Annotated in this window: 45 protein-coding genes (2 of these 45 cut by a window edge); 15 read left to right on the forward strand and 30 right to left on the reverse strand. The window is 68.0% G+C overall.

The genetic code is table 11. The features are described 5' to 3' along the window. Window positions 1-242, forward strand: partial view of a flavodoxin gene (locus tag ABE546_RS01710; protein ID WP_313211946.1) — the 3' portion only. The gene continues 223 nt to the left of window position 1, outside the view; the window shows 242 of its 465 coding nt (coding positions 224-465); its start codon lies off the left edge, out of view; it ends in the stop codon at window positions 240-242. Further along, on the forward strand, window positions 236-559 hold the full coding sequence (locus ABE546_RS01715; protein WP_313211947.1) for a thioredoxin family protein: 324 nt from the start codon (window positions 236-238) through the stop codon (window positions 557-559). The genes ABE546_RS01710 and ABE546_RS01715 overlap by 7 nt, the downstream gene beginning before the upstream one ends. A 52-nt stretch (window positions 560-611) precedes the next feature. Here ABE546_RS01715 and ABE546_RS01720 read toward each other — a convergent pair whose 3' ends face one another. From ABE546_RS01720 to ABE546_RS01740, 5 genes are all read right to left on the reverse strand, one after another. Then, complete coding sequence (locus tag ABE546_RS01720) at window positions 612-923, reverse strand: DUF3817 domain-containing protein (protein ID WP_346462699.1); 312 nt, start codon at window positions 921-923, stop codon at window positions 612-614. A gap of 113 nt (window positions 924-1,036) precedes the next feature. Next, window positions 1,037-2,647, reverse strand: a complete 1,611-nt coding sequence (locus tag ABE546_RS01725) for a ShlB/FhaC/HecB family hemolysin secretion/activation protein (protein WP_346462465.1) — start codon at window positions 2,645-2,647, stop codon at window positions 1,037-1,039. A 20-nt stretch (window positions 2,648-2,667) separates the two neighbouring features. Further along, on the reverse strand, window positions 2,668-19,722 hold the full coding sequence (locus ABE546_RS01730) for a leukotoxin LktA family filamentous adhesin (protein ID WP_346462467.1): 17,055 nt from the start codon (window positions 19,720-19,722) through the stop codon (window positions 2,668-2,670). A gap of 99 nt (window positions 19,723-19,821) precedes the next feature. Further along, window positions 19,822-20,577: a SapC family protein gene (locus ABE546_RS01735; protein WP_346462469.1), complete on the reverse strand. Its 756-nt coding sequence runs from the start codon at window positions 20,575-20,577 to the stop codon at window positions 19,822-19,824. A gap of 160 nt (window positions 20,578-20,737) precedes the next feature. Further along, the gene (locus ABE546_RS01740; protein ID WP_313211954.1) at window positions 20,738-21,499 is read right to left on the reverse strand and encodes an SDR family oxidoreductase; all 762 of its coding nucleotides are present in this window, start codon (window positions 21,497-21,499) and stop codon (window positions 20,738-20,740) included. Between the two features lie 101 nt (window positions 21,500-21,600). Between ABE546_RS01740 and ABE546_RS01745 the strand changes: the two genes are divergently transcribed. The 3 genes from ABE546_RS01745 to ABE546_RS01755 all read left to right on the forward strand — a co-directional run bounded on the left by ABE546_RS01745 (window position 21,601) and on the right by ABE546_RS01755 (window position 24,623). Continuing rightward, window positions 21,601-22,509, forward strand: a complete 909-nt coding sequence (locus ABE546_RS01745; protein WP_313218499.1) for a LysR family transcriptional regulator — start codon at window positions 21,601-21,603, stop codon at window positions 22,507-22,509. Window positions 22,510-22,682: 173 nt separating this feature from the next. Then, on the forward strand, window positions 22,683-23,462 hold the full coding sequence (locus ABE546_RS01750; protein WP_313218501.1) for a DeoR/GlpR family DNA-binding transcription regulator: 780 nt from the start codon (window positions 22,683-22,685) through the stop codon (window positions 23,460-23,462). A gap of 12 nt (window positions 23,463-23,474) precedes the next feature. Then, on the forward strand, window positions 23,475-24,623 hold the full coding sequence (locus ABE546_RS01755; RefSeq protein ID WP_346462471.1) for an MFS transporter: 1,149 nt from the start codon (window positions 23,475-23,477) through the stop codon (window positions 24,621-24,623). A 22-nt stretch (window positions 24,624-24,645) separates the two neighbouring features. Here the strand turns inward: ABE546_RS01755 and ABE546_RS01760 are convergent, their stop codons facing one another. Further along, window positions 24,646-24,846: a hypothetical protein gene (locus tag ABE546_RS01760; protein WP_313211960.1), complete on the reverse strand. Its 201-nt coding sequence runs from the start codon at window positions 24,844-24,846 to the stop codon at window positions 24,646-24,648. Between the two features lie 209 nt (window positions 24,847-25,055). Between ABE546_RS01760 and ABE546_RS01765 the strand changes: the two genes are divergently transcribed. Further along, window positions 25,056-25,889, forward strand: coding sequence for an isocitrate lyase/phosphoenolpyruvate mutase family protein (locus tag ABE546_RS01765; protein WP_346462473.1), 834 nt, complete (start codon window positions 25,056-25,058; stop codon window positions 25,887-25,889). Window positions 25,890-25,896: 7 nt separating this feature from the next. Here ABE546_RS01765 and ABE546_RS01770 read toward each other — a convergent pair whose 3' ends face one another. Next, the gene (locus tag ABE546_RS01770; RefSeq protein ID WP_346462475.1) at window positions 25,897-26,217 is read right to left on the reverse strand and encodes a multidrug efflux SMR transporter; all 321 of its coding nucleotides are present in this window, start codon (window positions 26,215-26,217) and stop codon (window positions 25,897-25,899) included. Further along, window positions 26,214-26,585, reverse strand: a complete 372-nt coding sequence (locus tag ABE546_RS01775) for a multidrug efflux SMR transporter (RefSeq protein ID WP_346462477.1) — start codon at window positions 26,583-26,585, stop codon at window positions 26,214-26,216. The genes ABE546_RS01770 and ABE546_RS01775 overlap by 4 nt, the downstream gene beginning before the upstream one ends. A gap of 109 nt (window positions 26,586-26,694) precedes the next feature. Here ABE546_RS01775 and ABE546_RS01780 point away from each other — a divergent pair, with 109 nt between their 5' ends. Next, entirely contained in the window at window positions 26,695-27,561 is an 867-nt protein-coding gene (locus ABE546_RS01780; protein WP_313211964.1) for a LysR family transcriptional regulator, read from the forward strand. Here the strand turns inward: ABE546_RS01780 and ABE546_RS01785 are convergent. The 3 genes from ABE546_RS01785 to ABE546_RS01795 all read right to left on the reverse strand — a co-directional run bounded on the left by ABE546_RS01785 (window position 27,534) and on the right by ABE546_RS01795 (window position 29,724). Continuing rightward, window positions 27,534-28,460, reverse strand: coding sequence for a M14 family metallocarboxypeptidase (locus tag ABE546_RS01785; RefSeq protein WP_313211965.1), 927 nt, complete (start codon window positions 28,458-28,460; stop codon window positions 27,534-27,536). The genes ABE546_RS01780 and ABE546_RS01785 overlap by 28 nt on opposite strands. Window positions 28,461-28,524: 64 nt before the next feature. Further along, entirely contained in the window at window positions 28,525-29,181 is a 657-nt protein-coding gene (locus ABE546_RS01790) for an SDR family oxidoreductase (protein ID WP_346462479.1), read from the reverse strand. A gap of 78 nt (window positions 29,182-29,259) precedes the next feature. Next, entirely contained in the window at window positions 29,260-29,724 is a 465-nt protein-coding gene (locus ABE546_RS01795) for a cupin domain-containing protein (protein WP_313211968.1), read from the reverse strand. A 201-nt stretch (window positions 29,725-29,925) separates the two neighbouring features. Here ABE546_RS01795 and ABE546_RS01800 point away from each other — a divergent pair, with 201 nt between their 5' ends. Further along, entirely contained in the window at window positions 29,926-30,819 is an 894-nt protein-coding gene (locus tag ABE546_RS01800) for a LysR family transcriptional regulator (protein WP_313219205.1), read from the forward strand. 146 nt (window positions 30,820-30,965) lie between these two features. Here the strand turns inward: ABE546_RS01800 and ABE546_RS01805 are convergent, their stop codons facing one another. Further along, on the reverse strand, window positions 30,966-31,955 hold the full coding sequence (locus tag ABE546_RS01805) for a zinc-binding dehydrogenase (RefSeq protein WP_346462480.1): 990 nt from the start codon (window positions 31,953-31,955) through the stop codon (window positions 30,966-30,968). A 52-nt stretch (window positions 31,956-32,007) separates the two neighbouring features. After that, a complete protein-coding gene (locus ABE546_RS01810) occupies window positions 32,008-32,778 on the reverse strand; it encodes a hypothetical protein (protein WP_313218517.1) in 771 nt (256 codons plus the stop codon). A 185-nt stretch (window positions 32,779-32,963) separates the two neighbouring features. Between ABE546_RS01810 and ABE546_RS01815 the strand changes: the two genes are divergently transcribed. Both ABE546_RS01815 and ABE546_RS01820 read left to right on the forward strand, forming a co-directional pair. Next, window positions 32,964-34,235: an Nramp family divalent metal transporter gene (locus tag ABE546_RS01815; RefSeq protein ID WP_313218519.1), complete on the forward strand. Its 1,272-nt coding sequence runs from the start codon at window positions 32,964-32,966 to the stop codon at window positions 34,233-34,235. An 85-nt stretch (window positions 34,236-34,320) separates the two neighbouring features. Then, window positions 34,321-35,154 carry a class I SAM-dependent methyltransferase gene (locus ABE546_RS01820; RefSeq protein ID WP_313218520.1) on the forward strand — a complete coding sequence of 278 codons (834 nt, stop codon included), beginning with the start codon at window positions 34,321-34,323 and terminating at the stop codon, window positions 35,152-35,154. Window positions 35,155-35,200: 46 nt separating this feature from the next. Here ABE546_RS01820 and ABE546_RS01825 read toward each other — a convergent pair whose 3' ends face one another. The 7 genes from ABE546_RS01825 to cyoA are packed head-to-tail and all read right to left on the reverse strand — an operon-like array spanning window position 35,201 to window position 41,712. Further along, on the reverse strand, window positions 35,201-36,688 hold the full coding sequence (locus ABE546_RS01825; RefSeq protein ID WP_346462482.1) for an MFS transporter: 1,488 nt from the start codon (window positions 36,686-36,688) through the stop codon (window positions 35,201-35,203). Window positions 36,689-36,725: 37 nt separating this feature from the next. Beyond that, entirely contained in the window at window positions 36,726-37,295 is a 570-nt protein-coding gene (locus tag ABE546_RS01830) for an SCO family protein (RefSeq protein WP_313218523.1), read from the reverse strand. Beyond that, window positions 37,292-37,774, reverse strand: coding sequence for a copper chaperone PCu(A)C (locus ABE546_RS01835; RefSeq protein WP_313218524.1), 483 nt, complete (start codon window positions 37,772-37,774; stop codon window positions 37,292-37,294). Before ABE546_RS01835 ends, ABE546_RS01830 begins: the two co-directional genes overlap by 4 nt. Next, window positions 37,771-38,124, reverse strand: a complete 354-nt coding sequence (gene cyoD, locus ABE546_RS01840; protein ID WP_313218526.1) for a cytochrome o ubiquinol oxidase subunit IV — start codon at window positions 38,122-38,124, stop codon at window positions 37,771-37,773. The genes ABE546_RS01835 and cyoD overlap by 4 nt, the downstream gene beginning before the upstream one ends. Beyond that, window positions 38,121-38,759, reverse strand: a complete 639-nt coding sequence (cyoC, locus tag ABE546_RS01845) for a cytochrome o ubiquinol oxidase subunit III (RefSeq protein ID WP_102789309.1) — start codon at window positions 38,757-38,759, stop codon at window positions 38,121-38,123. The genes cyoD and cyoC overlap by 4 nt, the downstream gene beginning before the upstream one ends. Next, window positions 38,756-40,735 carry a cytochrome o ubiquinol oxidase subunit I gene (gene cyoB, locus ABE546_RS01850; RefSeq protein WP_313218528.1) on the reverse strand — a complete coding sequence of 660 codons (1,980 nt, stop codon included), beginning with the start codon at window positions 40,733-40,735 and terminating at the stop codon, window positions 38,756-38,758. The genes cyoC and cyoB overlap by 4 nt, the downstream gene beginning before the upstream one ends. Window positions 40,736-40,737: 2 nt before the next feature. Continuing rightward, complete coding sequence (gene cyoA / locus ABE546_RS01855; protein WP_313218530.1) at window positions 40,738-41,712, reverse strand: ubiquinol oxidase subunit II; 975 nt, start codon at window positions 41,710-41,712, stop codon at window positions 40,738-40,740. A gap of 190 nt (window positions 41,713-41,902) precedes the next feature. On the opposite strand from cyoA, the gene ABE546_RS01860 reads away from it, so the two are divergent. Next, window positions 41,903-43,270, forward strand: coding sequence for a PLP-dependent aminotransferase family protein (locus ABE546_RS01860; protein ID WP_346462484.1), 1,368 nt, complete (start codon window positions 41,903-41,905; stop codon window positions 43,268-43,270). Window positions 43,271-43,289: 19 nt separating this feature from the next. On the opposite strand, the gene ABE546_RS01865 is transcribed toward ABE546_RS01860, so the two are convergent. From ABE546_RS01865 to ABE546_RS01885, 5 genes are all read right to left on the reverse strand, one after another. Continuing rightward, the gene (locus tag ABE546_RS01865) at window positions 43,290-43,559 is read right to left on the reverse strand and encodes a hypothetical protein (protein ID WP_346462486.1); all 270 of its coding nucleotides are present in this window, start codon (window positions 43,557-43,559) and stop codon (window positions 43,290-43,292) included. A gap of 81 nt (window positions 43,560-43,640) precedes the next feature. After that, the gene (locus ABE546_RS01870; protein ID WP_313212982.1) at window positions 43,641-44,183 is read right to left on the reverse strand and encodes a hypothetical protein; all 543 of its coding nucleotides are present in this window, start codon (window positions 44,181-44,183) and stop codon (window positions 43,641-43,643) included. A gap of 17 nt (window positions 44,184-44,200) precedes the next feature. Further along, entirely contained in the window at window positions 44,201-45,247 is a 1,047-nt protein-coding gene (locus ABE546_RS01875; protein WP_346462488.1) for a DUF2955 domain-containing protein, read from the reverse strand. Further along, window positions 45,244-46,374: an HlyD family secretion protein gene (locus ABE546_RS01880; protein WP_313212978.1), complete on the reverse strand. Its 1,131-nt coding sequence runs from the start codon at window positions 46,372-46,374 to the stop codon at window positions 45,244-45,246. The genes ABE546_RS01875 and ABE546_RS01880 overlap by 4 nt, the downstream gene beginning before the upstream one ends. Before the next feature lie 28 nt (window positions 46,375-46,402). Further along, window positions 46,403-48,058 (reverse strand): efflux transporter outer membrane subunit, encoded by a 1,656-nt coding sequence (locus ABE546_RS01885; RefSeq protein WP_313218535.1) that lies wholly within the window; start codon window positions 48,056-48,058, stop codon window positions 46,403-46,405. Between the two features lie 51 nt (window positions 48,059-48,109). On the opposite strand from ABE546_RS01885, the gene ABE546_RS01890 reads away from it, so the two are divergent. Both ABE546_RS01890 and ABE546_RS01895 read left to right on the forward strand, forming a co-directional pair. Then, window positions 48,110-48,703 carry a TetR/AcrR family transcriptional regulator gene (locus ABE546_RS01890; RefSeq protein ID WP_346462489.1) on the forward strand — a complete coding sequence of 198 codons (594 nt, stop codon included), beginning with the start codon at window positions 48,110-48,112 and terminating at the stop codon, window positions 48,701-48,703. A 95-nt stretch (window positions 48,704-48,798) separates the two neighbouring features. After that, window positions 48,799-49,491 (forward strand): type 1 glutamine amidotransferase domain-containing protein, encoded by a 693-nt coding sequence (locus ABE546_RS01895; RefSeq protein WP_313212974.1) that lies wholly within the window; start codon window positions 48,799-48,801, stop codon window positions 49,489-49,491. A gap of 17 nt (window positions 49,492-49,508) precedes the next feature. Here ABE546_RS01895 and cueR read toward each other — a convergent pair whose 3' ends face one another. From cueR to ABE546_RS01915, 4 genes are all read right to left on the reverse strand, one after another. Further along, complete coding sequence (cueR, locus tag ABE546_RS01900; RefSeq protein WP_346462491.1) at window positions 49,509-50,009, reverse strand: Cu(I)-responsive transcriptional regulator; 501 nt, start codon at window positions 50,007-50,009, stop codon at window positions 49,509-49,511. Then, window positions 50,006-52,546, reverse strand: a complete 2,541-nt coding sequence (locus tag ABE546_RS01905) for a heavy metal translocating P-type ATPase (RefSeq protein ID WP_346462493.1) — start codon at window positions 52,544-52,546, stop codon at window positions 50,006-50,008. The genes cueR and ABE546_RS01905 overlap by 4 nt, the downstream gene beginning before the upstream one ends. 119 nt (window positions 52,547-52,665) lie before the next feature. Further along, window positions 52,666-53,976: a sorbosone dehydrogenase family protein gene (locus ABE546_RS01910; protein ID WP_313213083.1), complete on the reverse strand. Its 1,311-nt coding sequence runs from the start codon at window positions 53,974-53,976 to the stop codon at window positions 52,666-52,668. After that, window positions 53,973-54,389, reverse strand: a complete 417-nt coding sequence (locus ABE546_RS01915) for a DUF2231 domain-containing protein (protein WP_313213085.1) — start codon at window positions 54,387-54,389, stop codon at window positions 53,973-53,975. Before ABE546_RS01915 ends, ABE546_RS01910 begins: the two co-directional genes overlap by 4 nt. 124 nt (window positions 54,390-54,513) lie before the next feature. Here ABE546_RS01915 and ABE546_RS01920 point away from each other — a divergent pair, with 124 nt between their 5' ends. Continuing rightward, the gene (locus tag ABE546_RS01920) at window positions 54,514-55,641 is read left to right on the forward strand and encodes an alpha/beta hydrolase (protein ID WP_346462495.1); all 1,128 of its coding nucleotides are present in this window, start codon (window positions 54,514-54,516) and stop codon (window positions 55,639-55,641) included. A 47-nt stretch (window positions 55,642-55,688) separates the two neighbouring features. On the opposite strand, the gene ABE546_RS01925 is transcribed toward ABE546_RS01920, so the two are convergent. After that, entirely contained in the window at window positions 55,689-56,627 is a 939-nt protein-coding gene (locus ABE546_RS01925; RefSeq protein ID WP_313218540.1) for a LysR family transcriptional regulator, read from the reverse strand. A gap of 147 nt (window positions 56,628-56,774) precedes the next feature. Here ABE546_RS01925 and ABE546_RS01930 point away from each other — a divergent pair, with 147 nt between their 5' ends. Continuing rightward, window positions 56,775-57,671, forward strand: partial view of an alkene reductase gene (locus tag ABE546_RS01930; protein ID WP_313211395.1) — the 5' portion only. 261 nt of this gene lie beyond the right edge of the window; only the first 897 of its 1,158 coding nucleotides appear in the window; its start codon is at window positions 56,775-56,777; the stop codon falls past the right edge of the window.

Here is a 57,671-nt window from a genome sequence, read left to right on the forward strand (position 1 = left end):
CCGCGCTGCGTGATCGCTTCGGCATGCCACTGCCGTTCCCGGTGGCGGTATTCGGTACCGGCGAGACCCAATGGGGCGAGGAGTACTACTGCGGCGCCGCCCACCGGCTGGCGCGGTTCTTCGGCTCCCCGTACCCGGTGCTGGAGATCGAGCAGATGCCGCACGGCGCCGAAGACACCCACACCATCCACCACTGGGCCGACAGCGTGTTGGCCCGTACCGAGAGCCCTACGACATGCTGACCCTGCACGCCCAGACCGCCGAGGACTACCACGCCGCCGTGCGCGAACACCCCGCCCTGCTGGTGGATTTCCACAAGGACGACTGCCCAGGGTGCCGGATGCTGGAGATGTCGTTGGCCAGTGTCGCTGGCGCCATCGCGGATGCAGGGATGACGCTGTTGAAGGTCAAGCTGGAAACAGTCGGCGAGGGATTGTTCCGCGAACTGGGCTTGCGGCAGACGCCGACGCTGCTGGTGGTGCGCGACGGTCACGAAACGGCGCGGCTGGCGGGGTTCCAGTCGCCGAAGCAGATCCTGGCGGTGTTGGGGGCTGGGTGATGCCTGAAACAAGGAGGCCCCCGCAAGGAGCAGAGACCTCATTGCGCGTGCGTTATCGCACCGCTGCCGACAACAGCCCACGACGCTTGAACCACCACTCCAACGGCAGCGTCACCAGCGGTGGCACCGCCGCGGCCAGCGCCAGCAGCGCGGCCCACCACGGCCACCGCAGCCGGATCGCGGCGAGCACCGACACAACCACGTAGACCATGAAGGCCACACCGTGCACCGGGCCGAAGATCTTGACCCCGACCGGGGTCGGATCGGCCGCCCGGTACTTGAAGTACATGCCGATCAACAGGCCGGCCCACGTCAGGGCTTCGACGAAGGCGACCGTGGCGAACACGCGGCCCATGGGGCTGATTGGCAAGGCACGCTTCAAGATGGGCTCGGGGTCGTAACGGAAAGGACCCGCATCATAGCCAGCGAACGGTTTTGATGCGAATCATTCTCAGCATGCAGCGCCGGCCCTGCCGTTCACCAGCGTGCACTGATCCGGAAGTCGGCGCGCAGGCTGTCATCGTCCTGCAGCACTTTGTCCAATGGGTGGCCAAGGTCAAGGCTGTAGCTGTAGCGCTTGGCGAGCTGTCCATTCAGGCCGACGCCGACGCTGCTGATGCTGGCCGAGGTGGGATAGTCGCCACGCACCTCGCCGTGATCGAAGAACACGTAGACATCGTGCGCCTGCCGATAGGGCCGGTGCAGTTCGACGCTACCGAAATAGCCTTTCACCCCGGAGAGGGTGCCGCGAACATAGCCACGCACGCTGCCGATGCCGCCCACCTGGAACAGGTTGCTTGAGGGCAGGAAATCGCCGTTGGTGAACTGCCATCCCAACTGTGCCCGGTACAGCAGGCCGCTGCTGCCGATGCGCTGTGTCCAGCTGGTGGATCCGTTGGCGGTCGTGAAGGCACGCCCCTCGGCCAGCGTCTCATCGGTACGGATGCGCGACACGCCCTGATAGAACGTCCAGTCGTAGCCGTCATTGCGGTAGCCGGTGCTGACACCCAGGGTCACCGTGGTCGAATCGACCTCCGACACCCGCACATCACCGATATCGGACACGGCGTTGCTGCGCGAGACGTTGGCGATGGTGGACAGCAGCCAGTTCGGCGTGGCCACCCATGGCTGGGTGAAGTCCAGACCATAGCTGGTCGACTCGCCAGTGATGTCCAGGGCCCGGTATGCGCCGTCGATGATGTTGATCTGGCTGCGCGACACGCTGGCGCCGACACGGCCGTTGCGCGTGTTGACGATGCCGGAGTAGCCGATGCGCCCTTCCAGGCCACCGCGCGACCACGCCACCGAGCCGGCCAGCAGGTCACTGATACCCGCCAGGCCCCAGAACTGGCCATGCGCACCGTAGCGCTCGCGGCCCGTGGTCTCTACGCCGGAATTATCGACGAACACGCCCCAGTTGCTTCGGTCCGGCACCTCGGCCAGCAGCACGATATCGGTCTGGCCGGCGGCCTGGCCGGGCCGCATCAGTGCGCGCACCTGCAGATCGGTGGTGCGGTTGAGGTAGATCAGTTCATCGCGCAGGCGATCGCTGCGCACCACTTCGCCTACCGGCTGCCGCACCCGCCGTTCCACAAAGCGCACCGGCACCTTGCCCTCCCCGGTCACCTCCAGCGTACCCAGCGTGCCTTCCAGCAGGGTGACGTCAACGCGCCCTTCGTTGATCGACTGCTCGCGCAGAAGCGCGCGTGCCGTACTGATCCCGGCGGCCTCGTAAGCCGCATTGACGTCGGCCACCAGTGTTTCCAGCTCGGTCAGGTGGACCTCGCGCCCCTGGTAGCGGGCGGCGATCGCATCGAGCGTGGCCTTCGGCAGCAGCGCCGATGGACTGAAACGCACCTCGCGGAGCACGAAGCTGCCGCGGACGTCGGCCAGCCCGCTTTGCCCCGCCGGCGCAGTCGCCGGCTGCACCGGGTCCACCACCGGGCGCTCCGGCTGCAACGGCTGGCGCTGCTCGTAGTAGCCGTCAATGCGCTGTGCGGTGTCCTTCCCCGCGGTGCCACTACTGTTCTGTGCATGTGCAAGACAGGGAAGCAGCGCGCTGCCGATCAGGAACATCCCTCGGTACATGGTGTGTTTTCCGTCGTTCATCAGTTGGGCGCCCCGAGGTTGACCGCGCCGCCCAGGGCCGGAGCCACCACGTCGCGGGCGTTTGCTTCATCGCCTTCCGCGGGCGCACGGGCGGGTACCGCCATCTCCGGCGACCGGAGATTGAGCATGCGGCCCATGTAGCGCACCGCGCTTTCGCCCAGGTAGGCCGGCCCGGCCTCGAGGTGGTCGCGGTTGTAGTTCGGGCTGTTCACCCGGACCCCATCGTTGAACCGCACCACATAGGCGTCGGTATCCAGCAGGCGGCCATCGGCCGCCAGGTGGAAGCGACGGTTCAACTGCAGCAGCTGCGCGTCCGCCGGGCGCAGCACCGGGCTGGTGTTGTCCATCAGCACCTGCAGTGCCGGGGTGGTCAGCCTCATCGTGCGTTCCACCTGGCCATCGGCGATGGCGACGCGCGCCGAGGAGGACGTCAGCTCTGCCTCCATGGCCTGCAGCGCATCGATCAGCCAGGCATCACGCGGCTGAACATCCACCACGATCCGGCTGGCGACACCGTTGCGGTAGCCGGTCAGGGTCGTCGTCAGCAGGCCTGGGCCAGCATCGGACTGGCTTACCTGCGCCTGCACCTCATCGGCGGCCAGGTTCAGGCGGGTATCGACCATCGCCTGTGCCAACGACAAGGTGTCGCGCGCGGCCAGCTGTGCAGACGCCGCCTGCAACTGCCCGCCGGCCAGCGAACCGGCCTGGGCGTCCATGTAGGCCGTGGTACCGGCACTGGCCCGCCCGAAGCCGATGCTGCCGCCCGCAAGGATGGACTGTGCGGCACCGCTGCGACCGTCATCGAAATGGATATCCCCACCCGCCTGCAGCGCTGCATCGCCGCCGGCCTGGTAGAGACCCCATTGCTGGCTGCCGCCGCTGGTGGCCACCAGGTCGCTGCCGGCGCGGACAGCTTCGATCCGGATATCGCCCGCGGCCTGCACCCGCAGCGCCTTCCCTGCATCCACCTGCCGGCCCTGGACATCCGAGCCGCGCGATGCCAGGGCGATACCGCCGGCCGCCTGCAAGGCGTCGAACCGCAGCGCTTCGCTGGAGGACAGCCCAAGATTGCAGCCCACGTTGAGCGTGCCGATGACCAACGCGACACCGGCATCGCCGCGGAAGTTGCAGCCCACGGTCACCTCATCGGCGGAAAGGTCGGTGCCTGCGATCCAGTCACCATCCACACCGATCACCGCGGTGCCCACATCGATGGACTGGCCGGCGCGCAGCGTCATCGAACCGTCGACCGCCGCGCTGACGAGGGTGATAGCGCCGCCGGCATCCGCCACCAGGTCACCGCGGCCATCGAAATGCTGGAGGCGGGTATCGCCACCGCTGCCGACCTGGGCGTTGCCGCCGATGCGTGCCCTGCCAACATCCACGTTACCGCCAGCGTTCAACCCCAGTGACTGCGCGACCGTTGCACTGCCAAGCTGCACATCCGTGCCGCCATCCAGGCGTGCCTGCGCGCCCACGGCGGCATCGTCGATGGCCAGCAGACCGCCAGCGTCCGCGATGAGGTCGCCCTTGCTGGTCAGCTGCTGAATCTGCAGCGCACCAGACGCCTCCAGCTGCATCGCCGCCCCGGAAGACAGTGTCTGCGCCACCAGCGCGGCACCGCTGGCCGCGTTCATTGCGCCCTGCGCCTGCAGTTCGCCAATGCCCATCGCCCCGCCGCTGCGAAGCTGCGCATCGCCGCCGACCGTGGCGGTACGCATCTCCAGCGTGCCGGCCGCGGCAACGTCCAGCGACTGACCGATCACCGCCTGGGCCAGGCGTACATCCGCGTCGCCTTCAAGCCGCGCATCGCCATCGGCCACCAGATCGCCGATGGCGAGCAGCCCACCTGCCGTGGCGGCCAGATCGCCCCCGCTGCGCAGCTGCTGCACATCCAACACACCGGACGCCTCCAGCTGCATCGCCGCACCGGAAGACAGTGTCTGCGCCACCAGCGCGGCACCGCTGGCCGCGTTCATTGCGCCCTGCGCCTGCAGTTCGCCAATGCGCATGGCCCCGGTACTGCGAAGCTGCGCATCGCCACCGATCCTTCCTTGGCCCAGGGCAAGGGTGCCGGCGCTGGTCACCACGGCCTCCGCGCCAGCCTCCAGACGGCCGATGTCCAGCGCTCCTTGCGCCTGCATCGCCACCGAGTGACCGGCGACCCCGTGGCCGATATCGGCAGAGGCCGTCCCCAGCCGGACATCGGTTGCCGCATCCAGCAGATCTACCTGCAGGTGCGCGTCACTGTGCAGCGACAGCGCTCCCGATGCGGCAACCACGTCGCCCACAACACCCCCGTTGGGGAGGCGCAGGTGGATGTCGCCTCGATCGCTGCGTGCCAGGACAAGCCGGCCGACATCGATCGTGAGGGCCTGCGCGTCGCTCCCGATTCCTTCGCCGGCCTGCAGGCTGGCCAGCACGTGGCTGCCGCCACCGACATTGACCGCGGCATCCCCATTGGAGTGGATACGACCGTCCGCCTCGAGCATCACGTTGCCGGTGGCCGAGTTGCCGGTCACGGCCAGCTGGCCCACGCTGATATCCGCACTGGAACGCACCGCGACCACCCGGCCAGCACTCAACTGGCTTCCGGCACCCATCGCGACGCCGCCCGCGTCGATCTGCACGCTGTCGCCGGCGTTGACCTGCGCGCCTGTCGCCAGCGATGTGGCCTGCAGCGATAGCAGCTGCAGGACCTGGTCAATGGCCGCATCCCCCAACTGCAGGCCGCCACCGGCGGCGACATTGGCAGATGCTGCGCGCAGGTTGCCGATGCGGATGTCCCCCATCGGGGCGCTGACAATCGCTTCGCCCGCGGCCTGCACCGAAGCCAGGTCGGCACCGTTGTACCCGGTGGCGCCCAGATCGCCACCGGCCTGCAAACGCACTGCGCTCAGCTTGCCCGCTGTGCTCATCAGCTGCAGGTCGCCCCCCGCGGTAAGCGTGCCGATCGGCATGTCCACGTCGCTGGAAAGACGCACCTCGCCCCCTGCCGCGCCATCCAGCCGACCGCCGGCAACGATCCGCAAGGCCAGCGAACCGCCGTCCTCGTCGCGGATGTCGTCGCGCACGGCGAGCTGGATGTCGCGCCCGGTCAGCGTGCTCACGCCCTTCAGGTACGACAGCAGGCTGCCGCCGCCGACGTCCAGTACGACGTCCTGGTTCGCCCTCACCAGGCCGATACGCAGGTTCCCGTTCTGCTGCGCCACGCGCACGTGTTCACCCGCGTTGGCCAGCAGCAGGCGACCGTTGATCTGCACGCGCAGCGGCTGACCATCGTGGCCCATGATGCTGCGCAGGGCGCTCAGGCTGAGGTCCCTGCCGACCCTCAGGATCGCACCGCCCGCACTGCCCCCGGCATCGGTGATATCGCCGTCACTGCCGATGCGTGCATCGCCACCGGCGGCGAAGCTGTTCAGCGCCAGCGACGTGTTGCCGTGCAGGTAGGCGTCGCCGCCCACATCGGCATCGATCCCGCCCGTGGCTGCCAGTACCACCGGAGCCGTGCTGCGAATGCGCAGCGAGACCACCACCGCACCGCCGCGCACCTGATCGGGCGTGAGCACATGGCCGGCCGCGTCAAGCATCTGCACATCGCCCGGCGTGGTCGCAAGCCGCATGGCCAGCATCGCCTCGGCACTGAGGTTGCCGCTGTTCACGTCGGCCAGGCTGACCGTGTATTCCTTGTCCAGGCGGCCCAGGTCATCGCGGGCACGCAGGCTGACATTGCGCCCGATGATCACCGGTTCGGCATTCAGGGCGGAACCGGTGGAGGGTTCCAGCGCATTGGCGTTGAACACGTAGCGCAGCTGGTCCTGGCTCCACTGTGAGTCAGCCGTCATGCCATCAAGAAGTGTGGCCTTGCGTGCCGCGACCCTCGCGCTGTCGCCACTGCTGGCGGCCAGCTCATAGCGGTATCCCGCGTTGAAGGACGCGAAGATCGCCTCCTGCTGCCAGCCGGTGCCGAAGGCATCGGTGAACACCGTCCCCAGACGGTTGAAGCGCTCGGCGAGGTAGTCACTTACCCCTGCATCATCCAGGCTGCCGCCCCGCGCGGCTTCCGCCATGGAGCGGAACAGGTTGATGGCAGTGCCACCGGCCAGGTAGCGCCCATCGACGACACTGCCCAGCGCGCGGAGCTGGAAGTACTCGGCGTAGCTGGCGTCGACCTGGCTCTGGTAGCTGACGATCGACTGCTGGCCGCCGCCCTGGAACAGCTTGAGGTTGTCGCGCAGGCTGGCCAGCTGCGCTTCGCTGAGGAAGCTGGACGAGGCGCGCTGGGCACCGCTGTAGATCGAGCCCGAGGGTGCCTCGATCAGCACGTCACCAGCCAGCGACTCGATGCGCTGTACCCAGAAGTCGCCGCCGAGGTCACGCAGCGCGATGTCGCCGGTCGCCCGAGCCGAGATGAGCCCACCCTCCAGCACGCCATCGCTGCGGGTACGCTCGCCGGCATCGACCACCAAGGGCCGGGCGAGCGAGCCGATGGCACCGTAGACGCTGTCCAGGGTGATGTCGGCACCGATGATCGAAGCAGCATTGCCGGTGGCGGCACCTTCAATGTCGTACTTGGCGCGCAGCCACACATCGCCACGGCCGGTGCCACTGCCGGCGCTGATCAGCACCTTGGCTGCCGAATCGACATCCAGCGCGATGTCACCGCCCGCACGGGCCACCAGGTTGCCAGCGGCCACGGTGGCGCCGTTGGCGTTGGTGTAGGACACCATCTGGACATCCAGCGGGTTGGCGGCCTCGCCGGCCTGGGCGCCGACAATGCTGCCGATGCTGCCGGCCGCGTCGAGGGTAAGCTGGTTCGTGATGATCCGGGCGTCACGCGATGCGCTGACGATGCTGCCGTTCTCGCTGGTCAGGAAGGTCCGGCCATCGGTGTTCTTCAGCACCCCATTGATGCGGATGGTCTGGCCGGAGTCGACGTCGAGGAGGCCTGCATCGTTGGCGCTGAAGTTGATGCCGATCCGGTTGTCGGCCTTGGCCGTGTTGGTGACGACCAGCGTGCCAGTGCGCGGGGCGCGCTGGTACCAGCTCGTGCGCCACGTGCCGCCGTCATCGAATTGATTGCTGCCGGGGAAGCCGTAGTTGTAGCGGCAGCCACTTTCGTTCTTCTTTTCGCAGCGGTAGTTGACGCGTGAATTGAGGTTGCTGCCGAAGTCGCCGGTCAGCTGCGACTCGAACACCGCCACGCCGCCGGCCTTGTTGCCGTACGTGACGCCCGAGGTTTCCCACTGCTGGCCGTTGAAGACGCTGTTGTTGTTCCTGTCCACCCAGCGCCAGTTCTCAGCAGTAAGCACGCCGTTATCGGACTGGATGTTGCGCGCGATGCGGGCCGTCTGTGTCCAACGCGCAAACATGCCGGCGCGCGGGTCATAGCCGGTCGTGTTGCTGATGGCCGATACCCCTGGGGCATCCCAGCTCAGGGCATTGACTCCGCCCTGATAGCCCTTCACGTTGCCGTTGCCGTCGCGCAGATACCACGACGCGGTATTGAGCTCACGGTCGCGGATGGTGATCTGCCCGGGCGCCCCGTTGCCGACCAGGATGTTGCCAAGCTGCAGGCCCACATCGGCCAGGCCATTGTTGATGACCACCGAGCCCTTGCCACTGACCACATTGAGCGAGCCGGCGGTGGACGTGCTGACGATACGGCCATCGAGGTAGATCGAACCGCCCCCGTTGGCCGAAATGTCCGGCACGATGAACTGGCGGTTGAGCGAATCGTACTTCAGGGCGATGCGGGAAGAATCTGCGCCGGACTTCGCCACGAACATGGCAGGCACATCGAAGATGCCCTTGCTGGCCTGGTTGTCCTTGCCGTCGATCCAGGCGCGCAACGCGCTGCTTTCGACCAGGATTGCCGAGTAATCCACCGGCCGGCCCGCCTTCAGCGCGACGTTGACGTCGATGTAGTTGGCCGTGATCTTGATGCCACTGCCGGCGTTCACACCGCTGCCCGTGCTGGGCACCTGGCCAAGGCTGGCGTTGCTGACGTCGTCGGGCTGCGTGTTGAGCACGGTGCGCAGATTCCGGGCATTCACCTTTGGCAGGTAATTGGTGTCCTTGTGGCTGTACCGCGATACCACGCCACCGTCGTAATACTGCCCACCCAGCGCTGAAGCGGTGCAGTCCTTGTCGCCGATGCGATAGCGGCATGCCCCAAACACAAGGATGCTGGGGTTGTTGACGTCGTTACCGGTGCCATACAACAGGTAGTCGGTCAAGCTCATGCCGGCGGCGGCGGCCGCTGCGCCGTACTTGGCGTTGGCGATGTACGCCGCGGCGTCATCGGCATTGGTGATGCCCGATGCCACGCTGTGGCGTGCCCACAGCGCGCTCACGACATTGCCGTACCAGTTTGCCGAGCCCAGGTTGTAGCCGACCTCACCGTTGGGCGCATTGATCGTCACGCTTTCGGCGAGCTGCTCGCCCCAGCTCTGGATGTTGCCGAGCGCGTTGTACATGTCCAGTTCGCCACCCGTGACCGAAATCAGCCCGCCCGCACCGATCGCGCCGGTGCCCGTGGCCGCCTCGTTGCGGATGCTCACCAGCGCATTGCTCTGCCCCGGGTTCTGGCTGACGCCGATGCCCACGGCCTGGTTGCTGTTGCCGGTGAACAGCACGTTGCCGCCGCTGTACTCCGGCACCAGGATGTCGCCCGCCAGCAGGAGGTTGTCGGTACTACGGTTGGTGATGGTGATCTTCGGCGCGCCCTTGGCGGTGACGGACCCGCCACCGCGGATGTTGCGGCCATACAGGATCACATCGCCGCCGGCCGCATACAGGTCGCCGATGGTGTGGGTATAGACCGCATTGCCGGCGATCGCATCGAAATCGTGGATGCCCGACGCGTTCAGTCGCGCCTTCAGCGCGCTGCTGAGCTCGCGCTGGGTATCGAACGGCAGCACATCGCCGCCCGCGCCGCTGCTGGTCAGCTTGCCATTGGCATCGATCAGGATGTCCAGCACGTTGTAGCGCCCGGCAACGACGCGGCCATCGATCAGCACATCACCGCGGGTGCTGCCACCACTGCGGCTGTCGCGCACGGTGACCGGAATGAACCCCAACTGGTAGCCGGTGGCGGCGCCATCGGCGTTGCGGAAGACATTCTCACCGTAGGCACCGAGCGACACGAATGCGCCGCTGAGCAGCTCACTACCCGCCGCCAGAGCGGTGCTCGCGTTGCTGTCCACCGTGGAGGACGCCGAGGAATCCGGCACCGCGATCAGCCCGCGGCTGTACCCCTGCGAGACCGCATTGGCGGCCAGCCGTGAGGTCCAGCCATTCATGCCATCCTGGCCGGCGGAGACGAAGGCGTTGTGCAGCGATTCCAGCTTCGCGCCGCGGCCGACATTGACCTGCTGGTCCATCGCCAGCGCCACGTCCGCGTGGGAGATGCCGACCGCGGCCAGCACACCCCAGGTGTTCACCAGGGCGGTGGCGCCGATGTCGGTCGCGGCGTAGGTACCGACGTTGAGCATGTAGCTGCTCTGCAGGCGCGCATCATCGCCGATGTTCACGCGGTTGCCGAGCACCGCATCGGTGCGCGCCTTGACCACGGCGGCATTGATCGCCCCGCCGGTGGTCAGCCCCGCCCGGTCATCGGTGTTCGCACGGGTGTTTGCCACGATGTCCAGCGCGCCGCCATCGCCCGGCGTCGGTGCGACGCCGGCGCGCAGCAGGGCGCCCTTGCCGATATCGATGGTGCTGCTGCCATCCAGCCGGGTGACCACCTGTGCGGCACTGCCACTGAGGACACCGCCGCCGGCCGCGCTGGCGGCAAGCTCGCTGCCCAGTGTGCCGGTGTAGTTGTTGTCGGTGCGCTGCACCAGCGATCCGGCCGAGACAATCTGGGCATCCTCGTCCACCAGCAGGCCGACGGTCGCGTCCGCACGGTTCTTCACGTCGGCGCCACTGGCGTTGAGTACGCCGGCGCTGGTGCTGTTCGCGCTGCCCGCGTAGTTGCTGTCGTGCAGCGCACGGGCATCAAGGCGACTGACATCCAGCACCGCGTTGCGGCCAATGGACAATTGCGTGGTGCTGTCGGTGTGCGTCGCTGCCAGCGCCGCGTTGCCCGCAATGAGCCCGCCGGTGCCCGCCGTGGCGTTGGCGCGATTCTCGTCCTTGCCGCTGGCGGCGAGCGTGGTGTTGCCTGCGTACAGCAGGCTCCCTGCCCCCACGGTGACGCCGGTGGTCGCCGAGGACCGGGCGTTGGCGTCGACGATGCCGGCGGCCAGCAGGCCCGCCACGCTCAGGCCGGTGGCATCGGCACGCTGGTTGCTGTTGTTGACTGCGCGCATCGCGATAGTGCCGCCGCGCGCGTAGTCGATGATGTTGTTGATGGAATAGGCCTCACCCTGCACCACCACGTCGGATCCAAGCGCTGCCTGCACCGCGTTGGTGCTGGCAGCGGTGGCGAAGGCGCCGGCGCCGGCCAGATACAGACCACCGGAACCGGCGACCGCGCGTGCATCCACGATCCCGCCGTGGACGCTGGCCAGGATGTCCAGCCCACCGCGGTTGGACAGCACCGCACCATTGCCTACATGGGCGTCCACTTTGGCACGGGAGGTGGCATCAGCGACCGCCGCACCGACCGCCAGGCCGCCGGCCAGTGCAGCACCGAAGGCTTCGGCGGACACCTGCGGGGTGGCCTCGGCATGCACCTCAATGCCGCCACCCACCCCCGATACGCGTGTCCGCTCGCCCAGCCAGGCGCGCACGTCGGAGCCATCGTCGGCCAGTGCGACGGCGGCGCTGACGCCGGCCAACACGCCACCGGCCGCACCCCACGCGCCCGCATGCGCGCCGCCCAGCGAGCTGGCGGCGAAGGTCACGTTGCCAAAGCCGGCCAAGGTACTGTCGTTCTGCAACCACGCCTGGACGTTGGCGTTGCGAGCAGCGGTTGCGACGACCGCACCGGCCGCGAGTGCACCGGCCGCCATGCCGGTGGCTGTCACATCCAGCGTGCTGGCATCGCTGGCACGGACCGCAAGACCCTCGCCCTGGCTGCCTGCCTGCAGGTCACCGGCCACCGTGGCCGTGACCGTCTGTTCCAGGCGCGCCAAGCCGATGGCCGCGCCGACGCCCACCAGGCCGGCACCGCCGGCATAGACGTCCAGACCTGCGGCCTTGCCTGCGCTGCCGTCGCCGGCGTTGGCGAGCACCGCGATGGAGCCGGCCCGCGTGCTGTTCGCCGCCAGTACCGCCTCGGTGCTGCCATACAGGCCGGTCATGCCGAATGCGCCGCCCACGCCCACGCCACCAGCGCCGATGCCACCGACGGTGTTGCTGCTGCTCATCAGGGTCTGCGCGCTCACCTCAAGCGCGCGTGCCTGCACGGTGCCACCGCGGATGCTGGCGCTCACCAGATCGCCACGTCCCTGCAGACTGCCGATGTCCACCTGGGCGCGGCTGTTCAGCGCGCCGGCGCCCTGCGCCCCCAGGGTGCCGTCCAGCGCGGCGGCGTCGATCTTCTGGCCAGTGCCCAGCTGCTTCAGGCTGGCAAAGGTGCCACCCAGTTCCGTATCACTGTCACCGCGGTCGCCAATGCCGGCCAGCAGCAGCCCGGCAGCGCCGCCGATGCCGGTGGTGGCGCCTACGCCAGCCGTCACGGTGACCATGTCCACCGCACGATCGGAGACGGCATTCACATCAATGCTGCCCGTGGTCGACAGCGTGCTGTCTTCCACGGTGGCCTTGACGGTGCTGCCGAGAATGGCCACCGAAGCGCCGGCACCTACACCGCTGCCGGCGATGCCCACGCCCACCGCACCGGAGTACGCGGACAGCCGCAGGATATCCTCGGCCACCACCGCCATATCGGTGGCATCCACCGAGGCCTGGGTGACCAGCGCACGGGTGTCGTTCTGCAGCAGGTGCACCTGTGCCATGCCGGCGATGCCGGCGGCGCCGGCACCCGCGCCACTCACCGCCACGCCGTTGAAATCCGAACGGCTGTGCGCGTTCACGTCGAGGTCGCGTGACACGGAAATGTGGGTCACGCGCCCACGTTCGCCCACCTGCGCCAGCGTGGTTGCAGTGCCCATGTTGACCAGCGCGGTGCCGGCCACCGCCGCGCCCCCCCCGACCGCGCCTGCGCCGCCGACCAGCGAGGCGGCGTTGTCGCTGTTGGCGTTGACCGCCAGGGAGCCCGCCCGCAGGGTGCCGCCCAGCACGCTTGCACGGGTATCGGTGGTGAAATTGTTGACCACGCCGGTGGCAGCGCCGCCGGTCAGGCCCGCGGCCGCGCCGACCACGATCGCCAGCGCGTTCTGGCTGGCATTGGCCTCCACGGTCACCGCGTCGGCGGCCGACACGGTGGCGCCCTCGATGCTGGCGCTGGCATGGCTGTCGAACAGGTTGGTCGACAGCGCCCCTGCGCCCGAGAAGACGCCCGCGCTGGCGGCGATGCCGGCCACATAATTGGCCGAGGCCACGTGATGGCTGGCGCGCACATCCACGCTCTGCTCCGCTGCGGCGAGCCCTGCGCTGTCCTGGTCGGGGTCGCTGCTGGTGCCCAGCCCATGCTGGTTGATCCGTGCGTCCTTGATGATCGCGGTGGTACTGCCGGCGATGTCGTTGACGGCCGCCATTACCGCCACCGCACCACTGGCGATCGGGGTGGTACCCAGCGCGCCACTGACGCCGATGGTCCTGACCTGCTGGCGCGTGGCCGCATTGACCGCGATGCCATGCACGTCGATATGGCCGGTGCCCAGGTCCACGGTATCGAAGGCCATGCCGGCGGCGTCGGTACGGGTGCTGTGGGTATTGCCCGCCGTGCGCCGGCCACTGTCCACGCCTGCCAGCGCATCGCCCAGGCCCAGCGCGGTCACGGCAGTTCCGGCACCGGTGATCGCCGCCTCGGTGCTGCCATCCACCAGGTTGACGACGGTACCCAGGCCGATGCCCGCGTTGACGCCCCCGCCGATGCTGCCGGCGTACACGTCAATCTGCTGCGCCTGGGCGGCGAGCACGCCGACGTTGTCCTGTGCCAGGACATTGGCGCCTGCTTCAATCCGTGCCGAGACGGCGCCCTTCATCCGGTTCACCGCCACCGACGCTGCGCCACCGACCGCGCCGCCGCCGCCCAGGCCAGCAGCCACGGTGCGGATGCGGTTGCCCTGACCGCCGGCCTGTCCAGAGGCATCGGCCTGCACCAGCAGATTGCGGACATCCAGGTCCAGCGCACTGCCGGCAACCACCGCTGAGGTAGTGCCGCCGATATCGTTGTAGGCCACTGCCGCGCCCACGCCCACGCTGCCGCCGACCGCTGCGCCACCCGCCAGCGAATCGATGCTGCGCTCGTCACGGGCGCTCACCTTCACATCGGCCAGCGTGTTGTGCAGGCTGCTGTCACTGAGGCTGGCCTGCGTATCGGAATGGATCAGGTTGGTGGTGACACTGCCGGCCACCGCTGCCGTGCCCGCCCCCGCCCCGGAAACGGCTGCCGTGCGCACCAGGCTGCGGTTGGCCGCATCGATGCTCAGCGCGCTGGCGCCGCCCAGCGTGGCATTCTCCACCACGGCACGGGTACGGCCGCCGATGTCGTTGACGCTGCTGGCTGCGCCGATGCCTGCCGTCCCACCGGCCGACAGCGCGCCCCCCAACGAATAGGCCGCACCCGATGTGTCGGCGCTGACGGACACCGCACCGGTGATGCCACTCCCCTGCCCGGTGACACCCCGCAGGCGGGCCTCGGTGAGGGTGTCGATCAGGTTGGTGGTGTTGCTGCCGGCAATGGACGCGGTGCCCCCCAGCGCACCGGCAATGGCCAGTGTCTTGGTGGTGGCGGCCGACGCTGCACTGACATCCAGCGCAGTACTCACCTCCAGCGCGGTGCCATCCACCTCGCCCAGCGTGGTATCGCCGATGGTGGCCACGTTGATCGCCGCGCCGATGGCGGCGGTGCCGCTGCCGGCGACCGCACCGGCCAGTGTGTGGATACGCGATTCGTTGCTGCCGGCCACCTGCACGATGCCTGCCTGCACCGTGCCGCCCTGCAATGCTGCCTCGGCATGATTGTCGATCATGCTCCAGCCCACCGAGCCTTGAATGGCGACATTGTTGGCTGCGCCTGCGGCAACCGCACCGGACAGGATCCTGGCGGCATTGGCGGCCTCGAGGTCGACCCGGCCGGTGCCAGCGGTCAGCTGCGCATCATCGACCAGCGCCAGCGTGGTATTGCCGATGTCATTGATGGTCAACGCCGCACCCACGGCGACCTTGGAGCCCAGCGTTGCCGCCCCCGCCAGCGAGCCGATGAAGGATTCATCGCGTGCCTGCAGGTGGATGCTGCCCGCGTTGAGCTGTGCGCCATCCCGGGGCACCTGGCCCTGCGCGTCCGCCAGGCCACGACCGACCAGCACCGAGGTGGTGTTGCCGATGGCGTTGTAGGACGCACTGCCCACCCCGGTGAAGTTGCCGGTGCTGCCGCCGATGCCGGCACTCACTGCCAGGATGTCGGACTGGTCACTGGCCGTGAGCGCAATGCGCCCGGCATTGAGCGTGGCATCGTTGACCGAGACGGTATGCGTGTTGTTGATGGTGTTGTAGGCGAAGGCCACGCCGGCATTGTTGCCACCCACCTGGACCATGCCGGCAACGGCGATGATCGAGCTGCGGGCATTGTTGCGACCCGCCGCATCCACCCGCGTATCGTCAGTGCTCGCGGTATCGGCATTGGCATCCACCTCGATGCTGCCGATCCCGGTGCCACAGTAATCGACCGCAAAGCCCGAGCCGCAGCCGTCACCGGTGCCACGCACGTCGTCGATGGTCGCCGTCCCGGCGAAGGCTTCAATGTCACCACTGGCAGTGATGCGGCTGCCGCCGTCAATGCTGGCGGCGGTCTGGCTGGCGATCTGGTTGACCAGCACCGAACCGGCGATCGCCACGCCGTCGCTGCGCGTGGACGCCCCTCCACTGGCGGCCGCCGCCACGATCCGGGATGCATCGGCCGCACGCACGCGCACGTCCTGTACGCCTTCGATGTCGGCGCCACTGACTGACGCGCGGGTGCTGTCGCCCACTTCGGCATACGTCACTGCCGCCCCCAGGCCGGCCTTGCCACCCGCATACAGTGCGCCCCCCCCGTTGGCGATCTTGGAGGCGTTCACGGCCTTGACATCGACATCGGCCGCCGCGCCGCCCATGCCGCGCAGGCTGCCCCCGACGATGCTGGCGGCCGTATCGTTGTGGGACATCGCCACGGTCGCCGAGATCGCGCCGGCACCGGCCGAGCTCTGGTTGGAGGAGGCATTCACGCCCACGCTCAGCCCGACGTTGACCTGTTCGCTTTCGTTGCGTGCGGTCACCGTGACGGTGCCGGCATCCTCCACGGTACTGTCACGCAACTGCGCGGTGGTCGTGTTCTGGATGTCACCGTAGGCCACGCCACCGGCCAGCGATGCGCTGCCCTGGGTGTTGTCCGACCCGGCCGCGGCCACCGACAACGCGCCGCTGACGCTGACCAGCAGCGTCTGGTTGGTCGCGGCAAGATCCAGCTTCAGGCCGTTGCCGCTGTTGTCCTTGATCACGGCCGAGCTGATGTCCGCCTTGGTGTTCTGCCGGGCACGATTCACCGTCGCACTGCCGGACAGGGCGATGCCGAACTTGGGTTGCGGCGTCTGCGCGCCCTGGCCCTGGCCCGGTGCTGCATTCCCGCTACCCAGCAGGCCCTTGGCCTTGTCGAAGTACGCGGTCAGCCCGGCGCTGCCGTTGCTGTCGGCCTTGTTGGCCATGCCTTCCAGCGCGGTCACCTTGCCGAGCGCACGGGTCTTGAGTGAATCCAGGAAGCCGGGATTCTCCGCGTTCTGCTTCGCCGCCAGCTCGTCCTGGGCCTTCTGCAGCTGTTCGGACGAGCTCTTGGCAACTGCGCCGGCGGCGGCCACCGCACCGGCCAGCCCACCGCTGGTGGCGTTGACCGCCAGCTCACCCGTGGTGATCGCGCCGACCGGCGCCGTGCTGCTGCCGGTCGCGAAGGCTGCAGGCACCGCACCGATGAAGGCGCGGGTATCGGTGTCCAGCTGCTGGTAGGCGACGCTGGCCCCCACCGACACACTGTCGCTCATCGCAACCGCGCCGGCCACGGACCACACGAACAGATCTTCGTCGGCACGTACGCCGACCGTTGCGGCGCGGATGTCGGCACGGTTGCTGATCCCCGCCAGCGTGGTGCTGTCCAGGTCCAGCGCGGTGGCGGTTCCGCTGACACCGATGCTGCCGCCCTGGCCTGACTGCAGCGCCAGCGCCACCACGGTTTCCTTGTTGTCGGCCTGCACTGCCAGGCTGCCTGCACCGGCGTCGACGCGGACGCCATCATGGAGGATCGCTGCCGCCGTGTTCTGGTAGTCGATATAGCCGACGCTGCCGCCCAAGGCAGTTCCGCCGTTGCCGACGTTGCTGTCCTTGAGGTTCTTCAGGGCAAGATCACCCGCCGCGTGCAGACCGGTGACATCGGTGTTGGCACGCACGGTGGCGGTGGCGTCAAACGTCCGGCCGCGCGCAGCGCCGGCATGGTCCTCACCTTCCAGTGCGGCGCTCCACGCCGCGGTGCTGGTGTCGCGGGTGGTCAGCGAGGCACCGGCGGCGACATCGGTACGGGCGCTGTTGGTCGCCTTGAACCAACTCACCGCGCCCCCGATGGCCACTTCCTCGGCCGAGCCGCGCGCCGCCGCGTACGAGGCGAACAACTCCGATGGGTCGGTGATCAGGTCCTTGGCGGCGGAGATCGACGTCTTGAACGCGTCGAAGCTGCTGAAGTCCGGGACGGCCCCGGTGAGCGCACTGAAATCCCGAGGCAGGCGCACATCCGACGACAACCCGATGCGTTGCGCCGAGAGCTCAGCCGAACTGCCCACCAAGGTCCGTGCCTCATGGGTGAGGTTGGCGATGTTGACCGCCCCGGACAACGCGAAGGCCGAACCATCCGCGCTCTTGCCCTTGGCCAGCACATTGCTCATCGCATGGTTGCCGATCTGTGCATCGGTTACCTGGCTGTCGACCACGATCGCGCCGGCGCTGTCGATGGTCGTACCGGCGCCGATACTGGCGGTGGCCGTATGGTCGCCGTCGACAACGCTGATCGCCCCGCCGAGGCGGAAGGGCGACGCCGTGGTCGGTGTAGTGGCCGGCGGCGTGCTGCCGCCGTCCTGGCTGCCGGTCAGTTTGGCGATGGCGCCACCCACGCCGGCGCCGGCCAGCGACTGCGCCACGCTCATCAGGCCATCGCTGCCGCTGCTGATCGCTTCCACCTGCTCCTGGCCGGGCAGCGGCTCGCTCTTCGGGCCGGTAATCAGCGTGCTGGTCTTGTTGAGGCGGGTGATGCTGGCCGCCTGCACGGTGACGTCGCCTGCCGTGGTGCGGGTGTCGCGGTCCAGGCGCGCTTCGGCCGCGATATCCTGCAGACTGATCGCGCCAGCCAGGCCGACCGCGCCATTCTTGTCGGCGCGCGCCGTGGCGGAGGTGTCCAGAGAGACCGCGTTGACCGCCGAAACGTTGACACTGCCGGCCTGCAGTGGCCCACCCGCTTCAATCACCGCGCGGGTGTCAACGTTGACATTGCTGATCGCCGCCGTGAACGCAGCGGCCGTGTTGTTCACCGCGAACGATTCGGCCGCAAGCTTCAGCGTCGTATCGGCATCGGCCTTCACCGCCACGTCGCCGCCAGCCGCAAGGGTTGCGCCCGAACGCACGATGGCTTCCGTGGTGGCGTTGATCTGCGCGTACGCCGCACCGAGGCTGAGCATGTGCTTCTTCGGAATGCTGTTGCCATTGGCATCCTTCACGGGATCGCCGTTGGCATCGGTGACGACATCACCTTTCTCGTACGCCTTGCCGGCCGCCGAGTTGTCGATGGCCTGGCGGGTGCTGGCATGCAGCGTAATGTCGTCGCGCGCGTCCAGTACTGCGTTGTCCTTCACCTCTACCCGCGCCGTGGTGGCGCCATGCAGGAACGAAATCTGCTCACCCAGCAGCTTGCCCGCCCCCAGGTTCACCAACGCATCGCCGAGGTCCGTGAGGGTGCTGGAGTCGGTGACGCTGTTGACGAGATCGGCCTTGAGCTCGTCGAATACCGCACCGTCCTTGTCGTAGCCGGAATCGATGACCGCAAGCGCGGTCAACTCGATATCGTCCGCCGCCAGACGTGCGTTGCCGCCCACCGTGACCGTTGCCTCGGCACTGCGCACACCCAACCCGGTATCGGAGATCGCCGCCGCGCGCAGTTGGATCCGGCCGCCCTCGTTGACCAGTACCAGCGGCTGCGAGGCGCCGGTATTGACGGCCGCCTCGATGCCCTGCAGATCGCCATTGGCATCGCGCGGGCCGGCCTGTACGAACAGCGTGCCGGTGACATCAATGGCCCTGGCCTGTACGCGGATGCCGTTGCTTGCATTCACCGTCCCGTGCAGCGCCACCGTCTTGTCGGTGAGTTGAGCCGGCGTCAGCGTGCCGTACATCAGGGCATCCAGGCTCTTTCCGGCGTTGAGGATGTCGTCGGCCGTTGCGCGGTTGGCCGTGGCCACCGACAGCGAGCCGACATTGAGCACGCCACCGTTGCCGACCAACAGGCCATCCGGGGCGACGAAGAACACCTTGCCGCCCACCGCATTGGTCGACTCCAGCACGCTGTTGAGGTTGCCGTTGATGTACGCACGCGCGTCGGTAACCAGGTTGACCAGGTTGTGCACCTGTTGCTGACCCTGGGTGGGCAGCACAAGATCAACGGTCTGGCCGACGTCCACCCCGAATTCGCGGAAGGCGTTGAAGGCGACCTGGTTGCCGGCGGCCCCCTTCACTGTACCGGTGGTCACCTTCCAGTGCAGATCGTTGCCTTGGCGGGTCACGCGGGTATCGGTGCGACCGTCGGTGACCATCGCACTGCCGTCATCGCCGGCAATCACGCTGCCTGGCAACGCCAGCCCCAGCACGGAGCCGATGGCCACGGCCAGGCCCGCAGGACGCAGGCGGCGTTGCGCCGGGGGCACAGGACGCACGCTGGAGGACGGGCAGGACGAAGGGTCGCGATGGTTCATGGCAGGCTCCGGGCAGTGGCAGGCGGGGCAACCGCGGGCCAGCAAGGGTCGCGGCAAGGCAGGCGTGCCTTGCCGCTCGGTGGCGTTACTGGAAAGGGATCAGTGCGTTGCGGCAGCGGCTGGACGGCTGTCCAGCGCGCGGCTGAGCAGCTCGACATTGCCCAGCGAAAGCAGATGGGCGTAGATCAACCCGAGGTCGCCCGAACGCGCCAGATCCTGGAGCGCCTTGCCCTTCAATTCGCGCAGCTTCTGCTCATCGACCACAAAGAAGCCATCCAGCGAGAAGCCCTCGCCCAGCGCGGTCTGCACGTTCACCTGCCGCGGCACCAGCAGCCCATGGCTGGCCAGCGCCGCACTGAAGGCACGGGTACGCGCCAGATGCACCTGGTATTCCTGCAGGAACTGCAGTGCGTTGCTCAGCAGCGGGCTGTCCTTGCCCTCGTCATCGAACAGCGGCGCACCTTCCTCGCCACCTTCGCGGATGCCCGCATATGCCTCATCCAGGCACACGGTGAAGTCGCTGCCCTTCTCATCACGTTCGGCAAGCACGAAGGGATAGCGGCGCAGAAACGCCGGGACATAGGCCCCTTCGGCCCAGCTGCCCTGCTCATCGACCATCAGGTTCTGGCCGGCGCGCAGGCCCAGCAGTGCGGCCGGCACCACCGCGTCGGCGCTGCTGCCGGCGAACAGGATCGGGTACTCGCGGGCGACCGGCGCGAATTCCACGCAGGCCAGCGGGACGGAATTGACCGCAGCGGCGAAGGCAAAATCGCCCGGGGTCGCCACCACCCGATGGTTGCGATGGGCAACGCGGTTGAGCTGGATCGGACGTTCGTAGATGAGCAGCTGCTTCATGGTGGTTCCCCCTGGAGTGATCAAAAAGTGTCCCTTGCCAAATAACCGTGGAAAACAGGCCACTCCCATCAACCCACCGGCTATTCATCACACTTTTTTAATGAATCCGTTCATAAACAGCTGCCGCCCGGCCATGGGGGTCATGGCCGTGACGACCCCCTCAGACGAACATGCCGCCCGAGGCTTCCACGCGCTGCGCAGTGATCCACGCGGTCTGCGGCGACAGCAGCGCGACCGCCACCGGGCCGATGTCATCGGGTTTGCCGGGGCGGCCCATCGCGGTGACCGAGGACACCATCGCATTGACCTGCGCATCGTCGCGCACGCGCCCACCGCCGAAGTCGGTTTCGATCGCGCCCGGGGCGAGTGTGTTGGCACTGATGCCACGTGCGCCCAGTTCCTTGGCCAGGTAGCGGGTGAATACCTCGATGCCGCCCTTCATCATCGCGTAGGCCGAGCTGCCCGGCAGCGAGAAACGCGCCAGCCCGCTGGACACGTTGAGAATGCGGCCGCCATCGGCGATCAGCGGCAACAACGCCTGGGTCAGGAAGTACGGGCCCTTGAGGTGCACGGCGACCAGCGCGTCGAACTGCTCGACCGTGGTGTCGGCGATCATTGCGTGCAGGCCTTCGCCGGCGTTGTTGAGCAGGCCCTGCAGCTGGGTTTCCCCCCATCCCTCCAGCACGCGGCGGACCTGGCTGGCGAATGCGGGGAAGCCGGCGCTATCGGCCATGTCCAACGGAATCGCGGCGGCGCGGCGGCCCAGTGCTTCGATCTTGGCGACCACGTCCTGCGCGGCATCGGCCTGGCTGCGGTAGGTGAGCACGATGTCGGCGCCATCGGCGGCCAACGCGAGGGCGGCGTTGCGGCCGAGGCCACGGCTGCCGCCGGTGATCAGGACGACTCGGGTTGCGTTGCTCATGTCAGTGCACCTGCTTGGGGAGTGGGGCCAGCGTATTGATATTGCCGTGCGGCATAAATCAGTGGATGCTGATTTGACTGTCCAGACATTGCGAACAATCCATGGATCGCCTCGATCACCTGCGCTGCTTCCTGCGCGTCGCCGAACTGGGCTCGTTCACCGGGGCCGCCGACAGCCTCGGTTTGCCCAAGGCCAGTGTGTCCCTCGCCGTTCAGCGCCTGGAAGCAGAGGTGGGTGTGCAGTTGCTCCACCGCACCACGCGCCGTGTGCAGCTGACCGCCGATGGCGCCCAGTTCCAGACCCGCGCGCACGATCTGCTGCACGACATGGACGACCTGCAGGGCATGTTCCGGGTGGACACCAGTCAGTTGAAGGGCCGCCTGCGCGTGGATATGTCCAGCGGACTGGCCCGCCAGCTGGTGATCCCGCAGTTGCCGGACTTCCTGGCCCAGCACCCCGGGGTGGAAATCGAACTGAGCGGTACCGACCGCCGGGTGGATCTGATCCGCGAGGGCTTCGACTGCGTGCTGCGGGTCGGGCCGCTGGATGACAACACCCTGGTCGCCCGCCCGCTCGGGCAGCTACGGATCATCAACTGCGCCAGTCCCGCGTATCTGGCGGCCCGCGGTACGCCCGCCACGCTGGACGATCTCGCCAGCCACGCCCTGGTCCACTATGTCGGCACGCTGGGCCAGCGCTCACCGGGGTTTGAGTATCACGACGGCGAGGCCTATCGCAGCCTGCCGATGGGCGGGGCGGTGACCGTCAACAGCGGGGATGGGTATACCGCTGCGGCGCTGGCCGGGCTGGGCATCATCCAGGTGCCGCTGCTCGGCGCGCGCCCGGCGCTGACCGCAGGAACGCTGGTGGAGATCCTTCCCGGGCTGCAGGCTGAGCCGATGCCGGTGACGCTGCTCTATGCCCAGCGCCGCCACCTGCCGCGTCGCGTCGCCGCCTTCATGGACTGGGCGGCAGCGGTGATCCGGCCGGAACTGCTCCCTGCCCTGTGACGCAACAGCGCGGGCGCGGCGAAAAGGCGCGCATTGACGCACATTCATGCAGATTACCGCACACAAGCGCGCCGATTCTGGTAAAGTATCGGGCCAATACAAGCAGTACCACGCACGAATGCGCATGATCAGGCATGTCGGCAGGGTGCTACCCGCCCTGACCGAGGTTACCCATGACCACCCAGGACGCCCTGCCGGGCGAACGCCAACAGACCATCCTGCGCCTGCTGCGCGACCACGGCCGCGTCATGTCCGCGCAGCTGGCCATCGAGCTGCAGGTCTCGGAAGACTCGATCCGCCGCGACCTGCGCGAGCTGGCTGCGCAGGGTCTGTGCCGCAAGGTGCATGGCGGCGCACTGCCGGCGGCCCCGGCGTTCCCGGCGTTGGCCGAGCGCCACGAAAAGGACCATGACCGCAAGCGCGCGTTGGCACGGATCGCGGCGGCCCAGGTCCTGCCCGGGGAGCTGGTCTTCCTGGACGCCGGCTCGACCAATACCGTGATCGCCAGCTGCCTGCCCGAGCACCAGGGCCTGCGGGTGGTCACCAACGCGCCGGATATCGCGTTGGCCTTGATGGCGCGTCCGGGCATCGAGGTCAGCCTGGTCGGCGGCCGCATGGACCCGCGCATCGGCGCGACGGTGGGGGCGCAGACACTGGAAGCGATCCGTGCGCTGCGCCTGGACGTGTGCTTCGTCGGCACCTGCGCGGTGGATGCCGAGGCTGGCATCTGGGCAGTGGATGGCGAGGAAGCAACGCTCAAGCGCGCTCTGCTTGCCGCCAGCAGCCGCTGCGTGGTGGTCGCCACCAATGACAAGCTCGGTGCACAAGCCTCACACCGCATCGGCGATGTGGACCAGATCGATCTGCTGGTTGTCGAAGCCGATGCCCCGCCCGCCCAGGTGGTGGCGTTCGAGCGTCGCGGTGTCGCCCTCCAGCGCGCTGCGCAGCACTGAGGCCCGAATTCCATGTCGACGCTTTCCGCTCCTTCCTCCCTGCTTGCCCGCAGCCAGCAGCACACCACCCGCGCAGCCTTCTTCCTGCCCGGCTTCGCCACCGCAGCCTGGGCGCCGCTGGTCCCGTTCGCCAAGAACCGCACCGCCCTGGATGAAGGGTCGCTCGGCCTGGTGCTGCTGTGCCTGGGTGCCGGTTCGCTGCTGGCGATGCCGATCGCAGGCATGCTCGCTGCGCGCCACGGCTGCCGCGCGGTCATGATCGCCACGCTGGTGATGGTGATCGCCACCCTGCCCCTGCTCGCCGTCGCCCCTTCGCCGCTGACCCTGGGCATTGTGTTGTTCGTGTTCGGCGCCGGCGTGGGTGCCTGCGACTGCGTGATGAACATGCAGGCGATCATGGTCGAGCGCGACAGCGGCCGGCCGATGATGTCCGGCTTCCATGCCTTCTACAGCATCGGCGGCGCGGTCGGTGCCGGTGCGATGACCGCTCTGCTGGCGTTCCACCTGCCGCCGTGGCTGGTGTGCCTGCTGGCCTCGGCGGTGATGGCCGCCCTGCTGGCACTCTCGCTGCCGTACTGGCGGACCGACAAGGCACCCAGCGATGCGCCGATGTTTGCGGTGCCGCATGGGGTGGTGCTGGCGATCGGCGTGCTGTGTTTCGTGGCGTTCCTGGCCGAAGGCTCGGTGCTGGACTGGAGCGCGGTGTTCCTGCATGAAGTGCAGCACGTTGATCCCTCCCGCGCCGGCCTCGGCTATCTGGCCTTTGCCATCGCGATGACCATCACCCGGCTCGTCGGCGATGGCGTGGTGGCCAAGCTCGGCCGCCATCGTTCGATCCTGATCGGCAGCCTGGTGGCGGCATCCGGCTTCGCCCTGGCAACGTTCGCCACCTGGATGCCACTGGCACTGTGCGGGTATGCGCTGGTCGGCCTGGGCTGCGCGAACATCGTTCCGGCGCTGTTCTCGATGGCCGGCAACCAGAAGGTCATGCCGGAGAGCCTGGCCATCCCGGCAATCACCACGCTCGGCTATGCCGGTGTGTTGGCCGGCCCGGCGCTGATCGGCTTCGTCGCGCAGGCCAGCAGCCTGGTGTTAGCGTTCAGCGCGGTGGCAGTGACGCTGGTACTGGTCGGGCTGTGCGCGCGGTGGGTGCGCGCCTGAGGCCGCCCAGGCCGCTCAGACGCTAGCGCCCGTAGCGCGCGAGGATCACCAGCGCCAGCAGCGCGATGGCGCTCAGTACCAGCACCAGCAGGAAGACCATGCGATAGCGCGCGGCCTTGCCCTGTTCGCGGCGCAGGCGCTGGCGGTAGGCCGGGTCACGCAGATAACGGATGGGGCTGATCCTGAACAGCGGCGCCAACAGCAGATCGATCACCTCGAGCATCCCTGTCTCCTTGGGCGCCCGGGCCAACGGCGCTGCGCCAGCGTTGCACGCGGCAAGGCCCCGGGCAACCCCGCTCAGCCTCGCAGCACACGCGCAACCTGCCCCTGCCCGCTCCGGACCGCCATACGCATGCACACCCTTCCCGCACGCCGCTCCCTCAACAAGGGCGTGGCGGCCGCTGGCGTTACCATCGGGTGACTGCTGACCGGATGCGCACCATGACGGACCTTTCCTTCGATCCCCGGCCGCGCCGCGCGGCCTTCCGTGCGCTGCACGAGGAAGGCTGCTTCGTGCTGCCCAACCCGTGGGATGCAGGCAGCGCACGCTACCTGCACAGTCTCGGCTTCCAGGCGTTGGCCTCGACCAGTTCGGGTTATGCGTGGAGCCAGGCCCAGGCCGACGGCACGCTGACGCTGGAGGAGACCCTCGCACATCTGCGCAGCCTGGCCGCGGCGACCCCGTTGCCGTTGAATGCCGATTTCGGCGATGGCTTCGGCTCGCTGGAAGCAGTCGGCCGCAACGTCACCCTTGCCATCGCCACCGGCGTGGCCGGCATCTCCATCGAGGATGCCAGCCCGGATCCCGCGCATCCGCTGCGCACGCTGGACGATGCGGTGGCACGGGTACGTGCCGCCCGCCGCGCGATCGACGCGTCCGGCGAGGACGTGCTGCTGATCGGCCGCGCTGAGAATTTCTTCGTCGGCCGGCCCGACCTGGACGATGCGATCACCCGCCTGCGTGCCTATGCAGAAGCCGGTGCGGATTGCGTGTATGCGCCGGGCATCACCAACCGCGAGCAGATCGAAGCGGTGGTGGCCGCGGTGGCGCCGCGGCCGGTCAACCTGCTGGTTGGCAGCGCGCTGCCGTTCACCCTGCAGGACATCGCCGGCATGGGCGTGCGCCGGGTCAGCGTGGGTGGTGCGATGGCGCGCACCGCCTGGGGCGGGATGATGCGGGCCTCGCAGCTACTGATGGACGAAGGCCGCTTCGACGGCTTCGCCGATGCGGCCTCCGGGGCGGTGTTGAATCAGTTGTTCCGCTGATCGGGGATCAATGGCTCGACAGCACCACCACCGCACCGGTGACCAGCGCGATCCCGACCCAGCCGATCGGGCGCAGCCGGTTGCCGAACAGCACGCGCCCGCAGAGGGCCGTGCCGATCACGCCGATGGCACCCCACATCGCATAGGCCGTGGCCAGATCCATGGTTTTGACCGCCTGACCGAGCAGCGCGAAGGCGATCCAGACCAGCACGATCGCGGCAAAACCCCAGGCCGGCTTACGGAAGCCGTCGGATTTGGCCACCATCATGTTGGCGGCGATATCGATCAGTGCCGAGCACAGCACGAAAAGGAAGGCAGTGAGGTTCATGGCGTGTGCGCCTCGCCGAGGGTGACGCAGACGATGCCGGCAGCCGCCATCACCAGCCCGATCATCTGCTGCACGGACAGGCTGTCCTTGAACACGAACATGCCGACCAGCGTCAGCAAGGTCAGGCCCAGGCCTTCCCACACGGCGTAGGCCACGCCCACCGCGATGCCGCGCACCGACAGCGCCAGGAAGTAGTACGAAATGGCCAGCGCCACGGCCATTACCACATAGCCCAGATAGCCCCCATGACGGGCGGCATCGGCCATGAACGAGGTGCCGACCACTTCGGCGACGATCGCCACGGCCAGGCAGGCCCAGGCGATCAGACCGCCACGGGCACGGGGTTGCGAATGCACCTGTGTGTGCATGGAAAGCTCCTTGATTGCGGCCGCGGGATGACACCCGGGCGACGCGCCCATTATCATCGCCATTTCCATCAGACCAAAGATGGAATCCATCGATAAAGGCGATACATCAATGCGCTACGGCCCCGAATCCCTGCACGCCTTCGTGGAAGCGGCTGCGCTAGGCTCGTTCTCCGCCGCCGCGCGCCGCCTGAAAAAGACCCAGTCGACCATCAGCACCGCGATCGCCACGCTCGAGGCCGACCTGGGCCTCACGCTGTTCGACCGCAGCGGCCGCTACCCGGTCCTGACCGAGGACGGCCGCAAGGTGCTCGGCCATGCACAGGAAATCCTCGCGGCCGCCGACCGTCTGGAGCAGCTCAGCATCCGCTTGGCGGATGAGGTCGAGCCGCGCCTGAGCCTGGTGTTCTCGGACATTTACCAGCTCAACCCGGACCAGCACCTGCTGCGCCGGTTCGAGCAGCGTTTTCCGGATATCGAACTGGAGTGGCTGGATGCCGAAGGCAGTGACGTGCTGGACGTGGTGCAGCGTGGGCGTGCCCATCTCGGGCTGATGCCGCATCAGCCGGCCTACCCGTCCGAACTGGCGGTGCGCGCCCTGCCCCTGCGCGCAGAGATGGCGGTGTTTGTTGCCGCCGGTCATCCGCTGGCCGCGCTGCACGCGCCGGACGAATCCCACCTGGCCAGCCACCGGCAGATCTGCCTGAGTGGCGATGCGGCGCGCGAGGGCCACGCACGCGGGCGCACGTGGTCGGCCTCGGACTATCTGATGGTGCTGGAGATGGCCGAGGATGGCTTCGGCTGGGCAGCGTTGCCGCGCGCACTGGTGGCGCGCTATGGCCGGGGCATGCTGGTGGAGCTGCCCCTGCCCGGCTGGCCGCGGCTGGTCTCCACCGATGCGGTATGGCACAAAGGCGCGCCGCTGGGGCCAGCGGCGCTGTGGTTGCTGGATCAGTTCCTGGGGGCGGCCAACGCGTAATCGATCGCCGCGCAGATTGCCGCCACCTGGGCGTCATTGCACTGCTGCGGTGTGGCACGCGGGCTGTCCGGGTACACCTCGGTGGTGGTCGTGTATCTGGCGCCGCTGACGCTGGCGCACAGGCCCAGTTTTTCCAGCGGGTACTCGATCACCCCCGGGGCGACCACCGGGGAACCGATGATCTCGCCCTTGTCGTCGGCCGGGGCGATATGGGTCACCCGCTCGACGGCGGCATTGACCGCGGTCTGGAAGGCCGGCTGCGGGTTTTCGGTGTCATCGACCAGGTAGAAACCATCCGGGATCAGGCCGGGCTCGAATGGCTTGCCGTCGCGCGCGGCCAACGCCGGGCGGAACTCGGTTTCATCGGTGTCCGTGGTTTCGTGCAGGTCGATATGCATCACGATGCTGCCGCGCAGGGGCGCGACCAGTGCGATCAGCGCAGCCGATTCGGCCGCCGGGCTGTTGGCCATGAACGAACGGTTCGGATCGATCGCCTCGGCGTTCCAGCGCTGGATGCGCTCGTAGCCCCACGGGCTGACGCAGGGCACGACCAGCAGATTGGCGCGCCCGGCGTATTCGGCCGCGCGGGTCTGCAGGAACTGCAACGCGCCCTGCACGCCGCTGGTTTCGTAGCCGTGGATGCCGCCGGTGACCAGCATCGTCGGCAGTGCGGGGTTCCAGTCGCGGCTGCGCACGGCAAACAGCGGGTATTGGTCCGGGGCGTACTCGAGCGTGCCGTACCGGGTCACGTCGAAGCTGCCGCGCAGCGCCTCGACGGCCGGCAACACGTCATCGGCATAGCGGCGCTGCGGCACCTGACGAGCGCGCCACTGCGCCTTCTCCGCTGCGCCCCAGGGCTGGCCGGGGGTGCCGATGGGATAGAAGGGGGCGTTGGTCATGGCGTGCTCGTCTGTGCTGCGGGTGGAAACGTGATTTTACCATCGCCGCACACGGCGGCCCGAGTTACGCCCGGGCAAGCTGCGCGATCGCCTCATCGGCAGGCCGGTCACCTTCAGTCAACTCGATGATCGTGCGCCGCACCTGCGGATGCTCCACCAGCGCCACCAGCGTAGCGGCCACATCGGCGCGCGGGATATCACCATAGGCAATCGCCGGGCCCGCCGTGACGCGGCCGGTGCCCGGCGCATCGCTCAAGGTGCCGGGGCGCAGGATCACCCAATCCAGATCAGTCGCGGCCAGATACACATCGGCGCGCTTCTTGACCGTCATGTAATTCTCGAAGCCCTCGCCCATGCCTTTGTTGCGGCCGGCTTCCGGGAATGCCGAGACCAGCAGGAAGCGGCGCACGCCCGCCTGCCGCGCCGCATCCACCGCAAGCTCCAAGCCGCGGCCATCGATGGCGTTAGTGACCTCGATACCGGCACCACCCGCACCGGCGGTGAAAACAACCGCGTCACTGCCGCGCATCTGGCCGGCCAGCGTGTTCACGTCGGTGGCGGTGAGATCGCCGGAGACCGGCGTTGCGCCCAGGTCGCTCAGTTCAGTGCCCTGCTCGGCGCGGCGATGCAGCGCCAGCACGCGATGTTGCTTGTCGGCCAACTGCTTGACCAGGTGACGGCCGACCTTGCCGGCCGCGCCGACGATGAAAACGGTGCTCAAGACGGTTCTCCTGTTTCAATCGGCCTGTGAGGGTACGCAGGTGGATGTGACACGGCCGTCCCCATCGCGGGGCGTGGTTCAGTTGCCGCTGTACTGCGCGTCGCTGACCTGCTCCAGCCACGTCACCGGTGAGCCATCGACCGCTTCGGCGATCGCGATATGGGTCATTGCGGTGGCAGCTTTCGCACCATGCCAATGTTTGACGCCCGGCGGAATCCAGACGATGTCGCCCGGACGGATCTCACGCGCGGGTTTGCCCCATTCCTGCACGCTGCCGATGCCTGCGGTGACGATCAGCGTCTGGCCCAGCGGATGGGTGTGCCAGGCGGTGCGTGCGCCGGGCTCGAAGGTGACCGTGGCCCCACTGACGCGCGCCGGCGCATCGGTCTGGAACGGTGCATCGATGCGCACCCGCCCGGTGAAGTACTCGGCCGGGCCGGCGGCCGAAGGGGCAGTACCGGCAGTGGTGATGCGGATGGGCGCGGTCTCGGCGGGTACGGTGGCCACCATGGAAAGCGACAGTGCTGCGGTGAACAGGTCCATGAAGCGATCTCCTGTGGGGAGCAGCGGTTCGCACCGCCGGGAGGGTCACTGTAGGCGCGCACCCACGTGGGTACTAGCCATCGCGATCGGCATGCAGCCATGACCGCAGCTCATCAATCGCAAAGCGAAGCTCCTGGAGCTCATCAGTCGGCAGCGCGCATCATGGACGCGCATGACTGCCATGCGCCCTTGGCCCTGCCCATGGCCCGCGAGAATTTCAACGACCTGCACGTGTTCGTCACCGTCGCGCGCGAGCGCAGCTTTACCCGTGCGGCCGCGCAGTTGGGTGTCTCACAATCCGCACTCAGCCACACGGTGCGCGGGCTGGAAGAGCGCCTCGGCGTGCGCCTGCTGACCCGCACCACGCGCAGCGTCTCGATGACCGAGGCCGGCGAGCGGCTGTACGAGACCGTCGCCCCGCGCATGCAGGAGATCGAGGCCGAGGTCGCCGCGATCAGCGAGTACCGTGACCGGCCCGCTGGCACGATCCGCATCACCACGGCCGAGCATGCCGCCAACACGATCGTCTGGCCCCGGCTGTCCGCCGTGCTGCCCGCCTACCCCGATCTGCATGTGGAACTGACCATCGACTATGGCCTGGCCGACATCGTCGCCCAGCGCTACGACATCGGCATCCGTCTCGGCGGCCGCGTGGCCAAGGACATGATCGCGGTGCCGATCAGCCCGCCGCTGCGCATGGCCATCGTGGCCAGCCCCGCCTACTTCGCCACGCATGCCGCGCCGCAGCTGCCGGCCGACCTGGCCGCGCACAACTGCATCGGCCTGCGCCTGCCAACCCATGGCGGGCTGATGGTGTGGGACCTGGAAAAGAACGGCGAAGAAGTAAACGTGCGCGTGGATGGCCAATGGACCTTCAACGGCAGCAGTGCGATCCACCGCGCGGCGCTGGCCGGTGCGGGCCTGGCCTATCTGCCCGAGGACATGGTGCGCGATGACATCGCCGCCGGCGCACTGCGGCGTGTCATGGAAGACTGGTGCGATCCGTTCGACGGGTACTACGCCTACTACCCCAGCCGCCGGCAATCCTCGAGCGCCATGAAGGTCGTGATCGAAGCACTGCGCGCAGACCGGTAGAGCCGACCGTCGGTCGGCTGACGCAGCGCCCGATCACCCGTAGAGCCGACCGTTGGTCGGCTGGCGCGGTGCCCGATCACCCGTAGAGCCCACCGTTTGTGGGCTGACGCAGCGCCCCAGCAAGGGCCGCCCCCCAACCGGCGGCTCTACCCGGCCCCACCGGGGCGCAGCACCACCCAGCCCGTGCGGCCCGGGTCCAGGCTGGCCTTGGCGGCATCGGCCACCTCATCCAGCCCGAACACGCCGTCCACCGGCAGGCTCAATCCACCGCGCGCGGCCAGCTGCAGCAGTTCGCCAACAAGGCGACGCTTGTCATCCGGCGCCATCGCCTGGCTGACCTTGCTGCCCCAGAAGCCCTTCACCGTGGCCTGCTTGAAGATCACATCGCCCGAGCTGAGCTGCATCGGCTCGCCGGTCATGGAGCCAAAGGAGACCAATGTGCCGCCATCGCCCAACAGCGTCATCAGCTCGCTGCTGGCGCGACCGCCCACCGAATCCACGGCGGCCGCAATCGAGGCCTTGCCTACCTTTGCCTGCACCTGGGCCATCCAATCCGACTGCGCGGTGGAGATGGTGTGGTCGATGCCGAGCTCGGCCATCTCGGCCACACCGGCATCGCGCCGCACCAGGTTGATGCAGTGCACCCCACGCGCCTTGGCCAGCATCGCCAACGCCTTGCCGACCGCACCATTGGCGGCGTTCTGGAGGATCCACTGGCCTTCCTGCACCTGCAGGAATTCCAGCAGCATCAGCGCACTCAGCGGCATGGCGATCAGCTGCGCGGCCGTGTTGTCATCGATGCTGTCCGGCATGGGGATGACCATGCGCGCCGGCGCGATGAAGGACTCGGCCCAGGTGCCATGCACCGAGGCAGCGCTGACCCGCTGGCCGATCTTGAGGCCCTCGACGCCTTCGCCCAGCGCATCGATCACGCCGGTGCCTTCGCTGCCGCCGACTGCGGGCAGCTCGGGCTTGTAGCCATACTGGCCGCGCACCGTCCACAGGTCGTGGTTGTGGATCGGCGCCAGCACGGTGCGGATCCGCACCTCACCGGCCGCGGGGGTCGGCTGCGGCACGTCGCCGCCGTGGAGGACCTGGGTCGGGTCACCGAAGGTGGTGTGGACGGCAGCGCGCATCAGCAGCGCTCCTTCATCACGATGTTCATGGGGGTGTCTCCTGCAGAAAGAATCAACGGCGATGACGGTGGGCGGCGGCGATCGCGCGCGGCTGGCGGTACGCGCGTACGCGCAGCCACACGGTCTGGATCACCACGATGATGATCAGCACCAGGGCCAGGGTGGCGATGTTGGCCGCGCCCGGCAGATCCCAGCCGGACTGCTTGACGTACATCCCGGCCAGCGCCCAGATGACGGCGGCTGGATAGGCGAAGTGCCCGCGCAGCAGCTGGTTGACCACCAGCACCAGCAGCGTGGCCAGGACCAGCAGCACCAGGCTCCAGCCGAGCATGTTGTCGGTCGGCAGCCAGCGGTAGGCGACGATCACCTGGGCGGTATTGAGGTAGGCCGCCAACGACAGCCAGCCGGCGTGCAGCCCCAGTGGGTACGCCGCCCAGGCACGTTGCCCGCCCGGGGCGGTGATCGGTGAGGCGCGGTAGGCGGCCACGATCAAGCAGATCAGGGCCGCCCAGATGATCGCCAGCGCCGGCAGGAACCACTGGTTGGAGAACACCGGCATCCAGGCGGCGGTCAGCGCAAAGCCCGCCGCGGCCCACGGGCGAACCCCGGTGATGTCCGGTTTGCGCAGGCGCAGCTGCCAGAACCCGAACAGCACATCCCACAGGAAGATCACGCCCCAGATCGCGAAGGCGTACCCGGCCGCGACCAGCAACGTGGGGTACTGGTCGGAGACTGCACCGTTGGTCGGGCCGAACATGCCGGTCTGTGAGAGCCACGCCACCACGGGCATGGCCAATGCGGCCAACAACACGATCCAACGCATGCACCCACTCCATCTGAAAAGAGCGGTGACGATACGCGGTTCAGGGTTAAGGCGCTGGGATGCCTCAGATTGCAAAGCCTTACTAATATAGCCTCTGCTATATTGCGCCCGTGGACAGTCGCCGCCGCCCCGAGAGCTCCCCCGCCTGGCCTTCGTCGGCCGGGCATACGCCCAGCCTGGGCGAGATGAACGCCAGCGTCGCGGTGCCTACGGGCGGCCACTGGTGGTTCCGCCTGCTGGCCTTCCTCGGCCCGGGCTACATGATCTCGGTCGGCTACATGGACCCGGGCAACTGGGCCACCGATATCGCCGGTGGCGCGCAGTTCGGCTACCTGCTGCTCTCGGTGATCCTGCTCTCCAACCTGATGGCGATCGTGCTGCAGGGGCTGTCGGCGCGGCTGGGGATCGCAACCGGGCGGGATCTGGCGCAGGCCTGCCGCGACCACTACTCACGCCCGGTGAACCTCGGCCTGTGGCTGTTGTGCGAGATCGCGATCATTGCCTGCGACCTGGCTGAGGTGATCGGCACCGCGATCGCCTTGAAGCTGTTGTTCGGCATCCCCTTGCTGGCTGGCGCGATCATCACCGCGGTGGACGTGGTGCTGGTGCTGCTGCTGATGAACCGCGGCTTCCGCGCGCTGGAGGCCTTCGTGATCGCGCTGCTGCTGGTGATCTTCGGCTGCTTTGCGATCCAGATGGTCATCGCCGCGCCACCGCTGCAGGCGGTGCTGGCCGGGTTCATTCCGCACGCGCAGGTGGTGACCGACCCCAAGGCGCTGTACCTGGCGATCGGCATCATCGGTGCCACCGTGATGCCGCACAATCTGTACCTGCATTCCTCCATCGTGCAGACCCGGGCCTACCCGCGCACCGATGCCGGGCGCCGCAGTGCACTGCGCTGGGCGGTGACGGACAGCACCATCGCCTTGATGCTCGCACTGTTCATCAACGCCTCGATCCTGATCCTGGCCGCCGCGGTGTTCCATGCGCAGGGCCGTACCGACGTGCAGGAGATCGAACAGGCCTACGAGCTGCTGGCGCCGATGCTCGGCGTCGGGCTGGCCTCGACCCTGTTCGCGGTCGCCCTGCTCGCCTCGGGCATCAACTCCACCGTGACGGCGACGCTGGCCGGCCAGATCGTGATGGAAGGTTTCCTGCGCCTGCGGATCGCCCCGTGGGCACGGCGCCTGATCACCCGCGGCATTGCGATCGTGCCGGTGGTGGTGGTGACCGCGATCTATGGGGAGCAAGGCACCGCACGGTTGCTGGTGCTGAGCCAGGTACTGCTCTCGATGCAGCTGCCGTTCGCGGTGGTGCCGCTGGTCCGGTTCGTCTCGGACAAGGCCAAGATGGGCGCGCTGGTGGCGCCACGCTGGCTCATCGTGCTGTCCTGGCTGATCGGCGGCCTGATCATCGTGTTGAACGTGAAGCTGCTGGTGGACGTGTGGCGGGGCTGAGGCCTACGCGCTTGACCTCAACGATGGTTGAGGTGGCACAGTGCAGCCTCCTCATCCCACTGGCAATGCCAGATCGAGCCCTGTAATGACCGACACCTCGCAGCACGCGTTATGGAATGGCCCGGCCGGTGAGGCATGGGTGGAAGCGCAGCGCATTCTCGATCAGATGTTCGCGCCGCTGGCCACTCACCTGCTCGATGCCATCGCGCCGGGCACCGATGCGCAGGTGCTGGATGTGGGCTGCGGGACTGGGGCGGTGGCGCTGGCCATTGCCGGACGGCTGGGTCCGGAGGCACACGTGATCGGGGTCGACCTCTCCGCCCCGATGATCGCCTTGGCGCGTGAGCGCGCGCAGCGAGCCGGGCTGGCAGTGGACTTCATCGTCGCCGACGCGCAGCAGCATGCGTTCGCGCCCGGACGTCTGGACCGGATCGTGTCGCGCTTCGGCGTGATGTTCTTCGATGACCCGGTGCAGGCCTTCGGTCAGTTGCAGCGCGCCGCCAAACGCGGCGGCGTGCTGCAGGCGCTGGCCTGGCGCGGGCCGGACGAGAACGCGTTCATGACCACCGCCGAGCGCGCGGCGGCACCCTGGCTGCAGTTGCCGCCGCGTCAACCCGGGGCACCGGGTCAGTTCGCGTTTGCCGACCAGGTCCGGGTCGAGCAGAGCCTGAGCGACGGCGGCTGGGAGGATATCGAGCTGCTGCCGCTGGATGTCGTGTGCCGCATCGACCGTGCGGATCTGGCGACGTACGTCTCGCTGCTCGGACCGGTCGGGAGCGCGCTGCGAAACGGCGACCTCGCCGCGGACGTCCGAACGCACGTGCTCGACGCGGTGCTGCATGCCTTCGAGCCGTTCGTCGACGGCGATTCGGTGACATTCACTGCCGCCTGCTGGGACGTGCGCGCCCGCGCGTGGTGACCGCCGGCCGGATCCACGCCATGCGCGGACGCCACCTTCGGACTGTCTAGCGCCTGGCCATCAACGTGCTGGTCAGCAGCATCGCCACCCATGCCATGGCCGCCGCGGTCACGAATGCATACGCCGCGCCATCGCCATAGGCTTGGCGCGCCACCAGTGTCAGGCTGTCGTGTGCAGCCCCGGACACGGACAGCTCGCCGGCCACCACGCGCTCGATCAGCGCCGGCGACCCTGCCTGCCCGGCCTCGGTCAGCGCCCCGCGGGCGGCGTCACGGACGTGGCTGGACAACACCGCGCCCAGCGTGGCGAACCCGATCAGGATGCCGGAGAAGCGCGCGGTGGTGCTGATGCCGGAGGCCATCCCGGCGCGGTCCGGCGGAATCACGCTCATGATCGCCTTCTGTGTTTCGCCGTTGAGCAGGCCACCGCCACTGCCGAGCACCGCCATCGCCAGCAGCAGGCCGAGATCGCTGTGTTGGCACAACGCCACCGCGATGCCCAGGTTGCCGATCACGGCAACGCCCAGGCCCAGCGCCAGGATCCGCCCGGAGGCCCACCGCGTCCCCAGCCGGCGCCCCACGAACGGAAGCAGCAGCATCGCCAGTGCGAACGGCAGCATGTGCACGCCGGCCTGCAGCACGCTGTCGCCGCGGGCGTTCTGCAGCAGCAACGGCAGCAGCGAGGCCATCACCTGTACGCAGGCGGCGTAGGCGAACATCGCCAGCACCGCACCGACCAGTGCCGGCGCGCGGAACAGGCGCAGATCCAGCATGGGCTGGGCGCGGCCCTGCTCGACCACGATGAAGCCTGCGCCCAACGCGGTGCCGGCCAGCAGCCATGGCAGCACCGTGGCACTGCCCCAGCCCTCCACCGGGCCACGGATCAGCGCCCAGGTCCAGCACAGCATGCTGCCGGCGAACAGCAGCACGCCCGGCACGTCGATGCGGCGGCTGACCGGATCGCGCGACTCCGGCACGAAAGCCCAGCTCAGGCCCGCCAGCAGCAGGCACAGCGGAAGATTGATATGGAAGGCCCAGCGCCAACCCCACCAGGTCGCGATGGCGCCCCCGATCAGCGGGGCGAGCACCATGGTCAGGCCCATGATCGCGCCCCAGATTGCCCAGGCACGCGCACGCGAGGGCGCGCTCTGGTGCGCATGCCCGATCAACGACAGCGCCGGTGCCAGCATGAACGCGGCCGCAGCACCCTGCCCGGCCCGTGCCAGAGACAAGGCCATCGCGGTGCCGGCGATGCCGCACGCCACCGAGGTCAGCGCGAACAGGCTCAAGCCGACCAGGAACAGACGGCGACGCCCGATCCGATCGGCAAGGGTGCCGGCGGGCAGCAGCAGCGAGGCGAAGCACAGCACGTAGGCACTGACCACCCATTCGATGTCTGCGAACGAGGCCGACAGATCGCGGGCGAGGGTCGGCAGCACCACACCGACCACGTTGGTATCGAGCACGGTGAGCGCGCAGCCGGCCGAGCCGAGCAGCAGGACGGCATCCGCGCGGTGCGTGCCGGCACGGCTCATGGCAGCGCAATCCCCCGGGGTGTGGCGGTCCGCCGGCTCACCCTTCGGCCGCCGCCAGCCGCACGCGCAGCTTCTCCACGATAGTCTGCTCGCTCATCGCATAGCCGTACACATCCTGCAGCTGCCCGTCAGCGCCGAGCAGGAACCAGGAGGCCGTGTGCTCGAACGTGGCCGCGTCACCCTCGCCGACGCGCCGATAACTCACGCCCAGGCTCTCGGCGATGGCGCGGGTACCGGCCTCGTCACCGGCCAGGCCCAGGAACGTGGTATCGAAGGCCGCCAGATACTCGCGCAGGTGCGCCGGCGTATCGCGCTGCGGGTCGACCGTCACGAAGACGACCTGCAGGTGCTCTGCCGCCGGGCCCAGCAGCCGCTTGATCTGAACCGCTTTGACCAGGCTCAGCGGGCACACTTCGGGGCAATGGGTGAAGCCGAAGAACAGCAGGGTCGGCGTGCCCTGCAGATCGCGGATGGCAAGCGTACGCCCGTCGCTGCTCGCAAGCTTGACCGCCCCGAGTGCCGCCTGGCCCATCACCGGCGCCTGGCCGTCGGCGCAGCCGGCCAGCAGTCCCAGTGTAAGCAGGCCCGCGGCCGCCCAGCGCGTCACTTCACCGCCCCGTGCGGCACCAGGCCATCGCGCACACTGAAGTCCACCACCTGCGCTGCGCTGCGGGCAAACTGCAGCGTCACCCGTACCGTCTGGCCGGCCGACAACGGCCGCTTCGGCTTCAGCAGCATCAGGTGGACCCCCCCGGGCTGCAGCGCCAACGTCTGGCCGCCAGGCAACGCCAGGCCATCGGGCAGCGCCTGCATGCGCATCACTTCCCCGTCCATGCGCATGGCATGGATCTGCACCTCGGCAAACGCCGAGGACGCGGCCGACAGCAGCCGGTCCTCGCCGCCGCCGTTATGCACCTGCACATAGCCGGCGGCCACGTTGGCCGCCGGTGGTGGCAGGCGCACCCACGGATCGCTGACCGACACCGTTGCCGCGGTGTGGGCCTGCGCGGCCGCAGCCACCACCGGCATCACGGAACACGTCAACAGCAGACCGGCAGCCAGGACACCCGAGCGTGACCCGCTCATGGCGTGCCCGACATCTGCATCGGCATCATGTTGAGGTTGGCGTTGTGCATCACCCACAGCGAGCCGGCCACCACGATGGCGATCAGGAACGCGGTGCACAGGAAGATGCCGGTGTTCTCGCGCTGGCTGCGCCCTGCCCCGATATGCAGGAACAGCACCAGCTGGGCGACCAGCTGCACCACGCACAGCACCACGATGGCGGTCAGGCGCAGCGGCTGCGGCACCAGATCGGTCATGACCACGCCGAACGAGGCACCGGTGAGCACCAGGCACAGCAGCAGGCCGAGGAGGTAGCCCTTCAGGGTGGCGTGGCCGCCACCGTGATCGGCATCAGGCGCGTTCGCGCTCATACAAACTCCCTCAGGTAGACGAAGGTGAACACACAGATCCAGATCAGATCCAGGAAATGCCAGAACAGGCTCAGGCAGGCCAGGCGGCGACGCACGATGCCGTCCAGGCCGAACTTCAGCACCTGGTGGATCATGATCGCCAGCCACAGCAGGCCGAAGGTGACGTGCAGGCCGTGGGTGGCCACCAGCGTGAAGTACGCCGACAGATATGCACTCACGTCCGGGGTGGCGCCTTCATGGATCAGCTCGGCGAACTCATACAGCTCCATGCCGATGAAGACCGCACCGAGCACGCCGGTCACGGCCAGCCAGCCCACCACCTGGTTGCGCTTGCCGGCCTGCATGCCGAGCATCGCCAGGCCAAAGGTGAAGCTGCTGAGCAGCAGCACCACCGTTTCGGAGAGCACGAAGCCCAGCTTGAACAGTTCCTTGCCACTGGGGCCATCGGCCGTCCCGTTGAGCAGCACGCCAAAGGTGGCGAACAGCACCGCGAAGATCAGGCAGTCGCCCATCAGGTACATCCAGAACCCGACGACAGTCTTGTTGCCGTCGTCGTGGTGCTCATGGGCGTGGTCGTGGTGACCGGCCGCGAGCTGCCCGTGCTGCGTGGCAGCGGTCAGGGTATCGCCGCTCATGCCTTGGCTCCTTCCATCTGCGCGAAGTGCGCGTCTTCGATGCGCTTCACCTCCGCGGCGGGCACGTAGTAGTCCACATCACGGTCATACGAGCGCAGCACGAAGGTCGCGATCACCCCGATCAGGCCGATGCCGGCCAGCACCCACATGTGCCAGACCAGGGCGAAGCACAACACCAGGCTGAACACCGAGATCACCACACCCGACGCGGTATTGCGCGGCATGTGGATGTCCTCGTAGGTGTCCTGGCGCTGCCAGGCCCGGCCGTGCTGCTTGTCGTCCCAATGCTGTTCCAGCGAGGTGATCGCGGGGAGCTTGGCGAAGTTGTAGAACGGCGGTGGCGAAGACGTGGCCCACTCCAGGCTGCGCGCATTCCACGGGTCGCCGGTGAGATCCATGTTGGCCTTGCGGTCACGCACGCTGACATAGAACTGGATGAACATCGCAGCAATACCGGCGGCGATCACCAGCGCACCGATGGCGGCCACGATCAGCCACGGCTGGTAGCCCTCCACCCCGTAGTGGTTCATGCGCCGGGTCATGCCCTTGAAACCGAGCACGTACAGCGGCATGAAGGCCAGGTAGAAGCCGACCAGCCAGCACCAGAACGAAATCTTGCCCCAGCGCTCGTTGAGGGTGAAGCCGAACGCCTTCGGGAACCAGAAGCTGATGCCCGCCAGGCAGCCGAACACCACGCCGCCGATGATCACGTTATGGAAGTGCGCGATCAGGAACAGGCTGTTGTGCAGCACGAAATCCGCGCCCGGGATCGCCAGCATCACGCCGGTCATGCCGCCCAGCGCGAAGGTGACCATGAAGCCGATGGTCCACAACGTCGACGAGTGGTAGCGGATCCGGCCGCGGTACATGGTGAACAGCCAGTTGAACAGCTTCACCCCGGTGGGGATCGAGATGATGGAGGTCATGATGCCGAAGAAGGCATTGACGTTCGCACCCGAGCCCATGGTGAAGAAGTGGTGCAGCCACACGAAGAACGACAGGATGCCGATCGACGAGGTCGCATAGACCATCGAGCGGTAGCCGAACAGCGGCTTGCCCGAGAATGTGGCGATGATCTCCGAGAACGCGCCGAAGCACGGCAGGATCAGCACGTAGACTTCCGGGTGGCCCCAGATCCAGATCAGGTTGACGTACATCATGGCGTTGCCGCCGGCGTCATTGGTGAAGAAATGCATCCCGAAATAGCGATCCATGGTCAGCAGCGCCAGGGTCGCGGTCAGCACCGGGAAGATCGCCACGATCAGGATGTTGGTGATCAACGCGGTCCAGGTGAACACCGGCATCTTCATCAGGTCCATGCCCGGCGCACGCATCTTGAGGATGGTGACGATGAAGTTCAGGCCGGTCAGCGTGGTGCCGATGCCCGAGACCTGCAATGACCAGATGTAGTAGTCAACGCCCACCGTGGGGCTGTACTCGATGCCGGACAGCGGCGGATACGCCACCCAGCCGGTCGCGGCGAAATCGCCGACGAACATCGACAGCATCACCAGCACCGCACCCACGGCCGACAGCCAGAAGCTGAGCGAGTTGACGAACGGGAAGGCCACGTCGCGCGCGCCGATCTGCAGCGGCACCACGATGTTCATCAGACCCACGATCAGCGGGGTGGCCACGAAGAAGATCATGATCACGCCATGCGCGGTGAAGATCTGGTCGTAGTGCTCCGGCGGCAGGTAGCCGGCACTGTCATTGGCGGCGATGGCCTGCTGGGCACGCATCATCAGCGCATCGGCGAAGCCGCGCACCAGCATGACCAGGGCCAGGATGATGTACATCACGCCAATCTTCTTATGGTCCACCGAGGTGATCCACTCGGTCCAGATATAGCCCCACTTTTTGTAATACGTGATGGCCGCGACGATCGCCACGCCCAGCAGCAGCGAGCCCACCAGCGCCGACATGATGATCGGGTCGTGGTAGGGAATCGCGTCGAGGTTCAACTTTCCAAGCACAATCAGTTCTCCGCGGTACGGCTGGCAGACGCGGCCAGGCTTACGAGTTGGGATTTCGCGCCGGGTTCTTCGCCGGGCAGGCAGATCTCGTCATCAGGCATGCCGCCGTAACGGCGCAGGATGCTGTCGAACAGGCCGGTATCCACGCTGGCGAAGCGCTGCATCGGCGCACCGTGGGTCGGCTTCTCCAGTTCGGCCAGGCGGGCCTGGTCCAGGTGCTGGGCGGTGCCACGCGACTGCGCCAGCCACTGGTCGAAGTCCGCCTCGGTCATCACCCGCGCATCGAACGTCATGTCCGAGAAGCCCGAGCCGCTGTAGGCCGATGACATCCCGGCATAGGTGCCCGGCGTGTGCCCGATCAGGTGCAGGCGGGTCTGCATCGCCGGCATGGTGTAGACCATGCTGCCCAGTTGCGGCACGAAGAAGGCATTCATCATCGACTCGGAGGTCAGCTTGAAGGCGACCGGCGTATCGACCGGCATCACCAGTTCATTGACCGTGGCCACGTTGTGGTCCGGGTAGATGAACAACCATTTCCAGTTGAGCGAGACCACTTCCACGCGCAGTGCGGGCGTGTCCGACGCGATCGGGCGGTAGGGATCCAGCGCGTGGGTGCTCTTCCAGATCAACACGCCGAGCACCACCACGATCAGGCACGGAATCGTCCACACCACCACTTCGATCGCGGTGGAATGCGACCAGGTCGGCGCGTAGGTGGCCTCTTTGTTGGACTCGCGGTAGTGCCACGCGAAGTACAGCGTCAGGATGATCACCGGGATCACCACCAGCAGCATCAGGCCGGTGCAGACCAGGATCAGCTGCATTTCCTGCTCGGCGATGCTGCCCATGGGATTGAACAGCTCCAGGTTCTTGCACCCTGTGAGCAATGGCAGCAGCGCTGCCAGGCCGAACCAGCGTCCGGCGCGGGCTCGACCGGCCGGGGTGGCGCGGCGAGCGGAGTGTGTAGCGGGGTTCATGCGTGACGGCCCTTCCAACGCAGTGCCGGGCCGGGCGGCCCGGATCATGAAAAGTGGCGAACACCCCCCTGCATGACCGATATGCATGGGGGGTGCCCGCCGCAGCCGCGTACGTTAGGCAACGACATGATCCATACATGATGCGACACACTGTCGCAGCCCGGCCCTGCGCCGCGCGTACCATGCGCGCATGGAATGGAGCCCCCTCATCGCCGACGGCCACGGGCCGGTCTACCTGCGCATCGTGCAGGCACTGGAACGTGCGGTCTGGTCCGGCGCGCTGCGCCCGGGTGAGCGCCTGCCCGCACAGCGCGCGCTCGCCGCCGAACTCGGCGTGGACCTGACCACCATCACGCGCGCTTTCACCGAGGCACGCAAACGCGGATTGATCGATGCGCGCGGCCCGCTCGGCTCGTTCGTCGCGCCGCCGCAGGTGGAGCTCACCCAACTGGTCGACCTGAGCATGAACCTGCCGCCCAGCCCCGGCGGTGGCCAGGTCGCCGACGTGCTGCGGCGTGGCCTGTCGTCCGTGCTGACCCGCAGCGATGCGGACAATCTGATGACGTATCACGTGGGCGGTGGCAGCCGCGCCGATCACCGGGCGGCCCAGCACTGGCTCAAACCGATCCTCGGCAAGGTCGATGCCGAGACGCTGGTCGTCACCGAAGGCGCGCAGGCGGCGCTGTCGGCGCTGCTGCTGGCGTTGACCGACGCCGGCGACACGATCCTGTGCGAACCGCTGGTCTACCCGGGCCTGCTGCACGCGGCGCGGGTGCTGGAGCGACGGCTGCACGTCGTCGAGTGCGACGCGCACGGCATGCGTCCGGACGCGCTGGCGCGCGCCGCGAAGCAGCAGGGCGCACGGCTGATCTACCTCAACCCGACCGCGCAGAACCCCACCGCCCACACGATGCCGCAGGCACGCCGCGAGGCGTTGGCCCAGGTGATCCGTGCGCAGGACCTGCGACTGATCGAAGACGATCCGTACTGGCTGCTGGTCGACGACGCCCCTGCCCCGCTCGCGCTGCTGGCGCCACGGCACACCTGCTACATCTCCACGCTCTCCAAGTGCCTGAGCCCGGGACTGCACACCGGTTTCGTGCGCCTGCCCGACGGCATGGACCGGCAACCGGTGCTCGATGCCCTGCGCGCGGTCAACCTGATGGCGCCGCCGCTGATGAATGCCCTGGTGACGCAGCTGATCCTGGATGGCTCCGCGCAGGCGATGCTGACGCTGGTGCAGGAAGAAGCGGCCGAGCGCCGCTACCTGGCGCAGTCGGCGTTGTCGCCGCGCTTCCTGCAGCACTGCGCGGGCGTGCATGCGTGGTGCCGGCTGCCCGCGCACTGGACCGATGCCAGCCTGACCCACGCCGCCCGGCTGCAGGGCCTGGGTATCGCACCGTCGTCGGCCTTCACGCCAGAAGGCGTGGCGATCAACGATGCGGTGCGGATTTCATTGGGCGCGGCCGCCCACCGGCAGGAACTGCACCGGGCACTGCGCCAGCTGGATCAGCTGATGCATGTGGCGGCGGCGGAACGCCCGGGCTGGACGGTCTGAGTCCAGCCCCTTGGCACCCTCAGCCGGACACGGCCTTGGCTTGCTTCCAGACCGCTTCAAACTGGCTGGCGGTGATGCTGTCATCCGAATCCAGGTCCAGCCAGGACAGGGGCTGATCGGACAACGGGAAGCGTTCGTCGGCCTGCCCGGATTTGTCGGCCCAGACCAGTACGCTGCGATAGCTTTCGACCTGGCGGACGATCACATCGCCCTGTGCCTCGAGGTAGATCGTGCCGTTGCCGATCTCGGATTCCGCGGTGTGCTTGTAGTATTTCCGGGGCGTGCTCATGGCGGGGTCTGGATCTGGCGATGAAATGGGGCCGGGGAATATACCGTGATCCCCCGGCCACCGGGGGCCTGCCGTGGCCGCTCACGACGGCGGAAACACCGCTTTGGCGTCGCGGACAAACAGGGAACGCAGCTTGTCCCAGAAGTCGCCGCCCAGCAGGAACAGGCTGACCACCAGCAGCAGGTCACCGCTCATGGCGACCAGGTGCGGGTGCTGCATGCGCAGCGAGCCGGTCTGCGGCGCGACGTACGGCCCGATCGAGCTCAGCACGATGACCGCGATGAACAGGATCAGCCCGATCCGGTAGCGCAATGGGCTGACCTGCGCCGCCGGCGCGAAGCGGCGCAGGTGCCCGCCGATCAGCGACTTGAGGTAGGCGAACCCGGGCTTGCCCATGATCGCCACCGCCAGCACGAGGAACAGCTTGGGGAACCCGAGCAGCAGGACGCCGTTGAGGGTGGTTTTCAGGCCATCGGACAAGGTGGACGCCTCCACCACGGGCATCAGGCCCAGACCGAGTATCCATCCCACGATCCAGACCGCGACACCGAGGATCAGTCGCCGCCGCTGTCGCGGGTCGGAGGGCTGCACACCGGGAACCTGGGGCGAATCGAGGGTGGTCATGGCAATGCTCCTCGCGCTCAGCGCGGATGGGGGGACGCGGAAGGGGATGGGGACGGCGCGGCCGCGCGGGGCAGCCAGCGCCAGAGCAGGTGCATCAGGGTCAACGCGACCGCGCCGGCCAGTGCGAACTGGGTCAGCCGGGTGAGCCAGACCATGACCGAGGTCGGGCCGGTGGCCAGCGCCGTACCGAAAATGATCAGTGCCGCGTTGCAGGCCACCAGCGCGACGGCACCGACCGCGCCCCCAGCGCTGATCCAGCGGCCGAAGCCGATCATCACCAGCAGCAGCAACAGGCTCAGGAACAGCAGATTCGGGGTACTCAACAGCACCACATGCAGGCACCAGCCCAGCAATCCACCGGCCAGGTTGCCGAGTACCAGCGCGAGCGCATGCCGTGCACTGCGTTGCGGCTCGAAATTGATCACCAGCATCATCGTGGTGACGATCACCGGCAGCGCATCGACCAGCCCCAGCAGCAGATAGACCAGCAGGACCGGCAACAGCACCAGGGTCGAGACGATCGCCAGCGCGAGTGGCGAGCCCGGCAATGGGCCGGCCGGTGGAGCCGCCGATGGCGCAGGCAGCACCGGCCACAGCGCATGGACCGCCAGCATCAGCACCACCGCCAGCGCCATGCCGCGTACCAGCGCCCAGGGCAACACGGCGGCCTGCGCCGGTGCGGTCATCACCACCACCGGGATCACCGCGAGGCAGATCAGCAGCAGCATCGCAGGCAGCCGCGCGCGGCCGAGCAGCAGGCCGAAGAAAGTGAGGAACATGCCGAGCAGGGTCAGCCCGAACAGCACGATCGGCATCCCCCGCAACAGCGACGCCAACAGGTACGGGACCCAGGCCACGACCGTCATCACCATCACCAGGCCCAGCGCCATGCGTGGCGTGGGCCGCACCGGCAGACTCGCGAGCAGCACCGCGACCAGGACCGCCGCGAGGAAGCTCGGCCACCACTGCACCACCTCGCCGATGACGAACGCGGCGGTGACCGCTACGGCGAAGCGCAGCACGCCATGCAGCTGGGTTTTGGTCGCGCTGGAACATGCGTTCATTGCAGGTAGCTCAACTGCGCGGCCAACCATATCCATGCCCGTGCCAGTGGATTGAGCAGCGAACGCTCGGCGGTCAGCACCACCACGCTGGCCTGCGCACCACTCCGCCCCGGCAGTCGCACGGTCGGTTGCGTGGGCGGGTCGAGCACGATGTGCACGGGGAAACGCTGGGGTTCGCGCAGCCACCCGGTAGGCGCCGTGACCGTCGGCAGCTCACCGGTCGGCACTTCGCCCCCGCGTGCAATGCCCTCGCCGATGCTGTCCACGCGCCCGACGAAGACCTGCCCCGGCCGATCGTCGAAGGCCACATAGGCCCGGTTCCCGGGGGCGATGCGACCCAACTGGTTTTCGCGCATGGCCGCGGTGACCCAGCGCGGCCCGTCGCCGATGAACCCCAGCACGGGTTGGCCGCGGCCGACGAACTGCCCAGGCGCCAGCCGCAGATTGCTGATGGCGCCGTCCGCCGGCGCAACCACCGTGGCATGGCGCAGGTCCAGCGCGGCCTGGTCGACGACAGCCATCGCCTGCAGCACCTGCGGAGACCCGTCCTCCCCACTGCCCAGGCGGATCCGCGCACGCTCGGCCTCGGCCTCGGCGCGCTGGATCTCCGCGCGGGTGCGCGCGATGTCACTGCGGGCGCGGATCGCCGAGGTTTCGGACAAGGCCCGCTTGGCAGCGAGATCCAGCACGATCCTGCCCAACTGCTGGCTGCTGGCCAGCTCCACCCGCTGGCGCTGCAACTGCGCGGTGGCGACGCGCACCTCCGCGGCCGTCGCCTCCATCCCCTGCTGGACGACCGCAAGATTGGCCTGGGCCGCACGCAGGGCGATCTCGAACGGCAGCGGATCCAGACGGAACAGCACCTGGCCGGCACGCACCGCGTGGTTGTCGCGCACTTCCACGCTCACCACTGGCCCACTTACCTCTGGCGCGATCTGGACCAGGAAACCGTCCACGGTGGCCTGCGAGGTATACGGAGTGAAGCGGTCGGCGACGAGGTGATAGACGAACACGAGCAGCAACAGCGCCAGCACCGCCTGCACGATCCGCCGCAGCGGCGGCCGCGCGCTCTGCGCTGCGCCGGTCCCGGCCTCCGTCGGGTCTGCTTCTGTCGTCTGGTTCTGCATCGTGCCCTCTCGTGGTGGGTCGAAGGTGTCAGCGCGGCGGGCCGGAAACCGATGACCGGCTGGCCATTTCCCGGTTCCCCCCATCCCCCCCCAGGGCCTGATACAACGCGACGCTTGCCCGGTAGCGGTCACCGCGTGCGCTGCTCAGCGCCAGCTCGGCGGAGAACAGCCCGCGTTCGGTATCGAGCACCTCCAGGTAATCCGCGTAGCCGTTGTCATAGCGCTCGCCGGCCAGGGCAACCGCACGTCGCAATGCGTCCACCCGCCGTTCCAGCGACGCCACCAGGTCGGTCTTCGACTGGATGGCGGCCAGGGCGTCGTCGACGTCACGGAACGCGTTCTGGATCGTGCGCTGGTAGTCCAGCACCGCCTGCACGTTGCGGGCCTGCGCCTGTCTGTTCGCCGAATCGATCGCACCGCCGGCGAAGATCGGCCCCAGCAGTTGGCCAACGAACGACCACGTCCGCGACGGACCACTGAACAGATCGTCCAGTGCCCCGCTGGCACGGCCGCCCTGCCCGGTCAGTGACAGGGACGGAAAATACAATGCCCGGGCCACCTGGATACGCGCATGCGCAGCCACCAGTTGCTGCTCGCTCTGCAGGATGTCCGGTCGCCGCGCGAGCAGATCGGAGGGTAGCCCTGCCGGCGGCACCGGCGGCTGCAGGGTCTGCAGGGTGCCGCCACGCGCGATCGGGCCGGGATTGCGTCCGACCAGGACCGACAACGCGTTCTCCTGCTCGGCCAGCGCCTGCTGCAGTTCCGGCACGGCCGCCACGGCGCTTTCGTACTCGGCGCTGACCTGCAGCATCTCGAACTCGGACAGTGCGCCGCCGTCCAGGCGCAGCTGGAAGAGCGCCACGCTCTCGCGGCGGCCGGCCACGGTGGCGTTGGCGATCTCCAGGCGCCGATCCAGATCGAGCAGGGTGATGTAGCCGGCCACCACCGAGGCGACCACGCTCAACGCCACGCCCCGGCGCGCCTGTTCGCTGGCCATCAGCTCGGCACGTGCGGCGTCCTGTTCGCTGCGCAGACGCCCCCAGAGATCGAGCTCCCAACTGGCGAACAGACCCACCGCGTGTGTGCCGGATGCGCCGATCCCCGGCGCACGCTGACGGCCCGAGCTGACGCCGTAGCCGAGCTGCGGCAACGCGGCCGACCGGGCGGCCGTGACCCGTGCGGCGAACTCGTCCACCCGCGCCACTGCGATGCCCAGATCGTGATTGGCGCGCAACGCTTCGTCGACGAGCGCATCCAGCTGCGCATCGCCGAAGCCCTGCCACCAAGGGGCCAGCGCGTCGAGCGAAGGTCCGTCCGTCGATGCCGATGCGATCCCGGGCAGCCGGTAGGCGGCAGGCACATCGACGGTGGGCCGCACGTAGGCGGGCGTTGACATGCATCCGCTCGTGGCCAGCACACCAAGCAGCGCCGCGCCGCAGACGCCGGTGGCAGACCGTGCACGCGACAGCACGCAGACCGTCCGTGCAGCCGATGCCGCGCGCGGAGAGATCACTGACTGCGGGCACGTCATGGCGGCACCCTGTGTCTGGAGGGGATGGCGGATCAAACGATCCTCAGGCGCGTGCACCTTGCATCCCCCGGGTGCCCCTGCCTTCCGCGCATCATGCGCCCGGACGGGAGGGTTGGATCTCAGTATTTCTACCGTTCCGCGCAAGACGGGCATCGCCTTACCCGGCACTAGACGACCGGTCTAATCAGGCGTATAGTCCCTCCCATGACCTCCCCCACCTCCCCCGTCCGCGACACGATCCTGGCCACCGGCCAGCGGATCATGGGCGCCAAGGGCTTCTCCGCCGTCGGCCTCAATGAAGTGCTCGCGGCGGCGGGCGTCCCCAAGGGCTCGTTCTACCACTACTTCGCCTCCAAGGAGGCGTTCGGGGAGGCGCTGCTGGAGGACTACTTCAGCGCGTACCTCGCGGACATGGACCGCATCTTCCGGCAGCCGGGCCAGACCAAGGCCGAGCAGCTGGAGGCGTATTTCGCTGCGTGGCAGGACAGCCAGTCGTTCGAGGATTGCCAGGGCAAGTGCCTGGCGGTGAAGCTCGGTGCGGAAGTCGCCGACCTGTCCGAGCCCATGCGGGCCGCCCTCCAGCGCGGCACCACCGGCATCACCGATCGTCTGGCGCGGGCGCTTGAAGCGGGCGTCGCCGACGGATCGGTGACGATCCAGGACCCGCCCGATGCGGTGGCGCGGCGCCTTTACCAGCTGTGGCTGGGCACCAGCATCATGGTCAAGATTGCCCGCACGGCCCGCCCCTTCCAGGACGCCGTGGCGTTGACCCGCCGCCTTCTGCATACCGCCCCCTGACAAAGGGATGTCTCACGCACGCCGGCATAGGCGTGTTTTTCTCGGCCCCATCACTAGACGACCAGTCTAATCAAGCACCCACAGGAGTATCACCCATGAAAGTCCTCATCGTATTGACGTCCCACGACGAACTTGGCACCACCGGCAAGAAGACCGGCTTCTGGCTGGAAGAGCTGGCCGCGCCCTACTACACCTTCAAGGATGCCGGCGCCGAGATCGTGCTGGCCTCGCCCAAGGGCGGGCAGCCGCCGCTGGATCCCAAGAGCAACGAACCCGACTTCAAGACCGACGCCACGCGTCGTTTCGAAGCCGATGCAGAGGCCAACGCACAGCTGGCCGACACCGTGCGCCTCGACAGCGTCTCGCAGGCCGACTTTGATACCGTGTTCTATCCCGGCGGCCATGGCCCGCTGTGGGACCTGGCCGAAGACAGCCACTCGATCGCGCTGATCGAGGCCTTCATCGCCGCCGGCAAGCCGGTTGCGCTGGTCTGCCATGCCCCCGGCGTGCTCCGTCACGTCAAGAGCGCCGAGGGCGCCCCGCTGGTCCAGGGCAAGAAGGTCACCGGCTTCACCAATACCGAGGAAGCCGGCGTCGGCCTGACCGACGTGGTGCCCTTCCTGGTCGAAGACATGCTCAAAGCCGCGGGCGGCGACTACTCGCAGGGCCCGGACTGGGGCTCGTACGTGGTCAGCGATGGGCTGCTGATCACCGGCCAGAATCCGGCCTCGTCCGCCGAAGCCGCGGCCGTGCTGATGCAGACGCTCGCCTCTGCCAACCAGGCCTGATCACCGGCGGACGTCACTCAGGCGCGTGGCTTCCGCGCCGATACCCCACGTGAGGACACGGGGGTATCGGCCCCGAACAACGGCGTCCGGCGTGCCTTCCTGGACGCCGGCGCGTCTGATGCGGCGGCAACGGGCTCGGCCAGGTCGGCGATGATCGGGCAATCCGGCCGGTCATTGCCGTGGCAGTGCTCGGCCAGATGCTCCAGGGTCTGCACCATCGCCTGCAGCTCGGCGATCTTCGCCTTCAGCCCACCCACGTGGGACAGCGCCACCGCCTTGACGTCGGCACTGGCGCGCCCGCGGTCCTGCCACAGCACCAGCAGTTCGCCGATCTGCTCGACCGAAAAACCGAGATCGCGCGCGCGCCGGATGAAGTGCAGGCTGTGCGCGTCCTGCGGGCTGTAATGGCGGTAACCCGCCTCCGAGCGGGCCGCCGGAGGGATCAGCCCGATCTGCTCGTAGTAGCGGATCATCTTGGCCGACACGCCCGAGAACGTCGCTGCCTCCCCAATATTCATCGTACGGTCCTCATCGCGCCTGCCTCCACGCCGGTACCCAGCGTATCGGCCTGCATCGGTGCATGGAAGCGCTTGAGCCGCAGCGCGTTGCCGAGCACGAACACACTGGACAGGGCCATCGCCGCCGCGGCGAAGATCGGCGAGAGCAGCGTGCCGTTGAACGGGTACAGCAGGCCCGCGGCCACCGGGATCAGTACCGCGTTGTAGGCGAAGGCCCAGAACAGGTTCTGCTCGATGTTGCGGATGGTCGCCTTGCTCAATGCGATGGCATTGGGCACGCCACGCAGGTCACCGGACATCAGCACCACGTCAGCGGCCTCGATCGCCACATCCGTGCCGGTACCGATCGCCAGGCCGACATCCGCCTCAGCTAGGGCCGGTGCGTCGTTGATGCCGTCGCCGACGAAGGCCACTTTGGCGCCGCCCGCGCGGAAACGCTTCAATGCCGCGACCTTGCCATCCGGCAGCACTTCGGCCGCTACTTCATCGATGCCGAGCTGGCGGGCGATCGCCGCGGCGGTGGCGGCATTGTCGCCGGTGATCATCGCCACCTTCAGACCGAGCGCGTGCAGCGCCTGGATCGCGGCCGGCGTGCTCTCCTTGATCGGGTCGGCCACTGCGATCACTGCCGCCAGACGACCATCGATGGCGGCATACAACGGGCTCCTGCCCTGCTCGCCCAGCTGCTGGGCGGTGGCGCGGAAGGCGGCGACATCCAGGCCGAGCTGGGTCATGTAGCGGTCCGCGCCGACCGCGACGCTGCGGCCGCCGACCTGCGCCGATACGCCGAAGCCGGGCACGGCCTCGAAACTCTCGATGGGGGCCAGTGCAAGACCGCGCGCCTTGGCGGCCGCCACGATGGCCTCGGCGATCGGGTGCTCGGAACGGGTCTCCACTGCGGCGACCAGCGCCAGCACCTCATCCGAGGTGAAACCGGCGGCCGGCTCCAGGTCGGTCAGTTCCGGACGGCCCTTGGTCAGCGTGCCGGTCTTGTCCAGCGCAATCACGCTCACATCGCGCAGGGCCTGCAGGGCTTCGCCCTTGCGGAACAGCACGCCCAGTTCGGCGGCGCGACCGGTGCCGACCATGATCGAGGTCGGCGTGGCCAGCCCCATCGCACAGGGGCAGGCGATGATGAGCACCGCGACGGCATTGACCAGCGCAAAGGTCAGCGCCGGCGCGGGGCCGAACACCAGCCAGACCAGGAAGGTCAACGCGGCCGCGGCCATCACCGCCGGCACGAACCACATCGTCACCTTGTCGACCAGCGCCTGGATCGGCAGCTTGGAGCCCTGCGCCTGCTCGACCAGACGGATGATCTGCGCGAGCACCGTGTCTCCGCCCACCTTGGTGACGCGGAAGCTGAAGGCACCGGTCGTGTTGAGGGTGCCGCCGACGACCTCCGCACCCACGGCCTTGGCGACCGGCACCGGTTCGCCGGTGATCATGCTTTCGTCCACGTACGAGGATCCCTCGACCACCGCGCCGTCCACGGGCACCTTCTCGCCCGGGCGGACCAGCACGATGTCGCCGCGCGTGATCTGTTCGAGCTGTACTTCGACGGTGTCACCGCCGCGCTGCACGCGTGCGGTCCGTGCCTGCAGCCCGACCAGGCGCTTGATCGCCTGTGAGGTGCGGCCCTTGGCCCGCGCCTCCAGCGTGCGGCCGAGCAGGATCAGGGTCACGATCACCACGGCCGCCTCGAAGTAGACATTGGCGGTTCCCGGCGGGAGTGCACCCGGCGCGAAGGTGGCGACCACCGAGTAGCCATAGGCGGCCGCGGTGCCCAGCGACACCAGTGAGTTCATGTCCGGCGCGCCACGCAGCAGTGCCGGTACGCCCTTGCGGAAGAAACGCAGGCCGGGCCCGAACAGCACCAGCGTGGCCAGCGCGAACTGCAGATACCAGCTGGTCTGCATTCCCAGGGTGTGCATCACCCAGTGGTGCATGGCCGGGACCAGATGCGAGCCCATTTCGAGAATGAACACCGGCAGGGTCAGTGCGGCGGCGAGCATCAGGGAGCGGCGCAGCGCGCGCGCTTCCCCTTCGCGGCGTTCCTCCTCCTGGTCGCCGGCCGCGGCGGTGCTGACGGTGACGGCGCGCGCGGTATAGCCGGCCTTTTCCACGGCGGCCTCGAGATCGGCGACGGACACGGTCCCGGCCAGATGACGCACCTGGGCGCGCTCGGTGGCAAGGTTGACGCTGGCGGCGATCACGCCGGGCACCTGCGCCAGGCTGCGTTCGACGCGGCCGACACAGGAGGCGCAGGTCATGCCCTCGATGCTCAGTTCGGTGCTGTCTTCCCGCACGGTGTACCCCGCACTCTCGATGGCGCGTACGGCGGCCAGGGGATCGGCCGCGCCGATGAAACCGAGGTCGGCGCGCTCGGTGGCGAGGTTGACGGAGGCGCTCATCACGCCGGGCACCGCGGTGAGCGCACGCTCGACCCGGCCCACGCACGAGGCACAGGTCATGCCCTCGATGGGCAGGCTCAGGCGGCTGATCGGCGCACCGGACCGGGAAGCAATGGAAGACATGGGGACAGTCCTTGGGGTGAGGTTACCTGCCACCCTAAAGGTTCCCATCATGGGAAGGTCAAGCGTCATAACGGGGACGGAGGGGATTATTAATCCCCTCCGTCCCCGTTACTGGAGCGTTACGGCGCGGGCGTGCCGTCGGGGGTGACGCGCCAGATCGTGTTGGAGAGGTCGTCGGCGACGATCAGCGCGCCGCGCGGGTCGACCGAGACGCCGACCGGGCGGCCGCGGGTCTTGCCGTCTTCGCCGAAGAAGCCACTCACGAAATCGATCGGCTCGCCGGTCGGGCGACCATTGCTGAAGGGCACGAACACCACCTTGTAGCCGACCGGCGGATTGCGGTTCCAGCTGCCGTGCTCGCCGACGAAGACGCCATCGGCGAACTGCGTGCCCATCACCGGCGACGAGAACGCCACGCCGAGTGCGGCCACATGCGAGCCCAGCGCGTAGTCCGGCGCGATCGCCGAGGCGACCTTCGCCGGATCCTGCGGCATCACCCGGCGATCCACGTTCTTGCCCCAGTAGCTGTAGGGCCAGCCATAGAACCCGCCCTCCTTCACCGAGGTGAGGTAATCCGGGACCAGGTTCGGGCCGATTTCATCGCGTTCGTTGACCACCGCCCACAGCGTGCCGGTGCCCGGCTGGATCGCCAGCGCGGTGGGATTGCGGATGCCGGTGGCGTAATCCTTGTGCGCGCCGGTTGCCACATCGATCTGCCAGATCCGCGCACGGTCGATTTCCACCGCCATGCCGCGCTCGGTGATGTTGCTGTTGGAGCCGATGCCCACATAGAGATAGCGGCCATCGGCACTGGCGGTCATCGCCTTGGTCCAGTGATGGTTGATCGCCGCGGGCAGGTCGGTCAGCTTGACCGGGGCCGCGGCCGCCTTGGTCTGGCCGTCCTGGTAATCGAAGCGCACCACGGCGTCCTGGTTGGCCACGTAGATCGCATTGCCGATCATCGCCAGCCCATACGGCGCGTTGAGCTTGTCGGCAAACACCGTCTTCAGTTCATAAGTGCCATCACCATCAGCATCGCGCAACAGGGTCAGGCGGTTGCCGCTCTTGACCGCGGTGTTGCCCTTGGCCTTGATCTTGCCGGCGATGACGTCCTTCGGCTTCAGTTTCGGTGCACTGCCGCCCCGGCCTTCCGCCACCAGGATGTCGCCGTTGGGGAGGACCAGCGTCTGCCGCGGAATGCTCAGGTCCGTGGCGATCGCCGAGATCCGGTAGCCCTTGGGCACCGTCGGCAGGGTGTCGCCCCACTGGGCCGGCTTGGCGATGGTCATGTCCGGCATCAGCCCGCGATGCGGCTTGGGCATCTCCGGGTTGCCGCCGTACTGCTCGAGGTCCGGGGCCTTGCCGCTGCAGGCAGCCAACGCGACCGCAAGCGCGGACACGGAGAGGATCCGGATCGTCTGGCGGCTCATCGGACACCTCCCACGCGCAGGCTGGACAGTCCCACCCAGGTCGCGATCAACGCCAGCACCGTCAGGATCACCGAAAGCACCAGCCCGGCCGGCATCACCGCCCACGCATCGCGGGCGTGGTGCAGGCAGTTGATGAAGCCCACGCCCCAGGTCACGGCCAGCAGCACGACATACACCAGGTTGCGGCTGCCACGGACCAGGCCGACGATCCCGCACAGCAGCGCCAGCGTGGTCATCACCATGGCGCCGATGAGCAGCCAGGAGGCGAAGTTGGCCCATTGGATCTCATACGAGCTCCAGTAAGCGTAGTCCGCCAGCAGCGCGCCGAGGAACAGCGGCAGCACGCCACCCAGTACAGCGGCGTGGAACGGATGGATGACCCATGATCGGGTCAGGACAACGGTCGAAGCCATGGTGGTCTCCTGGTGAGGGGGCGAATCTCTCCCGATCGTGCCACTACCCGCGTGATGGGGGTGCCGATAGCCTGCGCGCATGACACACTCACCGGCCACTGCACCTCACCGGGTCACCACGCCGATGAAACGCCTGCTTTGGAGTCTGTGGGGCCTCGCCCTCGCGGGACTGTCCGCTTCTGCGTTCGCGTCACCGCCGTCACCGCCGTCACCGCACAACCGCGCCGAAGCGGTCGCCATCGTCAAGGAACTGCGGCGCGTGGTGAGCGATAACGGGGTGGAGCGCCTGGAAACCGTCCGCATCGGCGGCATCGACCAGGCGGTCTCGATCCGCGGCAACGACCGCCGCAATCCGGTGCTGTTGATGCTGCACGGCGGGCCGGGCTGGGTGGCGATGCCGACCAGCTGGTACTTCCAGCGCGGCTGGGAAGAGTATTTCACCGTCGTCCAGTGGGACCAGCGCGGTGCCGGGAAGACCTACGTCGCCAACGATCCCGCCGCCGTCGCACCGACCATGACGCGCGAACGCATGATCGCCGACGCCGAGGAGATGGTGGCGTGGCTGCGCAGGGAGTTCGGCAAGGACAGGATTTTCGTTCTGGGCCACTCGTGGGGCAGCTACCTCGGCGTGGAACTGGCACAGCGCCGGCCGGACTGGCTGCATGCCTACATCGGCATCGGCCAGATATCGAACGCGCCCGAGAGCGAACGCCGGGGATGGCGCTGGACCCTGCAGCAGGCCGAGCACGACGGCAATGCCGTGGCGGTCGCCGAACTCCAGGCACTGGCGCCGTACGCGGTCGGCAATGCCCCGGTGCCGCTGCAGCGGCTGTTCCAGCAGCGCAAGTGGCTCAACCACTATGGCGGCATGGTGCACAACCGTCGCGGTGGCGATGCCGAAGCGGCCGGCGTCCGCCTGTCGCCCGAGTACACCGATGCCGATATCGCCGGCATGTGGAAGGGCAACGACTTCTCGATGGAACATCTGCTGTCCGACGCCCTGACGCTGGACCTCACCGGCCGCCGCAGTTTCCAGACGCCGATCTTCCTGTTCCTGGGCCGTCACGACCACAACGTCTCCTCCGAACTGGCGGCGGCCTGGTTCGACACGATCACCGCCCCGGACAAGCAGCTGATCTGGTTCGAGCAGTCCGCGCACGAAGTGATGATCGAAGAGCCGGGCAAGACCTTGTTGACGCTGGTGCAGCAGGTCCGCCCGATCGCAGCGCGTGCGGGAGACGTCGCGCCCTGAGTGCCGGCACCCGACACCTGACAGCGCACTCCCGCCCCGGCGCTGTATCAGCGTCCCCGCGTGTCGGCACGATCCCAGTACGGTGGCGAGCCGATCGCATCGGTGAGGAATGCCGAAACCTCGCGGACCTTGCGCGAGCGCAGCTTGTTTTCCGGTGACAGCAGTTGCAGATGGACGCGCTCGGACTGCGGCGAAAACTCCCAGTCGTCGAGCAGCGTGACCATGTGTCCGCCCTGCAGGGTGTCCGGGTTGAACAGCCAGGTCGGGAACATCACCACGCCGCGCCCCGCGAGCGCCGCCGCCAGCAACGCTTCGGCATTGTTGCTGCGCAGGGGCCCGGTCACGTTCAAGGCCTTGAACGGCACGTCGGGGGTAGCGCGGAAGTACCACTTCTGGATGCCCAGCTGTCCCTTGTAGACCAGGCACTGATGCTGCAGCAGATCCTCCGGGCGCTCCGGCGTGCCGTGTGCGGCCAGGTAGGCCGGGCTGGCGGCAAGCAGGTTCCGGTGCGGCGCGATGACCTTGCCGATAAGGCCCGAGTCGACCAGCGGCCCCACCCGGATGGTGATGTCCACCCCCTCCTGCACCGGATCGATCAGCATGTCGGTCAGGGTGAGCTCCACCAGCAGCTCCGGATACCTGGCCTGCAGTGTGTTGACGATCTGGGCGATGTGCAGCCGCCCCAGTGATTCGGGGGCGTTGATGCGGATCAGCCCCCGCAGTCCGGCATCACGGCCTTCCAGCTGTTCGACCGCCTCGTCCAGCAGGTCGACGGCATCGCGCACCTGCAGGTGGAAGCGCTCGCCGGCCTCGGTCAGCCGCACGGCGCGCGTGCTGCGGTAGAACAACTGCTGCCCGACATCCTGCTCGAGTGCCGCGATGAAGCGCGATACCGACGACGCCGGCACCCGGTAGTGGCGCGCCGTGGCCAGGAAGCTGCCGGTGGCGGCGACGGTGAGGAAATAGCGGAGGGCTTTGAGCTGCATGGCGGAGGGCCTCGGCGTCTGAATTGCGATTCCAGCAATAGTAATTTGTCAGCAGGCCGGATTGTGGCCGTTATCGCACGCCCATACGATGAGGTCACGCGCATGGCGGATCGCCATGCCCTCCCCCTTCCCCCATCTGGAATCTCCATGAGCGCCCTTTTCGACACCTTCGACCTCGCCGGCCTGCCCCTGCGCAACCGCGTGGTCATGGCCCCACTGACCCGTGCCCGTGCCCCGCACGACGCCGCCGATGAGCGCACCGCGCTCTATTACGCCCAGCGTGCCACCGCCGGCCTGATCGTCAGCGAAGGCACGCCCATTTCCCGCGAGGGCCAGGGCTACCTGTTCAACCCCGGCATCTTCACCGCCGAGCAGATCGCCGGCTGGCGGCTGACCACCGATTCGGTCCACGCGCTGGGCAGCCGCATGTTCGCGCAGATCTGGCATGTCGGCCGGGTCTCGCATCCCACCATCCAGGCCGATGACGCGCTCCCGGTCAGCGCCAGTTCGCGCCTGCCGGTCGGCGCGCAGGCGTTCGGCTACGACGCGCACGGCCAGCCCGCGCTGGTGGCCTCGCCGGCACCGCGCCAGCTGCAGACCGAGGAGATCGCGCGCATCGTCGCCGACTTCGCGCAGGCAGCCGCCAATGCCATCGACGCCGGCTTCGATGGTGTCGAAATCCACGGAGCGAACGGCTACCTGCATGAGCAGTTCATCAATCCGCGGGTGAATGACCGCAGCGATCAGTACGGCCCGCAGACGCTGGAGAACCGCCTGCGCTTCACCCTCGAGGTGATCGACGCCGTGGTTGCGCGCATCGGCGCCTCGCGCACCGCCATCCGCCTTTCGCCGTACGGCCAGCTGTTCGACATGCCGCTGTACCCGGAGATCGACGCGACCTACACCGCGCTCATCCAGGCGATCGGTCAACGTGGCCTGTCCTATGTGCACCTGATGGACCAGTCCGGCTTCAAGGTCGGCCAGAAGTCGGTCGATGGCGCGGGGGATTCGGGCTTCGGCGGCCTGCTGCGCACCCTGAAGCCG

This window comes from Stenotrophomonas sp. TWI377 (genome assembly GCF_039674525.1).
GTDB lineage: Bacteria > Pseudomonadota > Gammaproteobacteria > Xanthomonadales > Xanthomonadaceae > Stenotrophomonas.

Coding starts and splice junctions, on each gene's coding strand:
- ABE546_RS01715 (WP_313211947.1), top strand. CDS start 236: ATGCTGACCCTGCACGCCCAGACCGCCGAGGACTACCACGCCGCCGTG.
- ABE546_RS01725 (WP_346462465.1), bottom strand. CDS start 2,647: ATGTACCGAGGGATGTTCCTGATCGGCAGCGCGCTGCTTCCCTGTCTT.
- ABE546_RS01730 (WP_346462467.1), bottom strand. CDS start 19,722: ATGAACCATCGCGACCCTTCGTCCTGCCCGTCCTCCAGCGTGCGTCCT.
- ABE546_RS01735 (WP_346462469.1), bottom strand. CDS start 20,577: ATGAAGCAGCTGCTCATCTACGAACGTCCGATCCAGCTCAACCGCGTT.
- ABE546_RS01740 (WP_313211954.1), bottom strand. CDS start 21,499: ATGAGCAACGCAACCCGAGTCGTCCTGATCACCGGCGGCAGCCGTGGC.
- ABE546_RS01745 (WP_313218499.1), top strand. CDS start 21,601: ATGGATCGCCTCGATCACCTGCGCTGCTTCCTGCGCGTCGCCGAACTG.
- ABE546_RS01750 (WP_313218501.1), top strand. CDS start 22,683: ATGACCACCCAGGACGCCCTGCCGGGCGAACGCCAACAGACCATCCTG.
- ABE546_RS01755 (WP_346462471.1), top strand. CDS start 23,475: ATGTCGACGCTTTCCGCTCCTTCCTCCCTGCTTGCCCGCAGCCAGCAG.
- ABE546_RS01760 (WP_313211960.1), bottom strand. CDS start 24,846: ATGCTCGAGGTGATCGATCTGCTGTTGGCGCCGCTGTTCAGGATCAGC.
- ABE546_RS01765 (WP_346462473.1), top strand. CDS start 25,056: ATGCGCACCATGACGGACCTTTCCTTCGATCCCCGGCCGCGCCGCGCG.
- ABE546_RS01770 (WP_346462475.1), bottom strand. CDS start 26,217: ATGAACCTCACTGCCTTCCTTTTCGTGCTGTGCTCGGCACTGATCGAT.
- ABE546_RS01775 (WP_346462477.1), bottom strand. CDS start 26,585: ATGCACACACAGGTGCATTCGCAACCCCGTGCCCGTGGCGGTCTGATC.
- ABE546_RS01780 (WP_313211964.1), top strand. CDS start 26,695: ATGCGCTACGGCCCCGAATCCCTGCACGCCTTCGTGGAAGCGGCTGCG.
- ABE546_RS01785 (WP_313211965.1), bottom strand. CDS start 28,460: ATGACCAACGCCCCCTTCTATCCCATCGGCACCCCCGGCCAGCCCTGG.
- ABE546_RS01795 (WP_313211968.1), bottom strand. CDS start 29,724: ATGGACCTGTTCACCGCAGCACTGTCGCTTTCCATGGTGGCCACCGTA.
- ABE546_RS01800 (WP_313219205.1), top strand. CDS start 29,926: ATGGCCCGCGAGAATTTCAACGACCTGCACGTGTTCGTCACCGTCGCG.
- ABE546_RS01805 (WP_346462480.1), bottom strand. CDS start 31,955: ATGCGCGCTGCCGTCCACACCACCTTCGGTGACCCGACCCAGGTCCTC.
- ABE546_RS01810 (WP_313218517.1), bottom strand. CDS start 32,778: ATGCGTTGGATCGTGTTGTTGGCCGCATTGGCCATGCCCGTGGTGGCG.
- ABE546_RS01815 (WP_313218519.1), top strand. CDS start 32,964: ATGAACGCCAGCGTCGCGGTGCCTACGGGCGGCCACTGGTGGTTCCGC.
- ABE546_RS01820 (WP_313218520.1), top strand. CDS start 34,321: ATGACCGACACCTCGCAGCACGCGTTATGGAATGGCCCGGCCGGTGAG.
- ABE546_RS01825 (WP_346462482.1), bottom strand. CDS start 36,688: ATGAGCCGTGCCGGCACGCACCGCGCGGATGCCGTCCTGCTGCTCGGC.
- ABE546_RS01835 (WP_313218524.1), bottom strand. CDS start 37,774: ATGAGCGGGTCACGCTCGGGTGTCCTGGCTGCCGGTCTGCTGTTGACG.
- cyoD (WP_313218526.1), bottom strand. CDS start 38,124: ATGAGCGCGAACGCGCCTGATGCCGATCACGGTGGCGGCCACGCCACC.
- cyoC (WP_102789309.1), bottom strand. CDS start 38,759: ATGAGCGGCGATACCCTGACCGCTGCCACGCAGCACGGGCAGCTCGCG.
- cyoA (WP_313218530.1), bottom strand. CDS start 41,712: ATGAACCCCGCTACACACTCCGCTCGCCGCGCCACCCCGGCCGGTCGA.
- ABE546_RS01860 (WP_346462484.1), top strand. CDS start 41,903: ATGGAATGGAGCCCCCTCATCGCCGACGGCCACGGGCCGGTCTACCTG.
- ABE546_RS01865 (WP_346462486.1), bottom strand. CDS start 43,559: ATGAGCACGCCCCGGAAATACTACAAGCACACCGCGGAATCCGAGATC.
- ABE546_RS01870 (WP_313212982.1), bottom strand. CDS start 44,183: ATGACCACCCTCGATTCGCCCCAGGTTCCCGGTGTGCAGCCCTCCGAC.
- ABE546_RS01875 (WP_346462488.1), bottom strand. CDS start 45,247: ATGAACGCATGTTCCAGCGCGACCAAAACCCAGCTGCATGGCGTGCTG.
- ABE546_RS01880 (WP_313212978.1), bottom strand. CDS start 46,374: ATGCAGAACCAGACGACAGAAGCAGACCCGACGGAGGCCGGGACCGGC.
- ABE546_RS01885 (WP_313218535.1), bottom strand. CDS start 48,058: ATGCCCGTCTTGCGCGGAACGGTAGAAATACTGAGATCCAACCCTCCC.
- ABE546_RS01890 (WP_346462489.1), top strand. CDS start 48,110: ATGACCTCCCCCACCTCCCCCGTCCGCGACACGATCCTGGCCACCGGC.
- ABE546_RS01895 (WP_313212974.1), top strand. CDS start 48,799: ATGAAAGTCCTCATCGTATTGACGTCCCACGACGAACTTGGCACCACC.
- cueR (WP_346462491.1), bottom strand. CDS start 50,009: ATGAATATTGGGGAGGCAGCGACGTTCTCGGGCGTGTCGGCCAAGATG.
- ABE546_RS01905 (WP_346462493.1), bottom strand. CDS start 52,546: ATGTCTTCCATTGCTTCCCGGTCCGGTGCGCCGATCAGCCGCCTGAGC.
- ABE546_RS01910 (WP_313213083.1), bottom strand. CDS start 53,976: ATGAGCCGCCAGACGATCCGGATCCTCTCCGTGTCCGCGCTTGCGGTC.
- ABE546_RS01915 (WP_313213085.1), bottom strand. CDS start 54,389: ATGGCTTCGACCGTTGTCCTGACCCGATCATGGGTCATCCATCCGTTC.
- ABE546_RS01920 (WP_346462495.1), top strand. CDS start 54,514: ATGAAACGCCTGCTTTGGAGTCTGTGGGGCCTCGCCCTCGCGGGACTG.
- ABE546_RS01925 (WP_313218540.1), bottom strand. CDS start 56,627: ATGCAGCTCAAAGCCCTCCGCTATTTCCTCACCGTCGCCGCCACCGGC.